Here is a 54,917-nt window from a genome sequence, read left to right on the forward strand (position 1 = left end):
GACCTTCCGCACGCAGCCGAACGTGCGCGACAGCTCAGCCGCCTGCGCATCGGTCGGATAGAAGCGGTACTTGAACGCCCGCTTCACGTGAGTGGCCATAACTCACAAACTACCACACCCGCTTGTGACTCACTGCGGGCATCGCCCGGAAACACGCCGATCCGCCCTGACGGCGAATCGGCTCCCCTGCCCCGCTCCGCAGGAGTCCGATTCCTCCCCCGCCCAAAGGCGGGGGTATCCACGGAGGACCCAGATGATCCCTCGCAAGTGTGCAGCCCTCGGCACAGCGTTGCTGGCCGCCGGGGTCCTGGCGACGACGCCGCACGATGCCGCCGCCGCCGAGAAGACATGCCCCTACACGTCCTCCACCGATCGTCCCACGCTCACGTACGTGGACACCGGTCGGTCTGTGAAGCAGGCGCAGTGTCTGAGCAATGTGTGGGGCGGCGTTCCGAAACTCGCGGTCGACGGTGTCTTCGGCCCTGCCACGTCGAAGAAGATCATCTGGATTCAGGGATGCCACGGTCTGACCAGAACCGGGATCGTCGACGAGGACACCTGGCAGGTGCTGTACCACCCTGCGCTGGACTGCTACGACCCGTACCCGAAGTGACCTGCCCAGGTTGGAGCGGCCGTGCCTCGGACGGCAGGGACGTCACGAACCGCCGGACGCCTTCTTTACCCGGACACTCACCGGCCGTCCACTGGCCGCGCAACCAACCGTCTGGTTCCACAAGCCGGCCGCGGCGTGGCACGCCTCATGCGCCCGGGCGTGATCCGTCCGCCGACCAGGCCCGCATCCTTCCGGGCCTGCATCGACGCCAGGCGCGCAGCAAAGGCCGGCAGAACAACCCTCGGCAACAACGACGCCCTCGACGCTCTCCGACACTGTCACGCACCCCCTCACCCATCCCGCCCCGGGGATCCAGGAAAAGCTACAACCCGCAACCGACAACGCCGCCCCAGACCAAAGTGACCGCAGGCCAGCGTGCCACCGGAAGACTACGACCCCCCGACGGACAAACCGACACGCAACAGGAACCGACCAGACGACGAACCGACCTCCGCCGCTACGCGGCCCCGCGCCGAGGATGAGCTAACCCGGACATGAACGCCCGGACTTGCCCTCAAGAATTCCGGTCAAAGTGTTCAGCGGACGGGACGATAGGCCCAACGGATTTTCGTCATGCACGAGGGAGATCGTGCTGCGCTCGTCCCACTCGTGCGGAAACGAGAAATCCGAGAAGCTGGGGAACTATCACCCCTTGGACCTGCGGTGTTCCTGAGAGCGCTGAGCCGGTGAGCACGTCCGCCGAGCAATATAAAATCACTTTCCTCTTTGGTGCTGTGCAGCGCGCCGTCGACCTGGGTTTTATCCTCAGTGGTGCACGCGTTCCATGAGCACGCCGAGAAAAAAATGCAATCTCCACTCAAAGGCTGTGGATAATTCTATCGGCCTGATTTTCTGCAATGCATTGCGCTTCTTGTGAGCGAGGTCTAGCGTGGGACGAGTGGCATCGGGCGCCATCTGTCGCGAGGAACCACGCCGCTGAGGGAAAGATATTCCAGAGCCTCCGCCGGCGACCGCCCTACCCTACGATGTAATTGGTTGGGTCCTGGTACGGGCGGATTGACGCTCATTCTGCACCCCAGGCGCGCCCCCGGAGGTCAATGTGCTGCCCACCCATCACAAGACGGCGACCATCAACGGCCAAGAGGTCTTCTATCGTGAAGCGGGTCCCGAAGGTGCACCGGTCGTCGTGCTCTTGCACGGCTTCCCGAGCAGCTCGCACATGTTCCGCCAGCTCATCCCGGCGCTGGCCGATCGCTATCACGTGATCGCCACTGACCACATCGGCTACGGCGAGTCCTCCATGCCCAAGGTCGACGAGTTCGACTACACCTTCGACAACCTCGCCGGCATGACAGCCGGACTGCTCGACCACCTGGGCATCAAGCGCTTTTCGATCTACGTCCACGACTACGGCGCGCCTATCGGCTGGCGGCTGGCCATGAATCCGTCCTTCGAGGTCAGCGCGATCATCTCTCAGAGCGGCAACGCGTACATGGAAGGGTTCGCCGAGCCCTTCTGGAACGACCTGTTCGCCTACGCCTCCGCTCCCGGACCCGACTCCGAGCCGGGCGCACGGGCCAAGTTCAGCGCAGAGACGACCCGGTGGCAGTATGAGAACGGCGCCACCGACAAGAGTCTGGTCAGCCCGGACAACTGGCACCACGACCAGGTTCTGCTGGACCGGCCAGGCAACGACGAGGTGCAGCTGGCGCTGTTCCGTGACTACCCCACCAACATCGAGGGCTATCCGCAGCTTCAGGACTACTTCCGTAAGAGCCAGGTGCCATTGCTGGCAGTCTGGGGCGAACGGGACGAGATCTTCGGACCGGACGGCGCACGGACGTTCACCCGTGACCTGCCGGACGCGGAAGTCCATTTGCTTCCCGCCGGTCACTTCGCCCTGGAAACGCACCTGGACTCAATCAGCGGCTACATCCATGGATTCCTCGGCCGCGTCCTTGTCTGACTCTCAGGCTGGGGTGGACGAAACACCGACCACTCGACCGTGACCGTGACCGTGATCGCATGAATCATCCCGAGCCAAGGCGACAACTGCAAGTGCCGACGGACGCGGCCGAACAGGGGGGGCCGCCGCAGAAGGGTGGCGTAGTGGCCACGTTGATGGCAGTGAACGTCGGGATGCCGAAGGACGTCCCCTGGCACGGCAAGACCGTGCACACCGGGGTCTACAAGCAGACCGTCACCGGCCCCAGGATGGTCCGAAGGCTCAACATCGACGGCGACGGTCAGGGAGACCTGGGCGGGCACGGAGGCGAGCAGCGGGCGGTGCTGGTGTACCAGGTCGACTCCTACCGTTTCTGGCAGAAGGAGCTGGGCCGCGACGACCTCGAACCCGGCCACTTCGGAGAGAACTTCACCGTGGACGGCCTGCCGGACGACGAAGTCTGCATCGGAGACCGCTATCGCATCGGCAGCGCGCTCTTCGAGGTCACCCAGCCGCGGGTGACATGTTACCGAGTGGGGCTGCGCCTGGGCGAGCCGCAGATGGCAGCCCTGCTGGTCTCGCATCGGCGCCCGGGCTTCTACCTGCGGGTGATCGAGGAAGGCGAGGTCGAGGCGGGGCAGGAGATCGTCAAGGTCTCCGCCGGCCCGGAAAAGATGACGGTCCAGGAGATCGACGGGGTGCTCTACCTGCCCGGGCACACGCGCGAACAGGTCGAACGGGCTTTGCGCGTCTCGGCGCTCAGTCCCGGGTGGCAGGGCTCCATGCGCACGCTCCTGGAGCAGGCCGACGCTGATACGGGCAGTGCCGGGCTCACCGAGGCAGCGAGCGCCCCGCCTGCCGGCTGGCCGGGCTTCCGTCCGCTGACCGTCGTGGACATCCGTCCGGAGAGCCGGAGCGTGTTCTCACTGTCCCTGGCCGCCGCCGACGGCTCACCGCTGCCCGACGCGTTGCCAGGTCAGTTTCTCACGGTCAAGGTCCAGCCCGAAGGTGATGCCCCACCGCTGATCCGCAGCTACTCCCTGTCCGGAGAGCCCGGCACGGGCACGTATCGGATCAGCGTGAAAGTCGAGCCGCACGGTGCGGCCAGCAACCGGCTGCGGGCATACGTCCGTGTCGGCGACAGCCTCGACACAGCCGCGGCCCGCGGCACCTTCTGTCTGAAGGAGGGCGACAACCCGGTCGTCCTGTTGTCCGCGGGAGTGGGTGTGACGCCCGTGCTGGCCATGCTGCATGCCCTCGTGCGGGATCGGTCCCCACGTGAGGTGTGGTGGCTGCACGGTGCACGCGACGGCACGGAGCATCCCTTCGCCCGGGAAAGCCGCGACCTGCTCGGCGCGCTGCCGCACGCCCGGTCGATCATCTACTACAGCAGCCCGGCTTCCGACGACCGCCGGGGCGTCGACTACACCGAGGCCAGTCGACTTTCGGCCGACCGCGTCCGAGGCCTCGGGCTGCCGCCGGAGGCCGACGCCTATCTCTGCGGGCCGACGGGCTTTATGGACAGCGTCGGCACCGCCCTGGTCGATGCCGGACTGGACGCCTCACGTGTCCACACGGAGATCTTCGGCGCCCGGGCATCCATCACCCCAGGGCTGAAGGGCTCCACGGTCGCACCCCCGCCGCACCAGCCCCCCGGACCGGCCGGAACCGGACCGACCGTCTCCTTCGCCCGCAGCGGCCTCACCGTGCCCTGGAACGATCGACAGGACTCCCTACTGGAACTCGCCGAGGCCTGCGACGTCCCCGTCCAGTGGTCGTGCCGCACAGGCGTCTGCCACACCTGCGAACTCGCCCTGCTGTCCGGCGCCGTCGACTACGCGCCCGATCCGATCGAACCCCCGGCCGACGGGAACATCCTCATCTGCTGCTCAAAGCCCGCTGAGGGCATCGTCCTAGACCTGTAGCGGGACTCCCTCGCATGCGTCACGCCGTGCCACGGGCTGCGGACGTCACCATCAAGGCAACGGTCGCCTGAGGCCACAGACGGTGGACACAAGCCCCGGTGGTCAGCCTTGACCGCTTGCGCGCCATCTCAAAATCCGTGGGATGGATGCTCGCAGGCACGGTGTTGTAACCCGGCGAAGGAGGCGGTAAATGTCGCACACGAAGAAGGTTCCGGACTCCGCTGAAACGGCGCGTCGCGCTCGGTTCGGCAAACTGCCGGAGAGAGTCCGCCTGGAGGACACCGTGGAAGAGCTCCCCGCCACGCGTCCGGACCCGGCACTGGACAACTACAACCCTGACGAGTGGCTCGTTCGCTACTGTCTGTGAGCATGAATTCCCGGCACCGGCGCGCCGCCGGTGCGGTAAAGCCTGAATGACTTCCCCTTCATCCGCGGCGGGCGGGAAGCACAGCCTCGAGCAGGAGCGTGAAAAGGTTGCACCTGGCTACCTGCCGTAGGCGCGGAGCACGCTGGCGAGCAGGCCTGAACCAGTTCCTGGGCCTGCCGCCATCAGGGCCCAGGCGACAGACCAGTCGCCTGGGCCCTGCGCACTACAGCGATCACGTGCCGTGGTCGCGTCCTTGGGGGTGGTGTACGGGTTCCACCTGATAAGGGGGTCAGAGCGAGGGAGGCCTATCACGTAGGCGGCGACAAGTGGCGTGGGAGCGGACTCAAGGTGGCCACCGTCCGCGACTCCCACCGTGCGCCTACCAGCTCATCGCCGGCCTGGCCGACGAGCTGCAGGGCAGCGAGCGTGAGTTCGCCGACAACCTCACCCCTCCACCCTCCGAGGCCGAGCGCGGCCAGCTGCTGCGCGCCCTGGCCAGCGACTCCATCCGGGGCAGCCTGGAGCGGCACTTCGGCGTCGCGCTGGCCTTCCAGAACTGCCACCGGGTCGCAGCCTTCCGGCCGAACGCGAAGGGCGGGGAGACCTACGCGAAGTTCACCTCCACCCGCTCCCAGATCCTCAATCAGTCGCCCGAATTCCGCGACTGCTGAAGCCGTCCCGGCCGCAGGAGCCGGACCAGGGACATGACAGGCCGCAGCCCCTTCGCCGATGGGGCTGCGGCCGTTTTCCATGAGCTGCGCCCGACGCAGCGGGGTCGCCAGGCCGACCAGGAGCGAGACGACGGCACCGCAGCAGGCGCGCCCTCACCCCCGGCCAGGACACTCGCTGGGAGGGTGTGAACCTCCCCGGCCTGAAGGCCGGGGCTTCTGTCTTGCGCTGACTGGTCAGGTGGCGTGGACGGGTGTCCGGCCAGCACCGGGGCGGTGCGGTTCAACGCGCCGGGCCCGAGTCCGCGTTGCGGCGGTCCCGGGCCCGGAGGAAGGCGCTGGATGTCAGCGGGCGCGCGTGATGTTCTCCGCCTGCGGGCCCTTCTGGCCCTGGGTGACGTCGAAGGTGACGGGTTCACCTTCGGTCAGTTCGCGGTAGCCGTTGCCCGCGATATTGGAGTAGTGCGCGAAGACGTCGGGGCCACCGCCGTCCTGGGCGATGAACCCGAAGCCCTTTTCGGAGTTGAACCACTTCACCGTGCCACTGGCCATGCGTGTTTACCCCTTGGTCCGCAACAAACGAGCCGCCACGTCGCCACGGCTCAGGGCACCCACAAGCGGACACCCGCAGCCGTACTTACCCCGGCACGCCGCCACATATCCCCGCCCTCCCCGCCCCCGGTGCGCCTGCGCGGCCGGGCCGCATCAACGCCGTAGGGCGCAGCAGCCGCCGTCGCGGCGTCGACTACGCCCCTACTCCCCAGCCGCCAGGGGGCGTTCCGAAGGCGATCTCTGTGTGCCGCATGATGATCAGAAGAATTACCTAGCTGGCGGATGCGAGCACCATCAGTGACATGATGGTTACGCAATGGGTCGATGGAAGCCTTGCTGCTAGCCGGATTGTCCGGGATGTGGCGGTGACTCGATCCGGGTTCGGTCTGGGGGGAATTGCGTGAGGCCGGGAGACGGTTGGATGCGGCAGGCAGGTGTGCTCGATGTGGGGTGTCACAGTGCTCTGCTCACTGTGGTGCGGTGGCGGTCTGGTGCAGTGCTGGAGCCCGTCTTTTCCCACAAGGTGCGGCTGAGACTGCACGAGACGCTCGACGGGAATGGGCGCCTGGGCAAGGCCGGGGTGGAGAGCGTGCAGCGAGCGGTGGCCGAGGCTGTCGCTGCGGATCCGCATCTGCGCCGGTCGGAGGTTTTCCCGTTCGCCACCTCCGTCATCCGGGACGCTCCCAATCGCGATGAGGTCATCGCGCGGGTGGCCCGGACCACGGGCACCCGCCTGCGGGTGCTGACGGGCGAGGAGGAGGCGCGGCTGGCCTATGTGGCTGCCCGTCAGTGGACGGGCTCGGCGGCCGGTCCCATGCTGGTCCTGGACATCGGCGGCGGCACTGTGGAGGTTGCCTCGGGTACAGGCGATCAGCCCCGCATCGTGCACTCCCTGCCGCTCGGCGCCCGCAGAATCACCCGCGATTGGCTGCCCGGCGGCACCAGTCCGTCCAAACGGCGCCTGACCGAAGTCCGGACGCATCTGCGCCAGTCCCTGAGCGCGGGGCCTGGCGTTCCCCAGGCCGAGCCGGGTGGACGCGTACTGGCCTGCTCCAAGACCTTCGAGCAGCTCGCGCGGCTCGCCGGCGCCCCGCGGCACAAGGCACCGCGAGTGCCGGGGCAACTGACTCTGCCCCAGCTACGCGCGTCGATCACCCTGCTCGCCGACGCGGACCCGGATCGCCGTGCCGGGCTGCCGGGTATCTCCCGGCACCGCGCCGAGCAGTCCCTAGCGGGGGCCCTGATCGCCGAGAGCCTCATGACAGCGTGCGGAGTGGACAGCGTCGAGATCTGCCCTTGGTCCACCCGGGAAGGGCTGCTACTCGAACGCCTCGGCGTGAGCCGCCCCCCGTCGCACCGTCGCCCAAGCACCAGCTGATCCCGCGGGTGGAGGCCGGTGGATCAAGAGGCGCGGCCGGTAACAGCGATCTCGCCGGCCGGCTTCCTCGTGCCCCAGGGCAGCACCTACCCGGCCGCCGACACCTTGCAGGCCGTCCACGCCGGCCCGTCCCGTGCCTGGGCCGTCGAGGAGCCGGGCGGGCGGGGCGGGCTGTCGCGCTCGGCCTTCTCCCACCGATTCACTGACTTGGTTGCGCATGACCACGGCCGGACGGCTGCTGCGCGAACAGCACCTGCCGCCCGCCGCCACCGCCCAACAGGTCGGCTGCACCCGGGAATGGCCTTCGCCACCACCGTAAAGCGCGTGTACGGCACCGCATCGCTCATAACTAAAACCCGGCGAAACGAGCCGTTTCCCACACCCGCCCATCGCGCCTTGACCTGCGGTCACCCACGCAAGTTGAATCCCTTCGACGGTTGCCACCGCCTGTTCGAAGGGCCTGGCGCACGGTGCGCGGCCACGAACTCGACGCGCCTGGCCGTCCGTGATCCCCCACCCGAGTCCGCTACCGGACGGCGCTGCCTACGCCGGGCGTCAGACCTCCCCCACACGGAGAACCACACCATGTCAGTGTCCCACCGCAAACAGATCTGGTCGCGCCGCAAGGTCCTCGCCACGGCGCTCGGCGGTACCGCGGCGGCCGCAGCCGGCGCCTTCGGAATCGCCAGGGCCGCCACCGCCAGCACGTCGGCCAGCGCCGCTGGAGACGTTGTCGGGAAGATCAGCGTCGGTTACCAGGGCTGGTTCGCCTGTAACGGCGACGGCGCGCCGATCAACTGCTGGTGGCACTGGAGCCCCAACGCCCAGCAGTCGCCGTCCCCGTCGAACACCGGCATCAAGTCCTGGCCGGACGTGCGGGAATACACCACGACGTACAAGACGGCATACGCCAACCTCGGCAACGGCCAGTCGCCGTCGCTGTTCTCCTCCTACGACCAGCAGACAGTCGACACCCACGTCTCGTGGATGCAGGAGAACAACATTGACACGGCTGCCCTGCAGCGCTTCAACCCCGTCGGCGGCGAGGGCCCGACCCGCGACGCAATGGCCACCAAGGTGCGCAACGCGGCCGAGTCGCACGGCCGCAAGTTCTACATCATGTACGACGTGTCCGGCTGGACGAACATGCAGTCCGAGATCAAGACGGACTGGACCAACAAGATGAAGGCGCACACCGCCTCGTCCGCGTACGCCGTCCAGAACGGCAAGCCCGTCGTGTGCATATGGGGCTTCGGCTTCAACGACAGCAACCACAACTTCTCGGCCGAGGCCTGCCTGGACGTGGTCAACTGGTTCAAGTCCCAGGGCTGTTACGTCATCGGCGGCGTGCCAACCTGGTGGCGTACGGGCACCAGCGACTCCCGCGCCGGGTTCAGCGACGTCTACCACGCCTTCAACATGCTGTCCCCGTGGCTGGTCGGCCGGATCGGCACCATCAGCGACGCGGACAACTTCTACACCAACGCCACCATGCCCGATGTCGCGGACTGCGCGGCGCACGGCATCGACTACCAGCCCTGCGTCCTGCCCGGCGATCTGCAGGTCCGGCAGCGCGTCCACGGCGACTTCATGTGGCGGCAGTTCTACAACATGGTCCGCGCCGGGGTACAGGGCATCTACATCTCGATGTTCGACGAGTACAACGAGGGCAACCAGATCGCCAAGACCGCCGAGTCGCAGTCCTGGGTCCCCACCAACTCCAACATGCTCGCCCTCGACGAGGACGGCACGGCCTGCTCCTCCGACTACTACCTGCGCCTGACCGGCGACGGCGGGAAGATACTCAAGGGCCAGATCGCGCTCACCGCCACCCGCCCCACCAAGCCGGTCGTCAGCTCCGCAGCCGCGCTCAGGACGATCACGCTGCGCGCCCGCGCCAACAACGACTACGTGACCGCCGAGAACGCCGGCGCCGACCCGCTGATCGCCAACCGCACCTCCGTCGGCCCATGGGAGCAGTTCGACGTGGTCGACGCGGGCAGCGGCAACATCGCACTGCGCGCCAAGATCAACGGCAAGTACGTCACCGCCGGGAACGCAGGCGCCGACCCGCTGATCGCCAACCGCGCGTCGATCGGCCCGTGGGAGACCTTCAAACTGGTCACCAACTCCGGCGGCACGGTCAGCCTGCTCGCCCAGATCAACGGCAAGTACGTCACCGCGGAGAGTGGCGGCGACAAGGCCCTCATCGCCAACCGTACGAGCATCGGAACGTGGGAGCAGTTCGACCAAGCCACCGTGTGAGTACGGGCTGGGGTCGGTCCGGGCTGCCCCGGACCGACCCCAGCCGGTTGTTCAGCCGGCGCACCGACCTGCGCCGCGGCCGGAGGCGGGACTGTTCACCAGCGACGTTCACGTAGTCCACGGCCGCCGCAGTCGGCGAGGACCCCCGCGAGCGTGTCCGGGTGAGGGCGTCACCGGCACCAAGCACCGCCCTGCCGCTGGAACACCACCACCGGTGACCCCTCCCCCACCCACGACCCGAGCGCGACCGCTCCCCCCGCCGCGCCGGCACCTCCGCCCGGCGCCCGGCCTTGCCTCACCAACTGGCCAGGGGCATCATGCCTGTCGAGCATCCACAGTAGACAACCCGCGGTCCACCGAACCCGTAGAACCCGGCGCACGCACCTGCCCGACCGGCACCCGGACAGGACAGAAGGCACACCACAGGTGCGCAGTAAGCCGGTCAGCGTGAAACAACGAGGCCGACGCCGATCACGAAACACCATCACCTGGTGATGCGTCAGCCCGCTACCCCCAGATCCGCACGCTTCCAACCAAAGCGGTCGCGAAGAATTACCACTGCGGACTGAATTCCACTTCCGCCTTATGGTCTAGTCCATCCGGTCGCCCGTACTTCGCGCACCGTTAACCCTGCTGACCCAGTGTCAGAGCGCCACTTTCGATCTCCGAAGGGGAAACGATGAGATTCTTCTCGAAAGCGTTCGTGATCACCGCACTGCTGGCGGGTTCACTGGCGGGTTCACTGACAGGCGCGACGACGGCCGGCGCGGACCCGGTGAAGATTTCCGGCACCACGACGGTCGGCGTGCACAACACGTATGACCCCGCCGCTTATCCCTACCTCGCACAGGCGCTCGACGCGGGCTCCTCGCTGATCGAACTGGACGTCTGGCCGGACGTCTTCACCCATGAATGGAAGGTCAGCCACGACAGTCTGACGAGCAACTCGAACAACTGCGTCGCGGCGACCTCTGCGGCCGGTCTGTACACCGGCGGGCAGAACAAGAACCTCGAGTACTGCCTGGACGACATCCGAATCTGGCTGGCCGCGCACCCGGGCCACGGCCCGGAGACGATCAAGATCGAAATGAAGACCGGTTTCTCGGACAACCTGGGCCTCGGCCCGGACGAGCTCGACGCAACCATCCGGGCACACCTCGGCAGCCTGGTGTTCAAGCCCGCCGACCTGCTCGGCAACTACACGACGCTGGACGAAGCGGCCCGGGCGAACAACTGGCCGTCCCGCGACTCCCTGAACGGCAAGGTGATGATCGAGATCATCCCGGGCACCGTGGAGGAGAGCAACCCGACGGACACCCTCAGGACCGACGTCGAGTACGCACAGTACGTGCGCTCCCTCAAGAACGCCGGACGACTGGGAGACGCACAGATCTTCCCGACCGTGCACGGCGCCGCGGGCGGCGACCCGCGCAGCAAGTACTCCGACGTCGACCTGCGGTCGTGGTTCGTCGTCTTCGACGGGGACGCCAACACCTGGGTCACCCAGACCGGTCCGTGGTGGTACGACGCCAACCACTACTTCGTGGTGATGACCGACGCACAGAACGTCGCACCGGCCATCGATTCCCGTAACCCCACGGTGGACCAGGCGAACCAGCGCGTAGCGGACCTCGCCAAGGCACACGCCTCGGTCGTCACCTCCGACTGGGTCGGACTCACCACCGTGCTGCCGCAGGTCCTCACCCGCGGCTGAGCTGAGAGATCCTGCAATGAGTCGGGCCCCCTGGCCGGTGTGGACTGCCACATCCGCACCGGCGAGCGGCAGGGGGCGAGCGGCGGGGCGGATTCGGTTTGTGAGTACATGAGCCGAACCCCGCCCCGCCGACGCGGCCGACGACCGGGGGCGGGCCGAGCCAACCGAGTCGAACCCGGTCGTCCCGGCCACATGCACCCAGTCGCCGTCGACCACGGCGCGGGCGTAGCCGATCTGCTCCTCAAACGTCGAGCCGCTGAGGATCGCACGGTCGCTCTGTCATGCGTCGAACGCTAAGTGAGCAGGGCAGATACGTCTAATACAGCCACGGGCATGGTCCGATATCCCTTGGCGTTGGACCGCCCCTAACTCCCCCTCCCGCAGCTGCACGCCTTCGTTGTGCTCGCCGACGAACTCCACTTCGGCCACGCGCTGTTCAGCTGCGGACCGGGACGCGTCACGCTCATCCCGGAAGGCCGGGAACTGCTGCGCGCCGCTCGACGAGCCCTCACCGACCTCACGGACGGCCTGGCCGCGGCCCGGGCCGTCGGCAGCAACCTGCTGCGCGAGCCGGCCGCCGATGAAACAGAGCTCGGCTTCAAGCCGCTGACCGAGCCCTTCGTCGCCGTCCTGCCGTCCGCACACCCCCTCGCAGCCAAACGGACGTCTGAGTCGCGGCGAGCTACCGTCCAGGCCGGGGCGCCAGCTGGCTGGGGAGCGTCATTCAAGAAGAAGGGGCGGCACTGTGTGAGGGGGTGCCGCCCCTTCGCTCTACGTCAGGTTTTGCGTACGTCACAGGGAGACGGCGACGGCGTTGAACGTCGTGTCGGGCGTCTGGGGGCTGGTGAAGCGGGCGTTGACGAGGTAGAGGCGGTCGCCGAAGCGGGCGGCAGTGGTGGGGACGTCGAAGCGCGGGTCGGTGATCGTGCCGCTCAGGGTGGCGGTGGTGACCTTGGTGTCGAGGTCGAACACGCTGACGATGTTTCGCCGGTTCTGTACGACGTACAGCGTGTGGCCGATGCGGACGAGGCCGTCGCCGTTGCCGACGTCGGCCGCGCCGCTCAGCGCGATCTCGGTGGCGTACCCGGTCTCCAGGGCCACGCGGTAGAGCTTGCCGGAGCTACCGTTGACGACAATCAGATCCCGGCCGTCGGGGGTGGCGACGAGGCCGTTGGCGTTGATCGCGCCGGGCGTCTGCATCCAGTCGCCGCTGATCGACAGGGCGCGCACCTCTCCCGTGGCGCCGCGCGGTATGCCGTAGAGCACGCTGTCTCGGGAGTTGGTGAACCAGGCGCGGTTGCCGAGCAGAACCACGTCGTTGATGAACTGGGTGGTGGCTGTCAGTTGGTAAGTGGTGACGAGCTTGCCGGTGCGGGAGTCGACAATCCGCGCGGTCCCATTGGCGGCTCCGGCGATGTAGAGGAGGCCGTCGTGGTCCAGCTTCAGTCCGTTGGCCACCGTGCCGGTCTCGCCCTCGTAGATCACCTCACCCTCGCCGGTGCGCAGGTCGGTACGGTAGACGGCGCCGTTAGCGCGGGAGCCCATGTAGGCGTACGGCTTGCTGCCGATGGCGATCCCCTCGGGGAGGAAACCGTTCGGGAGCCGGAACTCGGTCGGCCACGCGGAGGTCGCAGTGGCAGACGCGGCGTGCGCCGAGCCGGCGCCGGTCGCCAAGGCGAGCGTGGCTAAGGCGGCACCGCCGAGGACGGCGCGCCGGGACGGTGCGGAGTGGTTCCCATGCATGGGTTGGGGCCTCCGGGAGGAAGGGGGACGGACTTGGCGTGCACAGGAAATCATCGGACTGTGAGAAGCGCATGAATCTCGCTTCACCTTCGCAACGTGCCGCCCGCAGCGCGGAAGGTGTGGGCGACGGAATGGCTGGTTCACGCTCTGGTAAACGGCTGGTCAAAGGTCAGCCACAGGGATCTTGGCTACGTTCCCGGCACATGACTCAGGACACCCCTCCCTCTTCATCCTCTGGATCCTCTGGATCCTCTGACAGCGAGCCCTTCGGCGACCGGCTCGACCTGTCGCGGCGGCAGGTGCTGCTCACAGGCGGCGTGGGGCTCGCGGTGGCCGGGCTGGGGGCCACGGCGGCCACCTCGCCGTCGGCGGCGACGGGCGGGACCACGCCCGACGCGGGCGCGGATACGACGACGCCCGGAACCTGCTACACGTTGGCGTCGGAGGCCATCGACGGCCCGCACTACCTGGCCTACGACCTGTTCCGGCGCAACCTGGTGGAGGACCGGACAGGCATTCCGCCACCCTTCAGCTCACGTTCATCGACGTGGTGACGTGCAAGCCGCTGCGAGGTGCCGCCGTCGACATCTGGAGCTGCGACGGGACGGGTGTCTACTCCGGCTACATCGCCGCGGCAACAACGCCCCGTCCAGCGGCGGCGTCCACACGCCCCCACCGACGACAGGACGTTCCTGCGGGGCTCGCTGATCTCCGACGCGCACGGAGAGGTCGAGTTCAACACCCTCTTCCCCGGCTGGTACCGGGGCCGCGCCGTACACATTCACGTCAAGGTTCACGTCGGCGGCGAGTTGACACCGGACAGCTACGACAGCGGTCACGTCTGCAGGAGAGGTCGCTGCACATGCAGATGCCCACCGAGTTGGCGTGCTGCCCGGCCTTCCCCGCCTTCGCGATGGCCCTTGGGTGGCCGTCCAGTTCGGTTTCGAGGTAGGCGCGGTCGGGGGGACCGACCGGCGCTTCGCCTCGCTCTTGGTGCAGTTCACGAACGCAGTACGGATCTCTTGCTCAGTCAGCGGCTTCATAATAGCTAGGCCAAGTTGCCTAAAGGTATTAGGCAACTGCATAATAAGTACTGTCGAATGACAGGAGGAGTATGGTACGCGTAGGCCTGACCACGGGACGCCTCACCCAGGCGGGAGCGGAACTGGCCGACGAGGTCGGCTTCGACCAGGTGACCGTCTCGGCGCTCGCCAGGCGGTTCGATGTCAAGGTCGCGAGTCTGTACTCGCACCTCAAGAACTCCCAGGACCTCAAGACCAAGATCGCCCTGCTCGCCCTGGAGGAACTCGCCGACAGGGGTGCCGCCGCCCTCGCCGGGCGAGCCGGCAAGGATGCCCTGACCGCCTTGGCGAACGTCTACCGCGACTACGCACGGGAGCACCCCGGCCGCTACGCCGCAGCCCAGCTGAGGCTGGACCCGGAGACGGCAGCCGCCAGCGCCGGCGGCAGGCACGCACAGATGACGCGGGCGATCCTGCGCGGCTACGACCTGACGGAGCCGGACCAGACGCACGCGGTCCGACTGCTGGGCAGTGTCTTCCACGGCTACGTCAGCCTGGAGATGGCGGGAGGGTTCAGCCACAGCACCCCCGACACGCAGGAAACCTGGCCACGAATCCTGGACGCCCTCGACGCCCTGCTGCGGAATTGGCCCGCACCCTGAGGGCCCTGTACCAGCCGGAGGCCGCTGCCTGCGCGGCGCATCGGCGAAGCCGAATAATCAAGACATTTTGATCAACGGGTTGGAACAATGCACACCAAGCACAGCTGGATCACCACACCCATCACCGCGGACCTCCTGCGCGGCGCCCTCGACCTGGAGCGCACCGAGCACGGCGTGCTGCCGCACCGGCTGCCCGCCTTGGCCCGCGCCCAGTGCACCGACGGGCAACTGGCCATGGCCGAGGCCCAGCCCTCGGGCGTACGGCTGGTCTTCCGCACCCGAGCCACCGCCGTCGAACTGGACACACTCCGCACCAAGATGGCCTACCAGGGCGCCCCGGCCCGCCCGGACGGCGTGTACGACCTGCTCGTCGACGGCCGCCTGGCCGGCCAGGCCAGCGTAACCGGCGGCAACGTCCTGATGGTGGACATGACCACCGGGACCGCGGAAAACCAGCCCGGCCCGGTCGGCACCGTCCAGTTCCCCGGCCTCCCCGACCGCGTCAAGGACATCGAGATCTGGCTGCCGTACAACGAGATCACCCAACTGGTCGCCCTGCGCACCGACGCCCCCGTCAAGCCCACACCGGACCGGGGCCGCAGGGTGTGGCTGCACCACGGCAGTTCGATCAGCCACGGCTCCGACGCCGCAAGCCCCACCACCACCTGGCCCGCGCTGGCCGCCTCCCTCAGCGGCGTGGAACTGATCAACCTGGGCCTGGGCGGCAGCGCCCTGCTCGACCCGTTCACCGCCCGCACCCTGCGCGACACCCCCGCGGACCTGATCAGCATCAAGATCGGCATCAACCTCGTCAACACCGACCTGATGCGCCTGCGCGCCTTCGGCCCCGCGGTGCACGGCTTCCTCGACACCATCCGCGAGGGACACCCCACCACTTCGCTCCTGGTCGTCTCACCCATCCTGTGCCCCATCCACGAGGAGACCCCCGGCCCCAGCACCCCGGACTTCAGCAACCTCAGCGCGGGAAAGCTCCAGTTCCGGGCCGCAGGCGACCCCGCGGAACGGGCCAGCGGGAAGCTGACCCTCAACGTCATCCGGGACGAACTGGCCCGCCTCGTGAAGCAGCGAGCGGCCAACGACCCGAACCTGCATTACCTCGACGGCCGCGACCTATACGGCGAGTCGGACTTCGCCGAACTGCCGTTGCCCGACCAGCTCCACCCGGACGCCGCCACACACCGCCGCATCGGCGGACGCTTCGCCGCCCTGGCCTTCGCCCCCGGCGGCCCGTTCACCGCCGACCGCGCCTCAAACACCCACTCCTGATCTGGCCCCCGTCAGCGACGGCATTAGGCCGTGTCCGGGCGACCTCGGCGGCCCGCCCGCCGAGGATCTGGCACCGGGCACCGTCTTGCACCTGCGTACCAACCGCGGCAAACCTACCGAGCCAGAGTTCGACGTGACCGTCACCGAGATGGCCAAGCACACCGCACTGGCATGGGAAGGCGGCGACCCCCAAGTCTTCTTCGGACGCCACCGCTTCACCCTCACTCCAGAAGCCGAAGGCACCCGACTGCTCGACGAGGAGGTCTTCACCGGCGCGATGGCCGAAGCCGTGCTCGCCGAGCACCGCACGACGCTCGAAGCCGACTACCAGGCCAGCGCGGCGGCCCTGAAGGAGACCGCGGAACAGCAGCAGTAACGGTCGGCGGCGGCCCAGACGCGGGCGTTGACTACTCCGGGCTGGGCCACACCACGGTCAGCACCGCGATCAACGCGAACGGAAGCAGCGCCAGCACGGTCGCGACGGCGCACAGCGCGATCCGGGGCCCACGCCATGGCCGGCGCGGCGGCAGCAACCAGACGCCCAGCAGGGCCACGGCACCGCCAAGTGCCATGGCCATGGCGATCGAGCCAATGGCCCCCACCTGCCACAACACCCATGTCAGGGTCGGCACGACGAGGACGGAGACATACAGGGGCGCCGGCCACCAGCGCGGGTCGGGAGCACCAACGGACCGGCGCGGCAAGGACGTTACATCTGGTGGGGTCATGCCGCCCATACTGACCGCCGTCCGTGCCAGGCGCATGGGTAAGCGTACTCAACTCGCGCGGGGCGGCTACTCATGGCTCCAGCAGCAACGACGGATAACCCACGGCCGCATGGCAGCGGTGTAGCGTCGCACGTGTCCACGCCAACTGAGGTGTCCTGTTAGCACTTCATCCAAGGGAACCGAATCCGCCGACCCGACGTGATCATGAAATATGGGTCGGAAGAATGAGGTCGGGCGCATAGTCGCCCACCTGACAGTGGTCTCCTGACTCAAACCCGCGGCCTCACGCAGCCGCCTACGCTCATCCGGATGAGGCAGCTGGGACGCCGCTTCCTCCAAAAGCGCGTCAACCGCAGCGAAAAGCTCGTGTTGCTCATTTGGCACAGGAGCCACCTCCACCAGGGCACCCTAGCCAGAACACACCATGGAACGCACCCCAAGCACACAATTGCGAGTCATGGCGCGGCGGGCTCACGAAGGGGACACCTGCGGGGCCGACGTCGACCTGCTCGTGTCCGCCTCCTTGCCTGCGAGACCCACCGGTCACGCCCACACCCCCAGTGGCCGGCGTCGGCGCACGACGTCCAGACCTATCCTCGGCTCTCGCCGTCCACCAGCATGTGCAGGGCTCTGTCGAGCCGAACCTTTCTGCTCTCCGGCGTGAGCGCCTGAAGCAACGGCAGGATCATCAGGTAGCGCCCGGTCTTGTCGAGCGCTTCGAACGCCATCTTGGCCTCAGGGTTCGCATCCAGCGCCGCCGCCAAGTCGGGCGGCACCGCCGCCGACTTCTGTGACTCGTAGGCCCGCGCCCATCGCCCGTCCTCCTGTGCCCTGCGCACCTCGGCCAGCCCGGGTTCGCGCATCCGGCCGGTGGACGTCAGCATCGCGACCTTGTCCACATTCACCTGCGACCACAGGCTCTTAGACCGACGTGGCACATACTTCTGCAGGTAGTACCGCTCGTCGAAAGACCGCCGCTGCCCGGAGATCCAGCCGTAGCACAGCCCGATGTCGACCAGCTCGTCGTCGGTGACCGTCGGGATACCGGACTTCTTCTTGGCTACCTTGATCCACACACCCTCCTGGCGCGTGCAATGCGCGGCCAGCCAGCTCTCGAACGCTCCGCCGTCCACGAAGGCGATGATCTCTACTCCGTCGAGCTCGTCCATTCGGCTCAGGCTAGCGCCGACCGAGTGGCAGTCTCTGCTCAGCTTCCGGTGGCGGTGTCGATGATCTCGTACGAAGGAGCGGATGAGCGGACTGGGCTTGGCGCGGTTCCAGGCGATGACGAGGTGGCTGGGTGGGCAGTCCGCGGTTTCCTGGACGCGCTGGGAGTGCCACCCGAGCGCGTCCCGCACGGCGTGGACGCGCAAGCCCGCGCTCTATCGCAGTCTGCTGGCCGCACGGCGGTTCCTCGTGCTGCCGGACAATGCCCGGGCGGCAGCTCGGCACGAGCGGCACCGCCCTGCGCCCGTACGATCCGCCGCCCTCCGCACACGCGGCGAAGATCGTCGTCGCTGGTCCGGGCGGCGAGAGCGTGGATGCCGTGCGCGAGCGCCACGAGGCCAGCGGGACCCGGTACGTAGAGGTCCGCGTCGCCGAGCAGGGGGCTGCCGAGGAGTCGGCCGCCACCGCGCACGCCCGGCTTGTCGCGCGGAGCCGATGACGCGTGACGCGACGCCCGGGTGCCCCTCGCCTCCGCAGTTCCAGGACCTCCAACGGGCCGTCAGCCGAACTCTGCTCGTTCATGGCATGCCGGCCGAAGCCCGCAAACTGTTCGCCGAGTCCGGCTACGACCGGACCACCATCCGGGCGGTGGCCGCGGCGGCACAGGTGGACCCCGGCCTGGTCATGCACTACTACGGCAACAAGGAGCGCCTCTTCGCCCGGGCCACCCAGACCGAGGCGCCGCCCCTGCCTGGCGGAACCGCCGAACAAGTCGCCGAGCAACTACTCGACCGCCTTCGCCACTCGCTCACCGAAGAGCCGAACGGATCACTGGCCCTCCTGCGGTCGATGCTGACCCACCCCGAAGCCGCACACGAGATCCGCAGCACCACCCGCGCCTACAAAGACCGGATCAGCGCGGCCATCCCCGACGACGAAGCCAACCTGCGCGCCGACGTAGTCAACGCCGCACTGATCGGCGTCGTCCTCGGCAGACACCTGATCAAGCTGGACTACCTCGCCGACGCCGATCCGCAGCAGATCGTCGACATCCTGCGCCCCTGCGTCCGCTCACTCACCAAAGCCGACCCGCCAGCAGCCGACCACAACTAGCTGTTTTTCGAGTCCGCCTCAGGCGCCACTGGGGTGGGGCGGCCCTACAGGGGCAGCGCGGCATCATGCCACAGCGTGCGGAAGGTGCTGCCTATCGGTGCGGTGCTGCTGGGCCCGGGAGCGCCACGGGCCGAACGAGACGGGGGCAGGTGGCGGTGGACTGTCATCAGTGAGGGCGTCCGGCACGGTGCGGTAGACCGGGAAGGTGCGGTGGAGTTCCGTGAGGCGCAGGATCCGCCATACGGGGCCAGCCGGGCACACGAGACGTAGCAGGGCGCCTTCCTCCCGGGCGCGCAGGCGGGCGCCGACGAGAACTCCCAGACCACTGGCGTCACAGAAGGTGACGCCGGACAGGTCAACGATCACCTGCGTCGGCTCGCCGGGGCTGGTGAACAGCTGGTTCAGGCAGTCACGCAGCTGGGGAGCAGCAGCCATGTCGAGCTCACCCGCGACATCCGCGACCGACCAGCCATCCTGCTGGCGTACGGACAAGAACAGGGCGGCGGTCTGTTCGCTGGGCATGTTCCCACCCTCCTCACGGATCCCCGGTCGGCCCCTGCAGGTGGCCGACCTCCGTAATCAGTCACTGCAGCGCCCGTCCCCACCCGGCGGGGTCACCGTCGCCACGACGGGCGAACGATCTCGCTATGAGCCGGTGTTGGCCGGCGCGCACGGCAGTTCTTTTTTGATATGCATATAACCCAAATAGAGTATTTTCCGCAAGACTCAGCAGGCAAGGCAGGCGAAGATATCTCCTTGCCGCCGAGGCATCACGCACTGCGACGTGACTTCGCGGCTGACTCGCCCGGTTACTCGTCGTCGAGGGTGCGGTCTTCGGTCAGCGCCATCTCGGCGAGGATGGCCTCCTCGGGCAGGCCGGGCGTGTCCCGGACCGCCTGTTCGGCGTCCGTCCGCTGGTGCGATGTCCCCACGTGGGCTTCCTCCCGGTCTGCTTGGGTCAACGCGCTCGCGAGGTTGTAGGCGCCTTTCCACGACCCGATTTCTGCGGTCCGTGGCCACTGCACGTCAGGTGATCCGAAGGAAACGGCCTAGCCACTCGGGTGACGCTGCTGATCCATTCGTGTCTGGTTCGTGTCGGATGCGGGCGCCAGTGGGACGTAGGGGTATGCACGGCGCCCTGCAGGGGCGCCCGCGAGAAGGGAACATGCCATGACTCGTGTCCGCCATTGGTGCTCGGCTGCCGCGACGGCCGGCCTGGTGATAGCGCTGGGAACCGTCGGTTCGATGGCTCACGCCGCCCCAGTGCCGAGTGTCAGCAGCCGCGACACCGCTTTCCTGCGCAGCATCCACCAGGCCAACATGGCCGAGATCGCCTCGTCGCAGCACGCCGTGGCGCACGGGCGGACTGCTTGCGTCAAGCAGGTGGCGACCATCCTGGTGCGGGATCACCGCCGGCTCGACGCCGGCGGCGTCGCACTGGCCAAGCGGCTGCGGGTGAGCCTGCCGGCATCGCCGACAGCCATGGAGAAGGCGCAGTTCGCCGCGGTCAAGGCCAAGACCCGCACGGCGTACGACGCGGCGTGGCTGAACCTGCAGGCCCGCGCCCACAACGAGGCGCTGCGACTGATCGACAGTGAAGTGGCCTCCGGCCGGAACGCGCAGGTCAAGGCGGCGGCACGGGCGGCACGGCCGGTCGTCGTGCGCCACCTGGCCATGGTCCGCGGGGGCGTGTGCCACGCGCCCAGTGCGCCCAAGACCCACGCCGGCGGGCACCGGGCCCAGGTCCACTCGGACCGGCCGGCCGCCCGGCACTGATCTTCTGAGGTGACGTGGCCGTCGGACGGGCGTGTGGATCAGCCCGTCCGACGGCGTATGACTTCTCGGAGCTTTTCTGGACGGGTTCGGTACCGGACCGGGCAGGGTGTCCGGAGGACGGACGACGCTGCGGCGGGTCGATGCGTACTCCACCGGAGCCCTCGGTTGCCGAGACGGGGCGCACGGCTATGAGGACAGGGGGCAGGCACAACCGTCAACTGGGCGCCGGTCCTTGATGCGGGGCGGCGCCTGGTCCGTTACGACGCCCGGGCACACGGCCGGTCCACGGGCGAGCCTGTGGACACCGACTACACCTATGCCTCCCTCGTGGACGATCTGCTGGCCCCGCTCGATCATCTGGGCGCCACAGAACCTGTCGACGCCATGGGTGCGTCGATGGGGTGCGCCACCGTCCTGCACGCAGCCGTCCAGGCCCCCGAACGGTTCTCCCGACTGGTCCTGGTCGTCCCACCCACCGCATGGATGACGCGGCAGACGCACGCGCGGCACAACCTGGAATCCGCTGCCGCGATCGAGCAGGAGGGGCTGGACGCCTGGCTCGCCGCCAAGAGCGATCAGCCTCCCCCTGCTGTCGTCGCCGATGTTCCGGAAGTCCCGCCGACCCCCGACCAGCGGGTCCTGCCGTCCGTCCTGCGTGGCCTCGCCCTGTCCGACCTGCCCTCCCCCACGGCAATCACCGGGCTGCGTCGCCGCCCGGAGCGGCGGCTCGGGCAGCGGGGACGCGATCCTCGACGGCGTCAGCACAGCGGTCCTGGTCAACGCGGTGATCGTCCTCGCCGGGGCTCTCCTGGCGGGCTTGTTCCTCCGTGGCGAGCAGCGGGGGTGACGCCCTGGCACCTGCTCCAGTGCCTCAGCTCCGCAGGTGCCCCAGTACGGACCGCACCGCGCGCTCCACAGCGTCGCGCGCCTGCTCGGTGTGGTCGATCGTCTCGAAGCCGTGGTGGCCGAGCGGCACGTCGACGATCTCGACATTGGCTTTGCGGTCGTTGGCGGCGGTCAGGAATTCCTCGACCGTCACCGCGATCTCCGGGAGCTCCAGCCCCACCCGGGTCAACACGATCGGCAGCTGCCCCGCCATACGCACCGCAGTCGCAGGGCGGAATCGGGAATCGACTACCACCCAGTTCGGCAGCGGCGCGAGGACGGGATAGGTCGCCGCGACGCACCGCAGCCACGACGGGGGCGCCGCGAGCCAGTCCGCCGACAACAACCCGCCGCCGGAGAAGAACCACAGCGCGACGCGTTCCCCGTCGACGCGCGGATCAGCTCGTATGAACTCGACGGCTTCGGCGACATCCTCGGCGGCACGCCCGTAGTCGGCGAGTTCGTGGAGCCGGTGATCCAGCGTCACGCCGACCGCTCCCAGACTCGCCACGTACTGGCCGTAGCCGACGAAGGTCCGCCAGTCTCGCGGCGTCGGCCGCGCGTCGCGGGGAAACGGGCCGCCATGGACGAACACCACCGCCGGCCGGGGGCGGTCGGCATCAGACACATCATCGGGCAGGTCATCAGGCAGGTATAGGTCGACCTGCCCCACCCGCTCGCGACGCCGCTCCGGTACGTCCAAGACGAACGGCCGACTATGTTCGGGCTGTTCGCACACCGCCCTGGCCACTCGGTGCCCTTCCCCGGCGGCGGCTTGGAGCAGCACCCCGGCCAACTCGTCGGGGGTGGAGAGCATCGGCCAGTGCCCGGTGTCGAGTTCGAAGAAGCTCGCCCCTGCGTCGGCGAGGGCCCGGAGAAGGGGGTCCCCCATTCTCACCAGGGCCTCGACCAGGGCGATTGACGACCCGTTGGCGGTGCACAGGACGCCGGTCGTCGGCAGCTCGGAGACCGCCCCCGACAGCCGTAGCGGCTGGGTGAGCGTGCCCGTCGGCTGCGGTACGGCAAGATGGGCCAGCCGTGCCAGCGCGTCTGCGGGGATGCCGGCGACGCTGCCCCAGCGCTGCCACTCGTCCAGCGGCGGCGGGGGGATCTGCCAGCCGTCCTCGGCCGGCTCGTCGCCCGGCTCCGCGCCGTGCAGCAGCCGGTCGCGGATCGCCTGGTCGGGCACCAGTGTGAGGGCCGTGTCGCCGTCCTGGGGCAGGCCCGCATCCAGGGAGACGATCCTGGCGATCCGCTCCGGGCGCCGGTCGGCGGCGCCGAGCACCGGGTAGATGCCGTAGCAGTGACCGACGATCACCACATCGGGCGCGTCCACCTGGTCGATCAGCTGCACCAGCTCCTGGACATGCGTCTCCAGGTCCGTGTCGGGTCCCGCCGGATGGCTTCGGTCACCCATGCCGGTGAGCGTCACCGGATACGCCTCGGCCCCCGACTCCCGCAGCCGACCGGCCACTTCCTGCCAAACCCACCCGCCGGTGTGGGTGCCCGACACCAGTACGAATGCCGTCATGAACCTCTCCTCGCACGCAATGCTCCGCGCGGCCGGCCGCACAGGCCATCCGCTCTCACCGGTACCGTAGGAACTCCCCCTGAGGGAGGTTCAAGCCGTGCCCCCTGACAGCATGTGGACCATCGGAGAGCTCGCCGGGCAGGCGGGCGTCACCGTTAAGACCGTCCGCTTCTACTCGGACCGAGGCCTGCTGCCCGAAGCCGCCCGCAGCACCGGCGGCCACCGCCGGTACGGCCCGGAGGCGCTCGACCGGCTCCGTACGATCCGCTCCCTGCGCGCCCTCGACCTGCCGGTCCCGCAAGTAGCCCGGATCCTCGACCAGGAGGACGCGCTGGAGGATGTCGTCGCAGGGCAACTGCAGGAGCTCGGCTCGCGGTTGGCCGCCCTGCGCTGGCGGGAAGCCGCCCTCCAACTGCTCCAGGACTGCACCCCCGAGGAACGCGCCGACCGGCTGCGCCTGATCGGCGCCGTATCCGCCCCGCCCAGCACGGCCGCTCTGGCGCGTTTCTGGCGGCGCTGGCTGCCCCCGCGGCTCCCGGCCAGGCTGGTCTCCGCGATCCTCGATCAGGCGGTCCCGCAGCCCCCGGCGGAGCCGGTCCCGGCCCAGGTCCTGACCTTCGCACGGCTGCACGCCTTCGTCTCCGCCCCCTGCCTCGGCGACGATCGCGGCCAGCCCACAGCGCACCGGCCCGACAAGGGCTACCGCCCGGCCGTGCTCTACGACGGTCTCCGCGAGGCGTACGCGCTGGCATCTCCGGAACTGCGGGCACAGCGGCCACCGCAAGATGGCGAGGCACTCGACTGCTTCGTCTCCGCCTACGCCCGCTCACGCGGCACGCGCGACACCCCCGCCTTCCGCCACCACCTCAGCCGCATGCTCGCCGCGGATCCCCGCATCGACCACTACTGGAAACTCACCGCCGAACTGACCGGCCCGTCACAACCCACCCCCGGCGCCGCCCACGACTGGCTCCTCGCCGCCCTGGACACCCAGCTCGCCCATCCAGCCGGGCGGCAAGGTCCTCACCATTGAGCTTGCCTTCGGGGACTACTCGACCGTGATGATCGCCGACGAGTTCCCGGAGCAGGGCATCGTCTCACCGCTGACCCTCGGTGGCACCTACGGGGCGCTGCAGGTCTCGACCGACGACGTGGACACGCTGTGGAAGCGGGCCCTGGGCGCGGGCGCCGAGGTGTTCCACCCCCTGCAGGACACCTTCTGGGGCGAGCGGCACGGGCAGGTCATCGACCCGTTCGGACACCGCTGGGGCATGTCGCAACACCTGCGCGACGTCTCCCCGCAGGAGATCGCCCGTGAAGCCGCGAAGCTGTTCGGCTCCTGATCCTCTTACGCAACGATGAGGAAAGGGAACCACCCTTGCGATACCGGCTGCTGGGCCGGACAGGGTTACGCGTCTCGGAGCTGTTCCTGAGTGCGATGACCTTCGGCGAACAAGGCCGTGTAGGGGCATCCCCGGAGGAGTGCGCGACCGCTTCGTCCTGACCACCAAGTACACCGTCTCCCGGGACAGCAGCGACCGCAACGCCGCCGGCAACCACTGCTGATCAGTGGGCCCCGACCAGCGACTCGCCGATAAGGTCACCTTGACGATAAGCGTCGACTCTCGCTATCGTCTTACTGACGACAAGGGGGCCGCCATGGCCGACATCAGCAAGCGCTTCGGACTGCGACACCTGCGCGCAGCACCCACCTCGCACATCCGCCACCTTCGCCGCGGCCAACTCGCCCACGACGGCGCCGGAATCGCCTTCTGGTTCCGGCCCCTGATTGCCGCCCTCTCCGAAGTGCCCGTGGACGACCGCGAGTTGGCCATGCTCTTCCACGCCCGCACCGCCGACTTCCAGGACGTCACCGTGCAGGCAACGGTCACGTTCCGGATCACCGAGCCGGCGGCCGCGGCTACCCGGCTCGACTTCAGCATCGACCCCGGTACGGGGATCTGGCGCGCCGCGCCGCTGGATCAGATCGGCACGCTGCTCACCGAGACCGCCCAGCAGCACGCCCTGCACCTGCTTGCCCGCACCAGCCTCGCCGATACGCTGGTCAACGGCGTCGCCGAGGTGCGGGCGAGGATGGCTGAGGGGCTGGCGGCCGAGCCGCGGCTGGCCGAGACGGGACTCGAGGTCATCGCCGTACGCGTGGTCGCGCTGCGGCCCGAGCCCGAAGTGGAGCGGGCACTGCGTACTCCGGCCCGTGAGCAGATCCAGCAGGAGGCGGACCGGGCGACGTACGAGCGCCGTGCCGTCGCCGTCGAGCGGGAGCGGGCGATCTCCGAGAACGAGCTGGAGAGCAAAATCGAGCTTGCCCGCCGCGAGGAGCAACTGGTCGCCCAACAGGGCACCAACGCCCGCCGCCTGGCCGAGGAGGAGGCCGCCGCCGCGACCGTCCGTACGGAGTCCGAGGCCGGCCGCCGTACGACCCTGGCCGCCGCCGAGGCCGAGGCCTTACGGACACTCGGCGCGGCCACAGCGGCTGCCGAGGCCGACCGGCTCGCCGCGCACCAGCAGGTCGACCCGGCCGTGCTGCACGCGCTCGCGCTCATGGAACTGGCGGGTAACCTGCCCAAGGTGGAGCATCTGACGCTCACCCCGGATCTGGTCACCGACCTGCTGGGCAGGCTGACGCGATGAGCCTGCCCCCGCGCGCCGTCCTGGTCCACCGGCGTACCGAGTACCAGGAGCTGATCGACCGTCACGGCACCCGGGGGCAGGCGGAGTTCTTCCTGCGTACCCGGGGACGGGAGATCCAGGAGGTGGAGCGCCGGCACCGGCTCACCGAGGCCGCCCTCGCGCAGGTCGCGGGGGCGGTCCCGGCCGACTGGCGGCATGCCCGGGTGGAGCGCGGCGACCTGGCCCGCTTCCTGTTCGCGCCCGACGACATCGTGGTCGTCGTCGGGCAGGACGGGCTGGTCGCCAACGCCGCCAAGTACCTGGACGGGCAGCCGGTGCTGGGCATCGACGCCGAACCAGGCCGTAACCCCGGCGTCCTGGTCCGCCACCGCGCCGCTGACGCCGCCAAACTGCTCCGCGCCGCCGCCTCACCGGAGCTGGAGGACCGCCTGGACCCCCGCACTATGGTTGAGGCCGTCGCCGACGACACCCAACGGCTCCTCGCCCTCAACGAGATCTACCTCGGCCAGCCGGGCCACCAGACCGCGCGCTACCGCCTGCAAGCGGGCAACGCCCCCGAACCGCAGGCCAGCTCAGGCGTACTGGTCGGCACCGGCACCGGCGCCACCGGCTGGTGCCGCTCCGCCTGGCTCGAGCGCGGCAGCCCACTGCCGCTCCCCGCCCCGGCCAGTCCCGAACTCGCCTGGTTCGTCCGTGAGGCCTGGCCCTCCCCCACCACCGGAACCACGCAGGTCCACGGCGTCCTCGCCCAGGACCAACGGCTCTCGCTCACCGTGGAATCCGACCGTCTGGTCGCCTTCGGCGACGGCATCGAAGCCGACGCACTGGAACTCACCTGGGGCCAGGTTGTCCACATCGGCATCGCCGGGACCCGGCTGCAACTGCTCAGCTGAAAGGGTCCCACGGACCTCAACACCATCACCGAAGTCATCCGACGACCGTCCGATATCCCCCGCACCGACCTGCTCCTGGTGGACTCGGCGGATTCCGTTGGGCCCATGGGGTCGAAGGGGATGGCGGAATGCTGTATCAACCCGGTGGCCCCCGCGTTGGCGAATGCGCTCCAGGGACGCCACGGGTGTCCGCTACCGCGCGCTGCCCCTGACTCCGGAACGAATTTACAGCCGGCTCAACGAAAACCAGTCGGTGCCGGCGGCCTGAGCAAACGAACACCGAAAAACTCGAAGACGCCGCGGCGGCGGTAATCGTCGGCCAGAAGGTTCTGCCAGGACTGGAGCGGGAGTACGAAACGTGGCAGGAGACACAACGCCGCTGCCGCCGAATATGCCGGGTACTCGGCGCCGAGATCTCTCCGCCGACGCCCCCTGCAACCCGAGTGGGATGTCGTATACCGATTCGACTCGATAGCTTTTGACGGTCCCGCGACCCAGCAGGTTGTCAGCGGCGGCACACAACCAACGGATCCGCTTGTGACCGTTGTGGTTACCCACCGCGTCCACCCGAACCACGTCGACGACTTTCTCGATTGGCAGCGCCACATGAGCCAGGAGGAGAGCAAATGCGGTCTTGTCGTATCGGGTGGCGAGACCGCCGCCACTGCTTGAGTTTGAAGGGCATCTTCATCTGGTCCGCAAGGTGATCCGAGGAAACGGCCCTAGCCCGCTTGCCGGTCCCGCACGGCGTCGGCCACGGACGCGGCGGCACGGACGAGCGCCGCCGTGGCCGTCGAACGGGACTGCTGCGGCCAGGCGATGACGAGGACCGCGGGCGGTGCCTCCGGGACCGGCCGGTAGACGACGCCCGGGCGCGGATAGCGGGCGGCGACGGAGGCGGGCAGCAGGGGGGTGAGGCCGCCCAGTCCGACGAGCGTGAGCAGTTGGGCGAGGTCGCGGCCCTCGCTGCGGATCTCGTCGCGGAACCGGTGCAGATCGCCGGGGCGCAGGCCGAGGTCGGCGAGGGCCAGACGGTCCCGGGCGGCGAGCGGGTGGGTGGCGGCGAGGGCCGCGACGCGCGGTTCGGCGGCCAGCGTCTCGGTGTCCAGGCCGGTGCGGTCGAAGGGCTCGTGGACCAGGGCCGCGTCGGCTTCCCCCCGGCGCAGGAGTCGCGGCTGTTCGTGCCAGCCGCACAGCCGTACGGCGGCCGGTACGGCCGTCGGCTCGGACGCGTAGCGCGCCAGGATCGGCTCCAGCAGTCCCGCGTCCCCGTCGGCCTTGACGGCCAGGACCAGCTTCGGCTCCGGGGCGGCCGCGCGCTGAGCCCGCCGCTCGGCGGCTTGCAGGGCGTCCAGGGCGATCCTCGCCTCCTCGAGGAGCACCGTTCCGGCCGGGGTCAGCGCCACGCTGTGGGTGGTCCGCTCGAAGAGGGTGACGCCCATCTCCGACTCCAACTGGCGGATCGCGCGAGACAGGGGCGGCGGGGAGATGCCCAGCCGCTCAGCGGCGCGGGCGAAGTTGAGCTCCTCGGCGACGGCGACGAAGTAGCGCAGCGGGCGGGATTCCACGCTCTCCCCCTCTGTTCGGTATTGCCCTGAGGGTAACAAGCGGGAGCGGATCGGTCCTTCAGTTCGGGCACGCCACGCAGCAGGCTCGACGACATCCAGTGAAGCATCTCTCTTGGAGTTGTTCATGATCGTCGTTACCACCCCGACCGGCCAGATCGGCCGGCAGGTCCTCGACCACCTCCTCGACGCGCCGGACGGCACGGCGGGGATCCGGGTGATCGCCCGCGACCCCGCTCGCCTCTCCCCGCGGGTGCGCGAACACGTCGAGGTCGTACCGGGATCGCACGCCGACCCCGCCGTTCTGAAGGAGGCATGCGCGGGCGCCGACCGCCTGTTCTGGCTGGTGCCCCCGACACCCTCGGCTGACAGCGTCGAGGGCCACTTCCGCGACTTCACCGAGCCACTGCGCGAGGTGATCGGGCGCCAGGGCGTCGAGCGGGTCGTCGGCGTCTCCACCCTGGGCCGCGGAGTGGCGAAGAACGCCGGGCAGATATCGGCGTCGCTCGCCATGGACGAGGCGATCGCGGCCACGGGTGTGCACTACCGGGCGCTGTGCCCGCCGTTCCTGATGGAGAACCTGCTGGGCCAGGCCGAGTCGATCCGCAACGCTGGCGTGTTCTTCCTGGCGGCGGAGGAGGACCGCGTTCTGCGCACCTGCGCCACCCGCGATATCGCCGCAACGGCGGCCCGACTGCTGCTCGACGGCTCCTGGACCGGGCAGGACGACGTCCCGCTGGTCGGACCCGACGACCTGTCTCCCGAGGGCATGGCACGGATCGTCTCCGAGGTGCTGGACCGTCCGGTGCACGTCCAGCGGACCAGCAGCGCGGACTACAGGGCGACGGCGCTGCGCTTCGGGGCGAGCGAGGGCTGGGCGCAGGGACTGTCCGACATGGTGGAGGCCCTGAACGACCAGGGCTTCTACGGTGCCGTCGAGCCAAGCACCTTGGAGTCCGCGCCCACCCGCTTCCGCCAGTGGTGCGAGGACGTGCTCAGGCCGGCCGTCCTGGCCTAGGGCTTTCGGATCAGGCCGGCTCCGAGACGCCGGGCCCGCGGTCCCGGGATGATCCGAAAGATACGCCCTATTCGCCCGTATAGAAACCGGTGGTCGCTGCCGTCGTCGCCTCTACGACGCCCGCGTCCGCGCCCGAGGCGGCATACGCGGCGCCCCACGCCGCCAGGCTGCCCGCAGCGGCCAATTCGGGATACAGGTTCGAGTTCACCTCAGCAGTTTGCCCAGAGGCTTCTCCGGCGACCAGTCGTTGACCTTGGGCTGCCGCGTCCGCGTCTCACCCGTCGGTCAATCGACCGAGTGAAGTGCCTCTACTGGCCACCCGGCCTGGGCGCGGTCCGGATCGCGCGGCGGTAGGTGGCCCAGTCCTGCAGTTCGGCATTCGCTGTCGACTCCATCTCTTCCAGGAGGCGCTGACGGCTGTCGGAGTCCCGTTCCGCCTCGGGGATCAGCCGGTAGCGCTGTATCGCGAGACGCAGTCTTGACCAGGCTTCCGCCGCTACGACGTGGCGCTCGGAGTGGCCGAAGACCTGGCGGGATCCGCCGATGAAGACGGTTGCCCCCGCCACGGTGGCGGTGACGATCGCAGGCGCGCGGGTGCCGGCGGCGACGACGGTGGCAGCCCCGGTGATCAGGGCGCTGAGCTCGGTAGTCCAATGCCACCGGCGCGCACGGTCACGGCTGCGCGCGTACCAGGCCAGGTCCGTGAGTGCCTGCGCCAGGAGGGGATCGTCGTCGGCCGGGGGCGGGAGTGGCGTCCGTCTGCGTCTGAACACGCGAACATCTTGCCTGAGTTCAGAGGTCCGGGACCAACGCGAAAGTGCTTGGGGCCGCGTACCGCGTCAGCGGCGGCGCGGTACGCGGCCGTGGGGTTGCTCCGGGGCTGGGCGGGTGATTACGGCCGGCGTGGGGCGGGTTTGCGGGCTCTTGCCGGAGACGGTGAGTGGCTGGCCGAAGTGGCGGATGTCCAGGGGTTCCCCTTCGACCAGGGTGTAGGCGGTCTGCGAGTCGGTGATCTCGACGTGCAGGCGGCGGCCCAGCACCTGCAACGTGAAGGCGAGGCGCTTGAGTTTCTCGGGCAGCCTGGGTGCGAAGTCGAGGAGCCCGTCGCGCTGTCGCATTCCGCCGAAGCCGGCGACCAGGGCCGTCCAGGTGCCGGCGAGGGAGGCGATGTGGAGGCCGTCGCGGGTGTTGTTCTCCAGATCGTTGAGATCCATCAGGGCCGCCTCGCCCAAGTAGTCGTAGGCCAGGCGCAGGTGGCCGACCTCGGCGGCCATGACGGCCTGGACACACGCCGACAGGGAGGAATCCCGTACGGTCAGCTGCTCGTAGTAGGCGAAGTTGCGCGCTTTCTGCTCGTCGTCGAAGACGTCGCCGCGAAAGAACATCGCCAGCACCAGGTCAGCCTGCTTGATCACCTGCTTGCGGTACAGGTCGAAGTACGGATAATGCAGCATGAGGGGGTAGTGCTCGGGTGGCGTGCCGGCGAAATCCCATACCTGGTGGCGGGTGAAGCCGGCCGACTGTTCGTGGACTCCCAGAGCGCTGTCGTACGGCACGGTCATGGCCGCGGCGGCGTCCCGCCAGGCGGCGGTCTCCTCGTCGTCGACGCCCAGGGCCGCGCCCTGCTCCACGTGGCGCTCGACGGCGTCGACGGCGGCTCTCAGGTTCGCCTGGGCCATGAGGTTGGTGTAGGCGTTGTCGTCCGAGATCGCGCTGTACTCGTCGGGCCCGGTGACCCCGTCGATGTGGAAGTGGCCGTCGGGGTCGTGGTGGCCGGTGGAGCGCCACAGGCGAGCGGTCTCCACCAGCAGTTCCACGCCGGTCTCGCGCTCGAAGTCCTCGTCGCCGGTGAGCGAGACGTAGCGTACGACGGCGTCGGCGATGTCGGCGTTGATGTGGAAGGCGGCGGTGCCGGCCGGCCAGTAGCCGGAGCATTCGGATCCGTCGATGGTCCGCCAGGGGAAGGTGGCTCCCCGCAGGCCCAGCGTGCGGGCGCGGTCCCGGGCGGCGGGCAGGGTGGCCTGCCGCCAGCGCAGCACCTCGGCGACGGAGTCCGGGGATGTGTAGGTGAGCAGTGGCAGGACGAAGCTCTCGGTGTCCCAGAAGGAGTGCCCGTCGTATCCGGAACCGGTCAGGCCCTTGGACGGGATCGCACGCTGCTCGGCGCGGGCGCCGGCCTGCAGCACGTGGAAGAGGGCGAAGCGGACGGCCTGCTGGATCTGGGCGTCGCCGTCGATCTCGACGTCGGCGCGCGCCCAGAAGGCGTCCAGGTATTCGCGCTGCTCGTCGGCCAGACCCTGCCAGCCGCTGACGCGCGCGCCGGCGAGGGCGGCTTCCACCTGGTCGCGTACGGCAGGCAGCGAACGCACGCCTGACCAGCCGTAGGAGACCAGCTTCACCAGCCGCAGCGTCTCTCCCGGCGCCAGTTCGGAGGTGATGGTGAACCGGCTGGTGTCATCGTTGCTCTCGCTGGAGGCCTCGGTGGACGGCGGCCCGTGCACGAGGTGGTCGGCAGCCGCCGCGACCCGCAGGCCGCTGAGGGCGGTGCAGTGCACCAGGCGCAGTCGGGTGCCCTCGGCGAGGTGTTCCTCGGGCTGCAGCGGGGACTCCAGTACGGCGGAGACCCGGGGGTCGCCGTCGGCTTGCGGCAACTGCTCGTTGGCCACCAGTTCGGACTGGACGACGAGGCGGATGTCGGTGTCCAGTGCCTCGACCTCGTAGGAGATGGCGGCGATGGCTCGCTGCGTGAGGGAGACCAGCCGGGTGGAGCGCACCCGGACGGTGCTGCCCGCCGGGGACGTCCACTCGCAGGTACGTTGCAGGAGCCCGCTGCGCAGGTCGAGCACACGTTCGTGCGAGCGCAACCGCCCGTAGCGCACATCGAACGGCTCGTCGTCGACCAGCAGCCGGATGATCTTGCCGTCGGTCACGTTGATGACCGTCTGGCCGGATTCCGGGAAGCCGTAACCGGCCTCGGCGTACGGCATCGGATGCAGTTCGTGGACGCCGTTGAGGTAGGAGCCGGGCAGGCCGTGCGGCTCGCCCTCGTCGAGATTGCCGCGCCAGCCGACGTGGCCGTTGGACAGGGCGAAGACCGACTCGCTCTGCGCGATCACGTCGAGGTCGAGCCCGGTCTCGCGCAGGGACCAGGGCTCGACGGTGAAGGAGGAGTGGCTGATCACGCGTCCTCCTCCAGCAGCTCGGCGAGGTCCTGTACGACGATGTCGGCGCCGTGCGAGCGCAGGGCGTCGGCCTGGCCGACGCGGTCGACCCCCACGACATACCCGAAGTGGCCGGCCCGGCCGGCGTCCATGCCGGCCAACGCGTCCTCGAAGACGGCCGCCTCCCCCGCCTCGACGCCCAGCTCGCGCGCGGCCTCGAGGAAGGTGTCGGGGTGCGGTTTGCCGGGGAGCTTGCGCTCGGCGGCCACGACACCGTCGATGCGCACCTCGAAGAGCTTGTCCATGCCGACGGAGACCAGGACGTCGCGGCAGTTGGCGCTGGAGGAGACCACGGCCGTCCTCAGGCCGACCGCGCGCACGGCCTCGACGTAGCGGACGGAGCCCGGGTACGCCTCGACGCCCTCCGTGCGGATCTTCTCCAGCAGAAGCACGTTCTTGCGGTTGCCCAGGCCGTGCACCGTGTCCCGGTCGGGGGGATCGTCGGCGACGCCCTCGGGCAGTTCGATGCCGCGCGAGGCCAGGAAAGCCCGCACCCCGTCGGCGCGCGGGCGCCCGTCGACGTACTCGTCGTAGTCGGCCACCGCGTCGAAGGGGCGAAATCCCGCCCCGTCACGGCGGCGCAGGAAGTCGTCGAACGTCTGCTTCCACGCGGCGGCGTGGACGACCGCGGTCTTCGTCAGCACGCCGTCGAGGTCGAACAGGCAAGCCCGGATGCCGTCCGGGAGACCGGTCTTCGTCATGGAACCCGCCTCCCCCCACATCGCCCCCGGCATGCCTGCTGCCGTCCCGGACCAGCCGGACGCGTGAGGACCTGTCAGCCATCCCGTCGCACCGGCGGTCAGCCCCGGGTTCGCGCGGGCGGTGCGACCAGGGCCTGGGTAAGGGGGATCCGGGCGAGGTGTACGGCTCCGTAGAGGACCAGAGCGGCCCCTGCCATCTCGGGGATCAGCCACCAGCCGGTGCGTACTCCCTCTCCGAACAGGGTGACGCCCAGTGAAAGGCTGACCAGGGCATCGCCCAGGGTGAGAGCAGGTTGGGATGCCACCAGAGGGCCGGACTGTACGGCGTTCTGCAACAGGAACAGCGCGCAAACGCCGACGGCGGCGAAGGCGTAGGTCTGCCAGGCCAGGAAGAAACCGGCGGCACCGCCAGTCTGCCAGGCGTGTGTGGCGTCCTTGAGCAGGGCCGCGGTGAGTGCGTAGCCGATGGCGGCAGCGGCGGCGAAGCAGGCGGCGCGGACACGGCCCTCGGGGCGCCGCAGCGCGACATGGACGAGAACCGCCATGGTCCCGACGCAGCAGACCATGACCAGAACCCAGCCGGTCCCCGTGGGCCGGTCGATCCCGTTCGAAGGAGCCGCGGCAGCCAGCGCGATCCCCAGCCCGGCGGCGATGCACGTCACGGCGACCCAACCGTGCCGGGTCACCCGCCGCCGCAGCACCACTCCAGCGATCAGCAGCGCGAACGGCAGCTCCAGCACGAAGATCGGCTGTACGACGGCCAGCGCCCCGTTGAGCAGGGCCAGCGCCTGGAAACCCGCCGCCGCCACGACCGCGGCCATGCCGCCCAGCCACACCGGCCGGTGCAGCAAATCGATGACCAGCTTCAGCCGGAAGCCCTCGTCGAGCGGCACATCCAGCGCCGCCCGGCGCTGCAGAACGGTCGCCATCGCATTGCTCCCCGCGGCCAACAGCGCGAAGACAACCGAAACCAGGGACCCCACCGGCTTCTCCCTCCTGCGGCTGCTCCGGGCGCACATACGTCCACGCCCATGCTCCCGCAGCCTCGCAGTGCCTGCCCCCCAGGCAGGCGGCGGCATGCCGGGTCGAGGCACCACTTCCCGCGCCCGAACCAGGAGCGTCCGGTCGTGGTCCTGCGGGTGCACCACCGGATCTGCCAGCGCGTTCCGGTACCAGGCGGGATGCTCGGCGCGCCGCCGGCGGACGCGACCACGGCGTAGGTGGCGTCGCGTCCGACCCGAAACAGGGGGTCTTGCGGATCTTGCCGGTCTTCGCGCCCTTGGTGGTGAGGATGACGACCGGACGGCCCTCCAGCGGTCCGCCTTCGCGGCCGTCGGTCGCCTCGTACAGGGCGACCTGGTCGCGGACGCGTTCGCCCGGGCTCGGCGCGGCGGTGCCTCCGCCCGCCGTGGGCACAGCCAGTCCCATCCCGGCCTGGCTGTGCTCACGGCGGGCGGAGCGCCGTGGACCCCGAGGTCGTCGCATTGGTACCGAGGGCCCCGTCGGGTGGTCAGGCGGGGCCCTCGGGGTCTACGTCGCGACGGCAGGGGGCCTCCCGTCATCGCGATGGTGGGGCGGGAAAACGGTCAGCGGGCGGCGTGCCTGGCCAGGGCGTGGTCGGCCCTGGGCTACTGCTCGACCGCGGCGGGCTCGCCCTTGCGGACGAAGGTGTTGTAGAGCACGGCGGCGACGACGCCACCGGCTATCGGTCCCGCGAGGGAGATCCACCAGCCGCCGTAGGAGCCGGAGGCGATCATCGGGCCGAGGCCGCGGGCCGGGTTGACGGCGGCGCCGTCCGTCGGGCCGCCGATGAAGACGGCCGTGGCGAGGGCGAAGCCGACCACGAGGGGGGCGGTGGCGGGCCGAGAGCCGCTGGGCCAGCTTGTACAGCCATGGTTCGCGTCCTTAACTGAGACCGACGAGCTTGGGCTGTGCATCGGGTGGATCGACCGCCGGAACGGGCGTCCGTCGCCGCCGGTCTACCTGTGCTGGCCGCGCAGTTCCTTCACCGCGAGTTCCAGGCGCCTGCCGAAGTCGGCGTCGGCCTGGCTGAAGTTGCTGATCGCCCGGTCGACGATGTCGTCACGGTCGGCGGAGACGCCGGAGATGGCGTTCGCCAGGTTGGTGACCAGGCGGTCCTTCGCGTCCTGCGGCATCAGCCGGTAGAGCTCGCCGGCCTGGACGAAGTCGTTGTCCTCGGCGTGCGTCGGCGCGGCGTGGTTGCCGGTGTAGCCGTTGACCGCAGTGGCCGACCACAGCGGACGGTCGGTCTGGACCGGTCCGCCGAAGCTGTTCGGCTCGTAGTTCTTCGCCCTGCGGTGGCGGCCGTCGTACATGGCGCCGTCGCGTCCGTAGGTCTGCGACTCGGTGGCGTGCGGGGTGTTGACCGGCAGGTGGTCGGCGTTGACACCGACCCGGTAGCGGTGGGCGTCCGCGTACGCGAACAGGCGGCCCTGGAGCATCTTGTCCGGGGACGGCCCGATACCGGGCACGAAGTGGGCCGGCGAGAAGATCGACTGCTCGACCTCGGCGAAGACGTTGTCGGGGTTGCGGTTGAGCTCGAGCTTGCCGATCTCGATCGGCGGGTAGTCCGCGTGCGGCCACACCTTGGTGAGGTCGAACGGGTTGAAGCGGTAGTTCGCCGCGTCGGCCGCCGGCATGATCTGCACCTGCACGGTCCAGGACGGGAACTCGCCGCGCTCGATGGCCTCGCGCAGGTCACGCTGGTGGCTGTCGGGGTCGGCGCCCGCCAGGACCGCGGCCTCCTCCGCGGGGAGGTTCTTGATGCCCTGGTTGGTCTTGAAGTGGTACTTGACCCAGAAGACCTCGCCGGCCTCGTTGTTCCACTGGTACGTGTGCGACCCGTACCCGTTCATGTGGCGGAACGAGGCCGGGATGCCGCGGTCGCCGAACAGCCAGGTCACCTGGTGCGTCGCTTCCGGCGACAGACCCCAGAAGTCCCAGACGTTGTCCGCTTCCTGCGAGCCGGTGTACGGGTCGCGCTTCTGGGTGTGGATGAAGTCGGGGAACTTGCTGGCGTCCTTGATGAAGAACACCGGGGTGTTGTTGCCGACGAGGTCGTAGTTGCCCTCTTCGGTGTAGAACTTCAGCGCCCAGCCACGCGGGTCCCGCACGGCGTCCGCCGAGCCGAGGCTGCCCGCGACGGTGGACATCCGCAGGAAGGTCTCGGTCTGCTTGCCGACCTCGGACAGGAACTTCGCCCGGGTCCACTGGCTGACGTCCCGGGTCAGCGTGAAGGTGCCGTACGCACCGGCGCCACGGGCGTGCACGATCCGCTCCGGGATCCGCTCCCGGTTGAAGTGCGCCAGCTTCTCGAACAGCTGCTGGTCCTGGAAGAGCAGAGGCCCACCAGGGCCGGCCGTCTCGGTGTTCTGGTTGTCCGCGAGGGGTGCGCCCGCCTCGGTGGTGAGGGTGGGACGGGCGGGGTGCTGTGTGGTCATTTCGAAACCTCCGGTGATCCGATCACTGAGAGACTCGGTCCTAGTCTGGACTAGGTCCAATCTGGAACCAGCATAAAAACGGGCAACTCATTGCATGAACCAATGAAAGGTATGGATAAGGCAATATGTGCTTTCCGCCACAATCGGTGAGCGCAGGGTGACCGATCGCCGCGCGAGGGGGTGGGCGATGGCTGGCAGCGGCCAGTAGAAGGGGTCGGGCAATCGACCCGGCCGGGATCCATTTCGTGGCGGCTCAGCGGTCTGGGAATCGCCAGACCAACGGAAACGGCGAGGGAGGGCGACGGGAACCCCGTTCCCGCCCGCCACTCCCGCCAGACGCGCCGGGAGCGCGAGCGAGCAGAGCGGGAGCGGCTGATTGTCACGGCCGCGCGGGAGCTGGCCGAGGCCGAGGGATGGGACGCGGTGACCACGCGGCGGCTCGCCACGGAGATCGAGTACAGCCAGCCGGTGCTCTACAGCCACTTCAAGGGCAAGGACGCGATCATGGCCGCGGTCTCGATGCAGGGCTTCGCCGAGCTCGCCGACGAGTTGCGCGCGGCCCGTACGGCGGCGACGGACTCACGGCAGGCCCTCGCCGATGTCGCCGCGACGTACGCCGCGTTCGCCGAGCAACGACCCGCGCTGTACGACGCGATGTTCACGCACGCCGTCGACCTGACGTTCGCCAGTCCCGAAACGCCGGCCGCGCTGCAGGAGGCCTTCGCCGAGCTGCGCGGACAGCGGCGGCCCGCTTTTCGCCGGGAGCGTGGCGCTGGGTATCACGTCCGGCGGGAGCGGTGACTGCACCAACGGCGGCGTGACGTTCTTCCAGCCGGTGGCCAAGGCGCTGGCCGCGCTGGGGGTGAGGCTGACCGTTGACAGTGGCGGTACGGCCGCCTCCTCCGCTGCCGCCACCGCGGCCCCCACGGCGTCGCAGGGCAGCGCGGCCGCCGTCCCGCAGGCCACGCCGACCGCGATGGCGACCCAGAGCGGCGCGACGGTCGGGGTAACAGGCGGGGCCACGGGTGGCGCGACCGGTGGCGTCACCACGGCCGGCGGGCCCATTGACCTGCGCGCGGCGTGGCCCGGGCTGCCGACGGCAGCCGTGGGGCTGGGGGCTGTGCTGGCCACCCGGTGGAGCCGCCCGGGCCAGGGCCGCAGGCGCCAGCGGGTGCGTGAGCTGCCGCCGATCGAGCGCTGGGATCCTAACGGCCCCAGTCCCCTGCCGCCGTTCGACACTTCACGCGGCTACCCGGGGGGTTGACGCCTGCGGCCGTGTGCTAGCCTCCGCTCACCTTGTGGCGTACGCCTCGGGCGGCCTCGGTGAACCTGGTGCCGTGTGATGGTGGAGGCCGTCCTGACGCTCCGGCAGATCGCCGTGGCGGTCATACAGCGGGGTGCCAGTGCCCCCGGCTAATTGAACAAGCCCGATGACGTCCGTCGCGAGAGCACGGGCTCCGGCTGCTGCGTGTGACCACGGGGACGGTGGGAGCCGCGATCGGCGACGGCGTTTCGGGACGCATCCCCGAACACCCGCCGAGAGGATCCACGCCATGCACAGTGCCAGAGCCGCCCGACTGCGTACCACCGCAGCATTGATACCCGTGGTTGCGATAGTCGCCGGCGCCACGGCCTGTGGCGGGTCCGGCTCCGGGAGCAGCGGCCCGGCGACGGTGGGGATCGCGATGCCGACGAAGGTGTCGCAGCGCTGGATCGCCGACGGAAACAGTCTGGTGAAGCAGTTCCAGGCCAAGGGCTACAAGACGGACCTGAAGTACGCCGACAACAGCGCCGACACGCAGGCCGACCAGATCCGGACCATGATCAACAACGGCGACAAGCTGCTGATCATCGCCTCCATCGACGGGTCCGGGCTCGGCGACGTGCTGGTGAATGCCAGGCAGAAGGGGATCAAGGTCATCTCGTACGACCGGCTGCTGCTGGCGTCGAACGACGTGGACTACTACGCGACCTTCGACAACTTCAAGGTCGGTGAGCTGCAGGCCGATGCCATCGTGCAGAAGCTGGGGTTGAAGGACGGCAGCACGACGGGCCCGTACACCATCGAGCTGTTCGCGGGCTCGCCCGACGACAACAACACGCAGTATTTCTTCAACGGTGCGATGAAAGTGCTGCAGCCGTACATCGACAAGAAGCAGCTGGTCATCGGGAGCGGCCAGAAGCGCATCACGCAGGTGGCGACGCTGCGCTGGGACGTCACCTACGCGGCGCAGCGGCTGGCGCTCATTCTGAAGGAGAACTACGCCAACCAGCACCTGGACGCGGTGCTTGCGCCGTACGACGGCATTTCGCGGAGCCTCATCCAGACGCTGAAGAACGACGGGTACGGTACGGCGGCCAAGCCACTGCCGGTGGTGACGGGGCAGGACGCGGAGGTCGACTCGGTGAAGTCGATCATCAAGGGCGAGCAGACGGAGACGGTCTACAAGGACACCCGCAAGCTGGCCAAGGTGACGTTCGAGATGGGCAACGCGCTGCTGAGCGGCAAGAAGCCGCCGGTGAACGACACCAAGACGTATGACAACGGCAACAAGATCGTGCCGGCGTATCTGCTGCAGCCGGTGAGTGTCGAAAAGAGCAACTACAAGAAGGAGCTCATCGACAGCGGCTACATCAAGGCCTCCGACCTCAAGTAGCGGTCGCGTAGAGCTCGTCGATCTCCGCCGCGTACGCCCTGACGATGGCGCGGCGGCGGAGCTTGAGCGAGGGCGTCAGGAGACCGTCGGCGACCGTGAACTCCGAGGGCAGGATCCGGAAGACGCGGATGGACTCGGCGCGGGAGACCGCGGTGTTGGCGGTGGAGACCGCGCGCTGGATCTCGGCGCGTACGGCGGCGTCGATGGCGGTGGCGGCCCGGGGGCGGTTGAGGGTGCCGGTCGCGGAGTGGCTTCCGTTGAGGTGCCGCCAGTGCTCTATGGCCTCGGGGTCGAGGGTGATGAGCGCCGCGATGTAGGGGCGGTTGTCGCCGACCATGACGCATTGGGAGATCAGCGGGTGGGCCCGCAGTCGCTCTTCGAGCAGCTGCGGGCCCACGCTTTTACCGCCACTGGTGATGATGATGTCCTTCTTGCGGCCCGTGATGATCAGATAGCCGTCCTCGTCGAGGCGGCCGAGGTCACCGGTGGCGAGCCAGCCGTCGCGCAGGACGGCGTCGGTGGCCGCCGTGTCGTCGAGGTAGCCGGCGAAGACGGTTTCGCCGCTGACCCAGACTTCGCCGTCCCGGGCGATGCGTACGGAGGCGCCGGGCAGGGCGCGGCCGACGGTGCCGTAGCGGGCGCGGGCGACGGGCTGGGCGGTGATGCAGGCGGTGGTCTCGGTGAGGCCGTAGCCGTCGTAGACGTTGATGCCGGCGCCGGCGAAGGTCAGGGCGACCTCACGGCTGAGGGGGGAGCCGCCGGACACGGCGTGGCGTACCCGGCCGCCCAAGACCGCACGTAGTCGCGCGTAGACCAGATGGTCGAAGGTGGCGTGGGCGGCGCGGAGGAAGGGCCCGGGACCGTGGCCCTGGCCGAGGTTGCGGCGCTCGACGGCCTCGGCGTAGCGCTGGGCGATCTCGGTGGCGCGGTCGAAGAGGCGGGCGCGACCGGACCGTTCGGCGTTGCGGCGGGCGCCTTGGAAGATCTTCTCGAAGACGTACGGCACGGCCAGCAGGAAGGTGGGCCGGAAGGAGGCGAGAGCCGGCAGCAGGGCCGCGGGGGCGAGGTCGGGCTGGTGGCCGAGGATGACACCGCCGCGCAGGCAGCCGACCTGGACCATGAGGCCGTAGATGTGGGACAGCGGCAGGAAGGCGAGCACGGAGGGCTGTTGGCCGAGCGGGGCGAAGATCTCGCTGAAGCCGGCGACGAGGGTGTCGCACTCGGCGGCCAGGTTGGCGTGGGTGATGACGCAGCCCTTGGGCCGCCCGGTGGTCCCGGAGGTGTAGGAGATGACGGCGGTGGATCCGGGTTCGACGGCCCAGCGCAGGCGGTTGACGGCGTCGTCGGGGACGCGGCGGCCCTGCTCGGTGATCTGACGTACGCAGTCGTCGTCGAGCTGCCAGATGCGCTGCAGGTCGGTCATACCGCCGCAGGCGGCGCCGACGGTCATGGCATGGTCCTCGTGCTCGACCACGACAGCGGTCACCTGGGAGTGGGTGAGGATCCAGCGGACCTGCTCGGCGGAGGAGGTCGGGTAGACGGGGACGAGTTGGGCGCCGATGGACCACAGGGCGTAGCTGAACTGGGTCCATTCGTAGCGGGTTCTGGCCATGAGGGCGACGCGGTCGCCGAAGCCGATACCGTTGATGACCAGGCCCTTGGCGAGAGCCATCACCTCGTCGCGGAAGGTACGGGCGGTGACCTGGTGCCACGTGCCGGGGTCCTCGGGGTCGCGGCGGGCGAGCTGCGGCAGGCCCGGATAGCGCTGGGCCACGTCGTACACGGAGTCGGCCAGTCCGCCCGAGCGAAGCGGTTCGACCAGGGGCGGGAAGCTGAACTGGCGCACCGCACTTCCCTTCCGCTGGCTGTCCCCCGGTCAGTGCCGCACCACGGCCAAATGGGCGGCAGAGAGGGAAAAATACCGGTCTTCGGCACGCTTGCCCAGAGGCGGTGCCAAAGGTGTGCTCTCGCCCCTTGAGGCTACTCGCCGCGGACGTACCGCAGGACCGGGATCAGCTGTTCCTCGGTGGCGCCGGCCGGGTCTGGCTCGACGCAGTCGTTCAGCTGTTTGGTGAGGGCCTCGGCGTCAATGCCCGAGCTGATCATGACGAGTTGGGTTGCGCGGTCGTCGGTACGGTCCCAGGGGGCGGGCTGGAAGCGGAGGTAGCCGCCGACGGCGTGCAGGGTGTACTTGCGCTGACCGGCGTCGGGGGCGAACTGGACGACGCCCTTCATCCGGTAGAGGCCGGCGGGGCGGCTGTCGAGGAAGTCCGTGAAGGCGCGAGGGGCCAGCGGCTGTTCGCAGCTGAACTCGGCGCTGTCGTAGAGGGCTTGAAGGTGGCGGCTGTGCTCGCCCTCGTCCTCGTCGGTCTCGTCGTCCCCGTTGCCTGTGAGGTCGTAACTGACCCGGATCTGCGGGCCGTTGCCGACCGTGCTGCCGGCGTCGACGTACAGGTCGAACTGGGTGGAGCCGCCGGTGTAGGTGCCGGTGTAGGTGCCGGTCACACCGGTCCTGGTGAACGTCTGCTGCTGGTAGGGGGTGCCGTCGTGGAATGGGGGGAGGTCGCCGGTTTTAAGAGCGTTCTCAGGGTTTTGTAAGTGCATCCACGCACGGCTTCAATGACTCGCGCACGTCAACTTCTTGAAGACAGCACCCGTGCGGGTGAACACCACCCCCGAGCAGAACCGTGCGCTGCGCGCCGCTGTCTTCCCGGGCGTTCGCAGCGACCCCCAGGAGGCGTCCGTGACCGATCATCACCGGGTTCCCGCGCAGCGCGATGGCACGGCATACGTACGCATCACGGCGGCGGACGAGGACACGGCGTACCGCATCGCCGACCTGATCGCCGACCACCACCCCGCGACCGCGCCCACCCTGCGGCGCACCTCCGGCGGCCTGGTCGCCTGCACGCTCCGGGCGAGCACGCTGCCCGATCTCACCTCAGGGGGTGCCCCATTGGGCGAGTGAGCCGAAGTGGAGCGACCGCTGTCGAAATGGGGGCACTCCCCCAGCCTTCGGCCGGGGGGACCCATGCGGTGCCGCAGCGGCGGACCGAGCCCCGGAACAGGTTCTACAGAACCCGTTGCCCCTTTCCCAGCGCTATGATCCCGTTCGCCGAGGCGTGGTACAGCTCGCGGTCGCGATCCGGGTTTACCCCGACCGTGGCGCCAGGGGGCACGACGACGTTCTTGTCGAGGATCGCGCGCCGCACGATGGCCCCACGGCCTATCCGGACGTTGTCGTGGAGGACGGAGCCCTGGACGACGGCGCCCTCCTCCACCACGACGCCGGGCGAGAGGACGGACTGGGTGACCTGGCCGCTGATGATGCAGCCGGGGGCGACCATGGACTCGCTCGCGATGCCGCCCGCCACGAACTTGGCCGGGGGCAGCCGCAGGGAGTGGGTGTAGAGCGGCCATTCGCGGTTGTAGAGGTTGAAGACGGGGTGGACGGAGATCAGGTCCATGTGCGAGTCGTAGTACTGGTCCAGGGTGCCGACGTCACGCCAGTAGCCGTGGTCGCGGGCGGTTTCGCCGGGGACGTGGTTGTCGTCGAAGTCGTAGACCTGGACCTGGCCCTTCTCGGTGAGCATGGGCAGGATGCTGCCGCCCATGTCGTGCACCGAGTCGTCGTCCTCCGCGTCCTGGTACAGGGCGTCCAGCAGCACCTTTGTCGTGAAGATGTAGTTCCCCATGGAGGCGTACACGCGGTCCGGGTCACCGGCCAGACCCGGCGGGTCGGCGGGCTTCTCGAGAAAACGCTCGACGCGGATGCCGTCCGGACCCGGCGTGATGATGCCGAAGGACGAGGCCTGCTCGCGCGGTATCCGTATCCCCGCGACCGTGGCGCCGGCGCCGCTCTCGATGTGCTGCTTGAGCATTTGACGCGGATCCATGCGGTACACGTGGTCGGCGCCGAAGACGACGATGTAGTCAGGCTGTTCGTCATGCACGAGGTTCAGCGACTGGTAGATGGCGTCGGCGCTGCCGAGGAACCAGCGGGGGCCGAGCCGCTGCTGCGCCGGCACCGGGGTGACGTAGTTGCCGAGGAGGTTGGACATCCGCCAGGTGGTGGTGATGTGGCGGTCGAGGGAGTGCGACTTGTACTGCGTCAGGACGCAGATCCGCATGACGTCGCCGTTGACGAGGTTGGACAGGACGAAGTCAACCAGCCGGTACGCGCCACCGAAGAGCACGGCCGGTTTGGCACGGTCGGCGGTCAGCGGCATGAGCCGCTTGCCCTCTCCGCCCGCCAGTACGATTCCCAGCACCGAAGGTCCGCCACGCATCGCCGCCCCCTTGCAACTGTTCCGCTGTTGTCAGAATTTGAGGATCTCCTCGTACACGCGCACCGTACGTCGGGCCACAGCGTCCCACCCGAACTCGCGCGCCGCGCGCTCCCGCCCGGCCTCACCCATCCGCGCTGCCGTCGCCGGGTCGGCGACCACCGTGTTCACGGCTGCCGCCAGGGCCGTTTCGAATCCGGCCGGGTCCTTCTCCTCGTACGGGACGAGCAGTCCGGTGTCGCCGTCCTCGACCACTTCGGGGATGCCGCCGACCGCCGAGGCGACGACGGCGGTGCCGCAGGCCATGGCTTCGAGGTTGACGATGCCGAGCGGCTCGTACACCGAGGGGCAGACGAACACCGCCGCGTGGGTGAGGATCTGGACGACCTCGGGACGCGGCAGCATCTCGGGAATCCAGATCACGCCGTCGCGCAGCTCCCGCAGTTCGGTGACCAGGTCGCGGAACTCGCGGTCGATGGCCGGGGTGTCGGGGGCGCCGGCGCACAGCACGAGCTGGGTCGCGGGGTCGAGGTGGCGCGCGGCGCGCAGCAGGTGGGGGACGCCCTTCTGGCGCGTGATACGGCCGACGAAGAGGGCGTACGGGCGGGCGGGATCGATGCCGTGCGCGCGCAGGGCATCGGTGCCGGGGTCGGGGCGGTAGAGGCGGGTGTCGATGCCGTTGTGGACGACGTGGACGCGCGCGGGATCGAGGGTGGGGTAGCAGTCGAGGATGTCGGCGCGCATGCCGTGGGAGACGGCGATGACGGCGTCGGCGGCCTCGATCGCGGTGCGCTCGGCCCAGCTGGAGAGGGCGTATCCGCCGCCGAGTTGCTCGGCCTTCCAGGGGCGCAGGGGTTCGAGGGAGTGGGCGGTCATCACGTGCGGGATGCCGTGGAGGAGCTTGGCGAGGTGGCCGCCGAGGTTGGCGTACCAGGTGTGCGAGTGCACGAGGTCGCGGCCGGTGAGCGCGGCGGCCATGGAGAGGTCGACGGACAGGCTGCGCAGAGCCTCGTTGGCGCCGGCGAGCTCGGCAGCGGCCTCATGGCGGAACACGGAGTCGTCGCCGCTCTCGCCCGAGCCGGCCCAGCAGTGCACCTGCAGGTCGGTGAGGGCGCGTAGTTCGCGGGCGAGGAACTCCACGTGGACGCCCGCTCCGCCGTAGACGTCCGGCGGGTATTCGCGCGTGAGCAGTCCGACCTTCACGGGCGCCTCCTGGTTCTGTCGCCGCGTACTGACATTGATGCCCCGGGAATGGGATTTGATCCGTACGAACGTTTGCCTATCGCTTCCGCATCCGCAAGGAGGTCCAGCTCGCGTCGGCGGTCCAACCTCCGTCGACGGGAAGGGCGACGCCATTGACGAAGCCGCTGCGGGCGGGATCGGCCAGGAAGCAGACGGCGGAGGCGATGTCGCCCGGGGCGGCGAAACGGCCCATCGGCACCTGGCCGATGATGTCGTCGTCGGTGTAGCCGCCGGAGGCCTGGTCGGCCTCGTCCATCTCGGTCTTGACCCAGCCGGGGCACACCGCGTTGACCCGCACGCCCCGCCCGCCCCACTCGGCGGCCAGCGTCCGGGTCAGGCCGACCAGGCCGTGCTTACTGGCGTTGTACGCGGCCCGGTCGGACACCCCGCGCAGCCCGGCGATGGACGCGATGTTGACGATCGAGCCGCCGCCGGCCTCGAGCATGAGGCGCCCCAGGGCGCGGGACAGCAGAAACGGGCCTGTGAGGTTGACCTCCAGGACCCGGCGCCACTGGTCGGCGGTGGTCTCCTCGGCGGGGCTCAACAGGGAGACCCCGGCGTTGTTGACCAGTACATCTGCGCCGCGGCCGAACTGCTCACTGACCCGGGCGGCGAGCGCATCGGCATACGCGTCCGCCGCGACGTCTCCGGTGACGGCGATGGCGTCGGCGCCCGCCTCGCGTACGGCAGTCAGGGTGTCGGAGGGCTCGCGGAGGTCGGCCAGCACCAGCGCGTAGCCCTCGGCGGCGAGCGCCTCGGCGACCTGGCGGCCGATGCCCTGGGCGGCGCCGGTGACGACGGCTACGGGGGACTTCGTCCGGGGGCTCATGAGTTCAGCTCCGCGACGCCTGCGAGCAGATAGGCGGCGCCGTCGCGCAGGGCGGGGTAGCAGGCGCGGACGGCTTCGGCGTTCAGCGGCATGTCCTCGGGGGTCCTTTCATGATCGTGCCCGATGCACGCCCAAGCCTGGACCCCGGCAGCTCACAGGGGAAGAGGGCGGCGTTGTCGGCGCGCCCCTGCGACCGCTGCGCGCCCTGCCGGGCGGCGTTGTCGGCGCGGCACTATCGAACACATGGCGGTGGAGCCGGTCAGCAGTTGCGACGTGTGCGGACGGGACGACGGGACCGTCCGCGACTGCGGCATCCGCCACATCCCGCTGGCGGTGTGCGACGGCTGCTTCGCCGACATGGCGACCGCCCGCCGCGGCGCGCTGCCGCGCCCGCTCAGCGCCGGGGAACTGCTGGCCGCTGCGCGGGGCGGGCGTACGAAGGGCTAGCTGGTCGGACGGCCGGGGCCGACTCCTGTCGGAGAACACCTACTGGCGCTACCGCCAGGCATCCGACATGAAGGTCCTCAACAAGGCCAAGTCGGTGAAGGTCTCCGCCGACATCGTGCGGGTCACGCGCTCGGGAGCGCGCCGGGCGGCGACCGCCAGGATCCACAACCACGGCTCGGCCGTCGCGGCAATGGTGAGACTTTCCCTTCTGGACAGCAGGAGCAACGACCGCGTGCTGCCGACGCTGTACAGCGACAACTACCTGTGGGGCCGGCCCGCGCTGCGGGTCGAGGGCTACAACGTGCCGCAGACCGTTGCCCGTTCCTAGATGAGCCGCGGCAGGAATCCCCGGACCTTTGGGCCGGGGAGCACGTCAATCAAGCGAGGACTACACCGACAGCACCGGCCGCCCCACGGTCTCGGTCTTCACGGCGACCATCTTCGGCCTGGCCGAGCCGAAGGTCGGCGCCGCCGACCAGGCCCTGGTGAATGCCGCGGTCTGCGACATGCTCGACAAGCCCGTCCCCTCGACACCGTCCCCGTCCGGGGATGGACGGAGCCTGGCCGCGACTTGACCTGGAGCACGCTCCAATCCGTAGCGTCGAGGTATGACAACAACACCTCAGCACAAGATCGGTTCAGGATTCGGGGCCCGAAGCACTGCGCAGGAGGTGGTGCGCGGGATCGACCTCACCGGGAAGCTCGCGGTCGTCACCGGTGGCTACTCGGGCCTCGGACTGGAGACGACGCGCACGCTCGCCGGCGCCGGTGCCCAGGTGGTGGTGCCTGCCCGGCGCCCAGCGGCAGCGCGAGAGGCGCTCACCGGCATCGACGGTGTCGAGGTCGACGAACTGGATCTCTCCGACCTCGACATCGTCCGAGGATTCGCCGAACGTTTCCTCGCCTCCGGCCGTGGCATCGACTTGATGATCAACAACGCCGGGATCATGGCCTGCCCGGAGACACGGCTCGGACCGGGCTGGGAGGCTCAGTTCGCGACCAATCACCTCGGTCACTACGCCCTCGTCAACCGGCTCTGGCCGGCGATCGCCCGCGGCGGGGCCCGCGTCGTCTCGGTGTCCTCCAACGGCCACCAGCTCTCGGACATCCACTGGGACGACGTGCACCTCGAGCACGGCTACGACAAGTGGCAGGCGTACGGCCAGGCCAAGACCGCCAACGCGCTGTTCGCCGTACAGCTCGACGCGCTCGGCCGGGACGTCGGGGTGCGGGCCTTCTCGCTCCATCCCGGTGTCATCCTCACCGAGCTGGGCCGTCACGTGCCCAAGGAGGAGATGATCGCCGCCGGCTGGATCGACGCGGACGGCCACCCGCTGGACCCCGGCATCAAGACCCCCGCGCAGGGTGCCGCGACCCACGTATGGGCGGCGACATCCCCGCAGCTGGCGGGCATGGGCGGGGTCTACTGCGAGGACTGTGACATCGCGGAGCCCCTTGGGGAGGGCGAGGGCGAGCTCACCAGCGGCGTACGCGCCTACGCGACGGACCCCGGGCAGGCGGCGAGGCTGTGGAAGCTGTCGGCCGAACTCACAGGCGTCGACGCGTTCGCGGCGAACGCCTGAGCCGTCTGCGAAAAGCTCAGCGGCGCGTGCGGTCCGTGAGGGTGGCCGGCATGACGCTGCGGGCCCGAGGGGACGCGGGTGGGTGGTGGTCGGGCCGGGTCGAGGCGGGGGCGAGGTTCTCGGCGCGCAGCGCCACCGCGCGGACTCGGGTGTCCCGCAGGGTGAGCCCTTCGTACAGGTCGAGCGCGGCGTCGGCCAGGGCGGCGGTGTGCCCGGTCGGGGCGGGCAGGGTGCGGGCGCGGCCGAGGGAGGAGCCGCCGGTGAGCCCGATGGTCAGGGCGAGGGCGGACGCCGTCTGGCCGGAGCCGCGCAGTTGCCGTCCGAGAGCGTCGGCGAGTTCGAGGACGCTGCGGCGTACGGCGTCGGTGCCGACGGTGTCGGCGTTGAACAGCCGGTCGGCGGTCAGGCTTTTCGTCGGGGCTTCGGCGGTGACGGGATGCGGGTCGATGCCGTTGGCGCGCTCCCAGACGGTACGCCCGGTGTCGGTGCCCAGAATGCCCTGGAGGACCGGCAGCGGCGTGACGGCGACCTGGCCGACGGTGAAGAGGCCGCGCCGGGTCAGCGTGCGGGCGGCGGCCTCACCGATGCCGTAGAGGACGTCGACCGGCTGGGGGCGCAGGAAGTCGGCCACCGCCTCGGGGTCGGTGTCGACGGCGCGGACGCGGCCGGGCCGGCTGTTGCCTCCAGCGGCCATGGCGGCGACGGTGCGGTTGCCGGCGGCGCCAATCGTGAGGCGTACGTCGTACAGGGCGGTGGCGCGGGTGCCGATCATCAGGGCGAGCTGCTCGGGAAGCCGGTCGAAGTACCGCACGGCGGCGCGTACGTCGGCCAGGATCGCGTCCGGTGGCACGGTCTCCACGAGAGGGGTGAACTGGGCCACGAGTTCGGCCAGCCCGGCGTACGTCGCCCGGTCGACCGGGCCGCAGCGGATGTAGAGCACGCACGGGCCGGGGTCCGGGTGCGGATGCTGGTGTTGTGCGGGTACGACCATGCCGCGGCCACCTCACCTGTTCGAACGTCTGCTCGAATTCGAGTGTAGGGCACCGAAGGGGTGTCGCACCTCCCACATAGGGTGCTGGGCATGGCCGACCTCCTTTCCGCCGCCCAGCGGCGAGCAATCCTGGAGTCCGACGCCGAGACGGGACGGCTGGGCGCCCGCGTCCCGACCTGTGAGGCCCTGGCCCGGCTCGGCCTGGCCGTCCGCTACGGCCGGGTCGGCGGCTTCTACCTCACCCCGGAGGGGCTGCGTGTACGGGGCGTACTGGACCGGATCGGCCCCGAGCCGGCGGAGGCCCGGCCCGCCGCTCCGGCCTCAACCCCGACCCCCGCCCTGGCCCCGGCGGCCGCCGGATTCACCGCCGATGACGGCACCGGACCGGCCTCCCCCGCCCCGCCCGGCCGCGCCGCCGAGGTCGCCGCCGCCTGGTCCGGGCTCCTGGAGATCCGCCGGGTGCTCCAGGACGGCGACACCTCACGTCCCGCCCCCTGGGAGCGCGAACGCCTCGTCCACTCCGTCGCCCTCGCCCTCGAGGCCGCCGGCCATCCCCCGTCCACCGGCTACTCCGTATCCCCCGCCGCCGCCCAGTCCGGCGTCGCCGAGGTCGCCTGGCGCGGCACCGGCGCACCGGAGGCCCTGGCGACCTGCCAGCAGGTCCTCGAGCGCTACGGCTGGCAGTGCACGCTGCACCGCGACCGGCACGGCAGCAGTTTCCTTCTGGTGTCGCCGCGCCGCACCTGATCCCGCGGCGAGTGGGAGGCTGGAAGCGGAAAGGCAGGAGGATCCCGATGCGCATTCCGGACGATCAGCTCTACAACCAGCTCTATGAGAGGACCCCCTCCCAGGCGGAGGGCGAGCGGGACGACCTCGACGGCGTCCCCAATGGGGAGGTCCACGCAGAGGTCCCCAGGACCACCCCGTCCCAGGCCGAAGGCGAGTACGAGGAAGAAGGCGAGCCCCCCAGGACTCAGCGATAGATGATGCATCAACCAATCGCGGTAAACTGACACAATGAACGAGACACCGCGCCGGCTCGCCGCGACGGAGGCGCATGCCTGGCGCAGCTTCATCCGTATGCAGGACAAGCTCAGCGGCCGACTGGCTCGTGAACTCCAGGCCCACTCCCAGCTGTCCGCCTCCGACTACGGGGTACTCGTCAGCCTCACCGACGTCCTCGACGGCCGACTGCGCTTCCTGGAGTTGGCCAAGGCGGTGGAGTGGGAGAAGAGCCGGATGTCCCACCACATCGTCCGCATGGCCAAGCGCGGCCTCGTCGTCCGCGAGGAGTGCCCCGACGACGGACGCGGAGCCTTCGTATCCATCACCCCGGCCGGCCGCGAGGCCATCGCGGCCGCCGCTCCCCGGCACGTCGAAGCCGTTCGCCGCCTGGCCATCGACCACCTCACCCCGGAGGAGATCGGCGTCCTCGGCCGCATCTCGGACCGCATCCTCGAACAGTTGGCCAAGGAACCCTGCTGATCAGGCGTTCACAGTGGGTTGATGCCACTCGGCAAAGCGGTCACCCGAGCCCTTCTGGCCCCACCTGAGAGAGCGAATTCCGGCGCGCCGGCGCCGGCCGGGCCCGGTACGGGGGCGCGCTGGACGGCGACCATGGCGACGTCGTCGTCGAGCCTGCCGCCGACGTGGGAATGGAGATCGTCGAGGATCCGCTCGAGGAGCTGCTGAGGGGTCCCCCACTCCCAGCCGGCGACCCGGTCGGAGGCGGGGTAGAAGGCGCCTGCCGCATCGCGGGCCTCGACGACGCCGTCGGTGTAGAGCACGAGGGTGTCTCCGGCGTCGAGGGGGAAGGTGTCGACGTGGTACGCGTCGGGAGACAGAGCTGCCAGGCCCAGGGGCGGAGCAGGCCGGTGGGTGTGCAGGACGGCGATGCGGCCGCGGTGCGAGAGCAGGGGCGGGGGGTGACCGCAGCTGATCATCCGGACCGTGCTGGTGTCGTCGGGGACCTCGACGATGAGGGCGGTGATGAAACGTTCACTGGTGTCGTCGTCGGTATGGGCGATCTCTGCCAGGTGCCTGCCGACGCTGTCCTCCAGGGAGGCGGCGAGCTCGGGCAGCGTGGCGTTCCGGTAGGCGGCCTCCCGGAAGGCGCCGGACAGGGCCGCCGCCTCGCCGATGGCCGACAGGCCCTTACCCCGGACATCGCCGATCAGGAGGCGGGTCGCGCCGCTCGTCCGGGTCGCGGCGTACACATCGCCGCCGATCTGGGCCTGCGCTTGGGCGGCCCGGTACGCGGAGGCGACCAGCAGCGGGCCCATCCGGTGCGGAAGCCGGCGCAGCAGGACGCGTTGGGCCGCTTCGGAGACCGCCCGCACCTGGGTCAGTTCCTTAAGGTCGCGGTCGTGCAGAGCGCGGAAGGCGATGACGAAGGCGGAGACCAGGACGAGGGCGACGACGTGGATCGGGATGATCACCCACGAGGAGTCCGGCGCGCCGAGGGGTGCGTGCAGCAAGCCGTCGTGAATGTCGATGGCCACGACGGCTACGCCTGCGAGGAGGGCGACGCCGGTAGTGAGTCTGGGGCCGGCCCACGCGGCGGTCGAGGCCGGGGCAGCGACCAGCAGGGAGGCGAGATGGATATCGGTCGGTGCCGTGAAGCTGCCCACGGTCGTTCCGCAGATGAACAGTATTGCTATAACCGCCCGTGCCCAGCGTCGGCTCAGCGGGCACATGCGGAGCATGCGCTCCCGGCTTAGCCGTGCACCCGTCCGCCCGCCGGCCGTGAGGCTCCCGTGGAGCTGCCGGATGGTGGACGTGGAGGTGTGGACGGGCGGAAAGGGAAGCATCTCGTCCTCTGCGGGGTGTGGGGGACCTCAGCGGGGCGGGGCGGCAGGGCGTGCGATGGGTGATCTCGGCTCCGGCATCCCCCAAGGATCCATTCCACCTTTTCAGGGGCATAGACGGCGATACCTCTAGTAGTGGCACTACTAGTAGGTGGAGTGTGAATGCCGAGGAGCAGCGGCGCCGCGACCTGGGCGACTTCCTCAAAACCCGGCGTGAGCAGCTTGTGCGCGCCGACCTCGGCCTGCCTCCGGTCGGTGGAAGAAGGACCTCCGGGCTCCGTCGCGAAGAGGTCTCCTATCTCTCCGATGTGAGCGTCACCTGGTACACATGGCTCGAGCAGGGACGCGACATCCATCCGTCCCGGCAGGTGCTGGATGCGGTCGCACGCACCCTGCGCCTGTCGACGGCGGAACACACCTACCTGTTGTCGCTGGCCGGGTACTCCGCCCCGCAAATCGCCCCCGAGCAGATGGCCGACAAGGCCCCGGCCAGCGTGCAGCGGCTGCTCGATTCGCTCCCGGGGTTTCCCGCGTACGTGACCGGTGCGGACTGGGGCGTACAGGAGTGGAACGCCGCGTTCGCGGCTCTGTACCCGAACATCACGACGGTCGATCTGACGGACCGGAACATGCTCTGGCTGGTGTTCACCGACCCGTACCTGCGCGAGCTGATGCCAGAGTGGGAGGTCACCAGCCGTCGTTTCCTCCGCGAGTTCAGGGCTGAGGTGGGTCCCCGACTCGGCGAGGTCCCCTGGTGCGACCTGGTCGCTCGGCTTGTCGAGGCCAGCGAATCCTTCCGCGCAAGCTGGGAGAGCCATGACGTCGAAGGATTCACCTCACGTGAGCACCTGTTCCGCCACCCGTCCGCCGGTGATCTGCTGCTGGAGCTGCACCGCCTGGAGCCCTGCGATCATCCCGACCTGCGCCTGATGATCTATACCCCCGTGTTGACCACGGACGCCCCGGAACGGCTGCGTCTGCTGAGCGACACCGCAGCTCCACCCACCACCTCGTCGGGTTGAGCGGCAGGGTCACGCGTCGGCCCATTCGCGGCCGTCCCCCACGGTGATGCGCTTGAAGTCCAGCAGTGGAGCGATCGGTGCGCGGGGCATGGATGACCTCCCGGGACGTAGGTGGACGGCCGCACGAGCCGCTTGCAACTAAACTTCGGCTCGCCGCCTGGAACCGCCTGGAACGCACCGGCCGCGGGCCCGGACCCGCACAGCTGGCCGCATCCATGCAGCAGACGGAGGCGATCACCAAGGCCTAGGCCGACGGGCACGTCCCCAGGACCTTCACCCCCGAGGACCTGCTCACCTTCGTCCTGGCCCTGGCCAGCGCCTGGACCCCCGACAGCGCCATGACCCCCGGCGGCATGGACGAGACCCGTCTGCGCTCCCACCGCGGCGCGGTCGTCGAAGCCGTACGCCGACTGGTCTCCCCCGCAGCCGACTGACGCCTCGGGGTGGGCCGCCGGAGTACCGACCCCGGTCCTACGCCTCACGTAAGTGCCAGGACGCGACCTTTGCCCGATGTCCGGCTGATCGGCGCGGCCCTACCGTGACGCGCATGAAGATCCCCGAGCAGTACAAGTACGCCGTCATCCCTCACGTCATGGTCGACGGAGCCGCCGAGGCGATCGCGTTCTACGCAGCCGCGTTCGGAGCATCGGAGTACTTCCGGCTCGAAGGTGATGACGGGCGCATCATCCACGCCGAGATCAGAATTCATGACTCCGCCCTCATGCTCGGTGACGCCGAACCCCCGTTCTCGCCCCCCGGCTCGGTCGGCCCGTCCGTTGTCCTGCATGTCTACGTGCCGGACGTGGACAGCCTGAGCGCCCGGGCCGCGGCCGCCGGGGCCGAACTTCTCTCGCCTCCGGCCGACATGCCCTACGGTGCCCGGCAGTCGATGCTCCGCGACCCGTTCGGCCACGTCTGGATCTTCTTGACCCCTATCACCACCTGAGACCCGAAGGCTCGCTAAGCCGTCTTGGCAGCCGTACGAGCGGCGATGTCGATCGTGCCGAGCAGCCCGCTGAGGGCCTTCAACTGCTCGTCGGTGAGGGCGCCGAAGATGTTCTGGAGCGCGGGTGAGGACGACCAGTTTGGCGCGGCGGTCGGTGGGGTCCGGGTTGCGCTCGACGAGGCCCGTCACGTTCGAGGCCGTCGACCGTCTCGGTGACCGTTCGTGCGGCGAAACCGAGCTGATCGGCCAGGGACGACAGACGGGTCGGGCCCTGCTCGTCGAGCACGCGCAGGAGTTTCGTCCGGGCCAGGGACAGCCCGGCGGCGGCCATCTGCTCGTCGACCACGCGCCGTACCCGGTGCGCCAGCACAGGACCGCCTCGCTGCTCGAGCGCATCCACGCGACAACCGCATGAACACCGCACAGGCAGGCGTCAGGAGGCCACGCGCAGCACGAGCTTGCCGCGGGTGTGGCCGGTCTCGCCGTGGGAGTGGGCCCGGGCGACCTGGTCCAGGGGGAAGGCCTCCTCGACCTCCACTTTCACGTCGCCGGAGTCGATGAGTCCAGCGATACGGGCCAGGGCCGGGCCGTCGGGCTCGACCAGGAAGGCGCTGGCGCGCAGGCCCTGGGCCCGGGCGGTGTCGAGCAGTTCGGGCGAGGCGCCGGAGGGGACGGCGACGAGCAGGCCGCCGGGGCGCAACACGCTCAGGGAGCGGGTGCTGGTGTTGGCGTGGCCGTCACCGACGAGGTCGACCACGACGTCGACGTCCTTGACGGCGTCCTCGAAGCGGACGGCGGTGTAGTCGATGAGTTCGTCGGCGCCGAGCCCGGCGAGCCATTCGTGGCGGGCGCTGCTGGCGGTGCCGATGACGTAGGCACCCAGGTGCTTGGCGAACTGGACGGCGAAGTGTCCGACGCCGCCCGCGGCCGCGTGGATCAGCACGCGCCGGCCGGGGCGGACGTCGGCGGTGTCCACCAGGACCTGCCAGGCGGTGAGGGCCGCCAGCGGCACGGCGGCGGCCTGCTCGTGGCTGATGCCGGCCGGCTTGCGGGCGAACTGCCGGGAGGGGGCCGTGACGTACTCGGCGTAGGCGCCGGCGGCGCGGGGGAACCACGGCATTCCGTAGACCTCGTCGCCAGGCTTGAGCGTGGTCACCCCGAAGCCGGTCTCCTCCACCACGCCGGCGACGTCCCAGCCCAGGATGAACGGCGGGTCGCCCAGCACGTGGGCCATGCCCGTGCCGGACCGGGTCTTCCAGTCGACCGGGTTGATCCCGGCGGCGTGCACCCGCAC

56 protein-coding genes and 8 pseudogenes (1 of these 64 running past the window's edge) are annotated in these 54,917 nt (G+C 69.5%); 36 read left to right on the plus strand and 28 right to left on the minus strand.

Features of this window, described 5'->3' with window-relative positions; translation table 11 throughout:
• A partial coding sequence (locus EFK10_RS21675) for a helix-turn-helix domain-containing protein (protein ID WP_164836104.1) occupies positions 1-99 on the minus strand: 99 nt, incomplete at its 3' end.
• Positions 100-253: 154 nt separating this feature from the next.
• Here EFK10_RS21675 and EFK10_RS21680 point away from each other — a divergent pair.
• The 5 genes and pseudogenes from EFK10_RS21680 to EFK10_RS21695 form a co-directional block, all read left to right on the plus strand.
• A complete protein-coding gene (locus tag EFK10_RS21680) occupies positions 254-613 on the plus strand; it encodes a peptidoglycan-binding domain-containing protein (protein ID WP_127357320.1) in 360 nt (119 codons plus the stop codon).
• 1,060 nt (positions 614-1,673) lie between these two features.
• Positions 1,674-2,540 (plus strand): alpha/beta fold hydrolase, encoded by an 867-nt coding sequence (locus EFK10_RS21685; RefSeq protein ID WP_127357321.1) that lies wholly within the window; start codon positions 1,674-1,676, stop codon positions 2,538-2,540.
• A 143-nt stretch (positions 2,541-2,683) separates the two neighbouring features.
• Positions 2,684-4,444 (plus strand): MOSC and FAD-binding oxidoreductase domain-containing protein, encoded by a 1,761-nt coding sequence (locus tag EFK10_RS21690; RefSeq protein WP_127357322.1) that lies wholly within the window; start codon positions 2,684-2,686, stop codon positions 4,442-4,444.
• Positions 4,445-4,634: 190 nt separating this feature from the next.
• Positions 4,635-4,811: a hypothetical protein gene (locus EFK10_RS47645; RefSeq protein ID WP_164836105.1), complete on the plus strand. Its 177-nt coding sequence runs from the start codon at positions 4,635-4,637 to the stop codon at positions 4,809-4,811.
• Positions 4,812-5,182: 371 nt separating this feature from the next.
• A pseudogene (locus EFK10_RS21695) lies at positions 5,183-5,482 on the plus strand (SCO5389 family protein); the annotation flags it as partial.
• Between the two features lie 342 nt (positions 5,483-5,824).
• Here the strand turns inward: EFK10_RS21695 and EFK10_RS21700 are convergent.
• Positions 5,825-6,031 (minus strand): cold-shock protein, encoded by a 207-nt coding sequence (locus EFK10_RS21700; RefSeq protein WP_127357323.1) that lies wholly within the window; start codon positions 6,029-6,031, stop codon positions 5,825-5,827.
• A 421-nt stretch (positions 6,032-6,452) separates the two neighbouring features.
• Between EFK10_RS21700 and EFK10_RS21705 the strand changes: the two genes are divergently transcribed.
• From EFK10_RS21705 to EFK10_RS21715, 3 genes are all read left to right on the plus strand, one after another.
• Positions 6,453-7,409, plus strand: coding sequence for a Ppx/GppA phosphatase family protein (locus tag EFK10_RS21705; protein ID WP_127357324.1), 957 nt, complete (start codon positions 6,453-6,455; stop codon positions 7,407-7,409).
• Between the two features lie 585 nt (positions 7,410-7,994).
• Positions 7,995-9,674 carry a lectin gene (locus EFK10_RS21710; protein ID WP_127357325.1) on the plus strand — a complete coding sequence of 560 codons (1,680 nt, stop codon included), beginning with the start codon at positions 7,995-7,997 and terminating at the stop codon, positions 9,672-9,674.
• Positions 9,675-10,353: 679 nt separating this feature from the next.
• Positions 10,354-11,388 (plus strand): phosphatidylinositol-specific phospholipase C domain-containing protein, encoded by a 1,035-nt coding sequence (locus EFK10_RS21715; protein ID WP_127357326.1) that lies wholly within the window; start codon positions 10,354-10,356, stop codon positions 11,386-11,388.
• Positions 11,389-11,556: 168 nt separating this feature from the next.
• Here EFK10_RS21715 and EFK10_RS50670 read toward each other — a convergent pair.
• Positions 11,557-11,671, minus strand: a pseudogene (locus EFK10_RS50670) (RidA family protein); the annotation flags it as partial.
• Positions 11,672-11,772: 101 nt separating this feature from the next.
• On the opposite strand from EFK10_RS50670, the pseudogene EFK10_RS53365 reads away from it, so the two are divergent.
• A pseudogene (locus EFK10_RS53365) lies at positions 11,773-12,054 on the plus strand (LysR family transcriptional regulator); the annotation flags it as partial.
• Between the two features lie 126 nt (positions 12,055-12,180).
• Here the strand turns inward: EFK10_RS53365 and EFK10_RS21730 are convergent.
• Entirely contained in the window at positions 12,181-13,131 is a 951-nt protein-coding gene (locus EFK10_RS21730) for an SMP-30/gluconolactonase/LRE family protein (protein WP_127357327.1), read from the minus strand.
• Between the two features lie 203 nt (positions 13,132-13,334).
• On the opposite strand from EFK10_RS21730, the gene EFK10_RS21735 reads away from it, so the two are divergent.
• Positions 13,335-13,685 (plus strand): hypothetical protein, encoded by a 351-nt coding sequence (locus tag EFK10_RS21735; protein WP_127357328.1) that lies wholly within the window; start codon positions 13,335-13,337, stop codon positions 13,683-13,685.
• Between the two features lie 289 nt (positions 13,686-13,974).
• Here EFK10_RS21735 and EFK10_RS50675 read toward each other — a convergent pair.
• Positions 13,975-14,174 (minus strand): annotated as a pseudogene (locus EFK10_RS50675) (FBP domain-containing protein); the annotation flags it as partial.
• Between the two features lie 71 nt (positions 14,175-14,245).
• On the opposite strand from EFK10_RS50675, the gene EFK10_RS21745 reads away from it, so the two are divergent.
• The 3 genes from EFK10_RS21745 to EFK10_RS21755 all read left to right on the plus strand — a co-directional run bounded on the left by EFK10_RS21745 (position 14,246) and on the right by EFK10_RS21755 (position 16,478).
• Positions 14,246-14,815 (plus strand): TetR/AcrR family transcriptional regulator, encoded by a 570-nt coding sequence (locus tag EFK10_RS21745; RefSeq protein ID WP_127357329.1) that lies wholly within the window; start codon positions 14,246-14,248, stop codon positions 14,813-14,815.
• 87 nt (positions 14,816-14,902) lie between these two features.
• Positions 14,903-16,102 (plus strand): GDSL-type esterase/lipase family protein, encoded by a 1,200-nt coding sequence (locus EFK10_RS21750; protein WP_127357330.1) that lies wholly within the window; start codon positions 14,903-14,905, stop codon positions 16,100-16,102.
• Positions 16,103-16,235: 133 nt separating this feature from the next.
• On the plus strand, positions 16,236-16,478 hold the full coding sequence (locus EFK10_RS21755; protein WP_127357331.1) for an SRPBCC family protein: 243 nt from the start codon (positions 16,236-16,238) through the stop codon (positions 16,476-16,478).
• A gap of 31 nt (positions 16,479-16,509) precedes the next feature.
• Here the strand turns inward: EFK10_RS21755 and EFK10_RS21760 are convergent, their stop codons facing one another.
• Both EFK10_RS21760 and EFK10_RS21770 read right to left on the minus strand, forming a co-directional pair.
• Complete coding sequence (locus EFK10_RS21760; RefSeq protein ID WP_127357332.1) at positions 16,510-16,734, minus strand: hypothetical protein; 225 nt, start codon at positions 16,732-16,734, stop codon at positions 16,510-16,512.
• Between the two features lie 686 nt (positions 16,735-17,420).
• Positions 17,421-17,999 (minus strand): YdeI/OmpD-associated family protein, encoded by a 579-nt coding sequence (locus EFK10_RS21770; RefSeq protein WP_127357334.1) that lies wholly within the window; start codon positions 17,997-17,999, stop codon positions 17,421-17,423.
• Positions 18,000-18,259: 260 nt separating this feature from the next.
• Here EFK10_RS21770 and EFK10_RS47650 point away from each other — a divergent pair, with 260 nt between their 5' ends.
• Together EFK10_RS47650 and EFK10_RS21775 are read left to right on the plus strand one after the other, a co-directional pair.
• A complete protein-coding gene (locus EFK10_RS47650; protein WP_164836106.1) occupies positions 18,260-18,496 on the plus strand; it encodes a hypothetical protein in 237 nt (78 codons plus the stop codon).
• Positions 18,497-18,582: 86 nt separating this feature from the next.
• Positions 18,583-19,110, plus strand: coding sequence for a TetR/AcrR family transcriptional regulator (locus EFK10_RS21775; protein WP_127357389.1), 528 nt, complete (start codon positions 18,583-18,585; stop codon positions 19,108-19,110).
• A 63-nt stretch (positions 19,111-19,173) separates the two neighbouring features.
• On the opposite strand, the gene EFK10_RS21780 is transcribed toward EFK10_RS21775, so the two are convergent.
• Together EFK10_RS21780 and EFK10_RS52220 are read right to left on the minus strand one after the other, a co-directional pair.
• A complete protein-coding gene (locus tag EFK10_RS21780) occupies positions 19,174-19,632 on the minus strand; it encodes an STAS domain-containing protein (RefSeq protein ID WP_127357335.1) in 459 nt (152 codons plus the stop codon).
• Positions 19,633-19,919: 287 nt separating this feature from the next.
• Complete coding sequence (locus tag EFK10_RS52220; RefSeq protein ID WP_265737544.1) at positions 19,920-20,042, minus strand: hypothetical protein; 123 nt, start codon at positions 20,040-20,042, stop codon at positions 19,920-19,922.
• A gap of 238 nt (positions 20,043-20,280) precedes the next feature.
• Here EFK10_RS52220 and EFK10_RS21785 point away from each other — a divergent pair, with 238 nt between their 5' ends.
• Entirely contained in the window at positions 20,281-20,886 is a 606-nt protein-coding gene (locus tag EFK10_RS21785) for a DUF4142 domain-containing protein (RefSeq protein WP_127357336.1), read from the plus strand.
• A 231-nt stretch (positions 20,887-21,117) separates the two neighbouring features.
• Positions 21,118-21,426, plus strand: a pseudogene (locus EFK10_RS53370) (alpha/beta fold hydrolase); the annotation flags it as partial.
• 331 nt (positions 21,427-21,757) lie between these two features.
• Here EFK10_RS53370 and EFK10_RS21800 read toward each other — a convergent pair.
• Positions 21,758-23,302, minus strand: coding sequence for an alpha/beta hydrolase (locus tag EFK10_RS21800; protein ID WP_127357338.1), 1,545 nt, complete (start codon positions 23,300-23,302; stop codon positions 21,758-21,760).
• 97 nt (positions 23,303-23,399) lie between these two features.
• Between EFK10_RS21800 and EFK10_RS21805 the strand changes: the two genes are divergently transcribed.
• The 4 genes from EFK10_RS21805 to EFK10_RS21825 all read left to right on the plus strand — a co-directional run bounded on the left by EFK10_RS21805 (position 23,400) and on the right by EFK10_RS21825 (position 26,847).
• Complete coding sequence (locus tag EFK10_RS21805) at positions 23,400-24,335, plus strand: MerR family transcriptional regulator (RefSeq protein ID WP_407647117.1); 936 nt, start codon at positions 23,400-23,402, stop codon at positions 24,333-24,335.
• 28 nt (positions 24,336-24,363) lie between these two features.
• A complete protein-coding gene (locus tag EFK10_RS21810) occupies positions 24,364-24,645 on the plus strand; it encodes a VOC family protein (RefSeq protein ID WP_127357339.1) in 282 nt (93 codons plus the stop codon).
• A gap of 316 nt (positions 24,646-24,961) precedes the next feature.
• Positions 24,962-25,954, plus strand: coding sequence for an SPFH domain-containing protein (locus EFK10_RS21820; RefSeq protein WP_127357340.1), 993 nt, complete (start codon positions 24,962-24,964; stop codon positions 25,952-25,954).
• On the plus strand, positions 25,951-26,847 hold the full coding sequence (locus EFK10_RS21825; RefSeq protein ID WP_127357341.1) for a diacylglycerol kinase catalytic domain-containing protein: 897 nt from the start codon (positions 25,951-25,953) through the stop codon (positions 26,845-26,847). Before EFK10_RS21820 ends, EFK10_RS21825 begins: the two co-directional genes overlap by 4 nt.
• A gap of 722 nt (positions 26,848-27,569) precedes the next feature.
• Here EFK10_RS21825 and EFK10_RS21840 read toward each other — a convergent pair.
• Positions 27,570-28,415 carry a LysR family transcriptional regulator gene (locus tag EFK10_RS21840; RefSeq protein ID WP_127357342.1) on the minus strand — a complete coding sequence of 282 codons (846 nt, stop codon included), beginning with the start codon at positions 28,413-28,415 and terminating at the stop codon, positions 27,570-27,572.
• A gap of 124 nt (positions 28,416-28,539) precedes the next feature.
• On the opposite strand from EFK10_RS21840, the gene EFK10_RS21845 reads away from it, so the two are divergent.
• A complete protein-coding gene (locus EFK10_RS21845; RefSeq protein ID WP_127357343.1) occupies positions 28,540-29,430 on the plus strand; it encodes an NAD(P)H-binding protein in 891 nt (296 codons plus the stop codon).
• Positions 29,431-29,497: 67 nt separating this feature from the next.
• Here EFK10_RS21845 and EFK10_RS48805 read toward each other — a convergent pair whose 3' ends face one another.
• The 8 genes and pseudogenes from EFK10_RS48805 to EFK10_RS21885 form a co-directional block, all read right to left on the minus strand.
• Positions 29,498-29,638 carry a hypothetical protein gene (locus tag EFK10_RS48805; RefSeq protein WP_206305537.1) on the minus strand — a complete coding sequence of 47 codons (141 nt, stop codon included), beginning with the start codon at positions 29,636-29,638 and terminating at the stop codon, positions 29,498-29,500.
• Positions 29,639-29,738: 100 nt separating this feature from the next.
• Positions 29,739-30,203: an SLATT domain-containing protein gene (locus EFK10_RS21855; RefSeq protein WP_127357344.1), complete on the minus strand. Its 465-nt coding sequence runs from the start codon at positions 30,201-30,203 to the stop codon at positions 29,739-29,741.
• 66 nt (positions 30,204-30,269) lie between these two features.
• Positions 30,270-32,612, minus strand: a complete 2,343-nt coding sequence (locus tag EFK10_RS21860; RefSeq protein ID WP_127357345.1) for a glycoside hydrolase family 65 protein — start codon at positions 32,610-32,612, stop codon at positions 30,270-30,272.
• Positions 32,609-33,352 (minus strand): HAD family hydrolase, encoded by a 744-nt coding sequence (locus EFK10_RS21865; protein WP_127357391.1) that lies wholly within the window; start codon positions 33,350-33,352, stop codon positions 32,609-32,611. The genes EFK10_RS21860 and EFK10_RS21865 overlap by 4 nt, the downstream gene beginning before the upstream one ends.
• A 98-nt stretch (positions 33,353-33,450) precedes the next feature.
• On the minus strand, positions 33,451-34,281 hold the full coding sequence (locus EFK10_RS21870; protein ID WP_240677382.1) for a DMT family transporter: 831 nt from the start codon (positions 34,279-34,281) through the stop codon (positions 33,451-33,453).
• A gap of 322 nt (positions 34,282-34,603) precedes the next feature.
• Positions 34,604-34,837: pseudogene (locus EFK10_RS53375) on the minus strand (nitroreductase/quinone reductase family protein); the annotation flags it as partial.
• Positions 34,838-34,980: 143 nt separating this feature from the next.
• Entirely contained in the window at positions 34,981-35,289 is a 309-nt protein-coding gene (locus EFK10_RS21880; RefSeq protein ID WP_127357347.1) for an aquaporin, read from the minus strand.
• A 42-nt stretch (positions 35,290-35,331) separates the two neighbouring features.
• Positions 35,332-36,813: a catalase gene (locus EFK10_RS21885; RefSeq protein WP_127357348.1), complete on the minus strand. Its 1,482-nt coding sequence runs from the start codon at positions 36,811-36,813 to the stop codon at positions 35,332-35,334.
• A gap of 372 nt (positions 36,814-37,185) precedes the next feature.
• On the opposite strand from EFK10_RS21885, the pseudogene EFK10_RS21890 reads away from it, so the two are divergent.
• The 3 genes and pseudogenes from EFK10_RS21890 to chvE all read left to right on the plus strand — a co-directional run.
• A pseudogene (locus EFK10_RS21890) lies at positions 37,186-37,545 on the plus strand (TetR/AcrR family transcriptional regulator); the annotation flags it as partial.
• 34 nt (positions 37,546-37,579) lie between these two features.
• Entirely contained in the window at positions 37,580-38,077 is a 498-nt protein-coding gene (locus EFK10_RS21895; RefSeq protein ID WP_127357349.1) for a hypothetical protein, read from the plus strand.
• A 289-nt stretch (positions 38,078-38,366) separates the two neighbouring features.
• Positions 38,367-39,470 carry a multiple monosaccharide ABC transporter substrate-binding protein gene (chvE, locus tag EFK10_RS21900; protein ID WP_127357350.1) on the plus strand — a complete coding sequence of 368 codons (1,104 nt, stop codon included), beginning with the start codon at positions 38,367-38,369 and terminating at the stop codon, positions 39,468-39,470.
• Here the strand turns inward: chvE and EFK10_RS21905 are convergent.
• The gene (locus EFK10_RS21905; protein ID WP_127357351.1) at positions 39,463-41,316 is read right to left on the minus strand and encodes an AMP-dependent synthetase/ligase; all 1,854 of its coding nucleotides are present in this window, start codon (positions 41,314-41,316) and stop codon (positions 39,463-39,465) included. The genes chvE and EFK10_RS21905 overlap by 8 nt on opposite strands.
• A gap of 134 nt (positions 41,317-41,450) precedes the next feature.
• Positions 41,451-42,074 (minus strand): GTP-binding protein, encoded by a 624-nt coding sequence (locus EFK10_RS21910; RefSeq protein WP_127357352.1) that lies wholly within the window; start codon positions 42,072-42,074, stop codon positions 41,451-41,453.
• Between the two features lie 37 nt (positions 42,075-42,111).
• On the opposite strand from EFK10_RS21910, the gene EFK10_RS21915 reads away from it, so the two are divergent.
• Entirely contained in the window at positions 42,112-42,438 is a 327-nt protein-coding gene (locus EFK10_RS21915; protein ID WP_127357353.1) for a hypothetical protein, read from the plus strand.
• Positions 42,439-42,541: 103 nt separating this feature from the next.
• On the opposite strand, the gene glgC is transcribed toward EFK10_RS21915, so the two are convergent.
• From glgC to EFK10_RS21930, 3 genes are all read right to left on the minus strand, one after another.
• Positions 42,542-43,759, minus strand: coding sequence for a glucose-1-phosphate adenylyltransferase (glgC, locus tag EFK10_RS21920; protein ID WP_127357354.1), 1,218 nt, complete (start codon positions 43,757-43,759; stop codon positions 42,542-42,544).
• A 30-nt stretch (positions 43,760-43,789) separates the two neighbouring features.
• The gene (glgA, locus tag EFK10_RS21925; RefSeq protein ID WP_127357355.1) at positions 43,790-44,959 is read right to left on the minus strand and encodes a glycogen synthase; all 1,170 of its coding nucleotides are present in this window, start codon (positions 44,957-44,959) and stop codon (positions 43,790-43,792) included.
• A 76-nt stretch (positions 44,960-45,035) separates the two neighbouring features.
• A complete protein-coding gene (locus tag EFK10_RS21930; protein ID WP_127357356.1) occupies positions 45,036-45,827 on the minus strand; it encodes an SDR family NAD(P)-dependent oxidoreductase in 792 nt (263 codons plus the stop codon).
• 243 nt (positions 45,828-46,070) lie between these two features.
• Between EFK10_RS21930 and EFK10_RS47655 the strand changes: the two genes are divergently transcribed.
• From EFK10_RS47655 to EFK10_RS21945, 4 genes are read left to right on the plus strand one after another with little or no spacing between them, the layout of a single operon-like run.
• Positions 46,071-46,274 carry a hypothetical protein gene (locus EFK10_RS47655; protein WP_164836103.1) on the plus strand — a complete coding sequence of 68 codons (204 nt, stop codon included), beginning with the start codon at positions 46,071-46,073 and terminating at the stop codon, positions 46,272-46,274.
• 25 nt (positions 46,275-46,299) lie between these two features.
• Complete coding sequence (locus EFK10_RS21935; RefSeq protein ID WP_265737545.1) at positions 46,300-46,602, plus strand: hypothetical protein; 303 nt, start codon at positions 46,300-46,302, stop codon at positions 46,600-46,602.
• A gap of 28 nt (positions 46,603-46,630) precedes the next feature.
• Positions 46,631-46,849, plus strand: a complete 219-nt coding sequence (locus EFK10_RS21940) for a hypothetical protein (protein ID WP_127357357.1) — start codon at positions 46,631-46,633, stop codon at positions 46,847-46,849.
• A gap of 33 nt (positions 46,850-46,882) precedes the next feature.
• On the plus strand, positions 46,883-47,857 hold the full coding sequence (locus tag EFK10_RS21945) for an SDR family NAD(P)-dependent oxidoreductase (RefSeq protein ID WP_127357358.1): 975 nt from the start codon (positions 46,883-46,885) through the stop codon (positions 47,855-47,857).
• 16 nt (positions 47,858-47,873) lie between these two features.
• Here the strand turns inward: EFK10_RS21945 and EFK10_RS21950 are convergent, their stop codons facing one another.
• The gene (locus EFK10_RS21950; RefSeq protein ID WP_127357359.1) at positions 47,874-48,848 is read right to left on the minus strand and encodes a DNA polymerase Y family protein; all 975 of its coding nucleotides are present in this window, start codon (positions 48,846-48,848) and stop codon (positions 47,874-47,876) included.
• 90 nt (positions 48,849-48,938) lie between these two features.
• Here EFK10_RS21950 and EFK10_RS21955 point away from each other — a divergent pair, with 90 nt between their 5' ends.
• The 3 genes from EFK10_RS21955 to EFK10_RS21965 are packed head-to-tail and all read left to right on the plus strand — an operon-like array spanning position 48,939 to position 50,333.
• On the plus strand, positions 48,939-49,595 hold the full coding sequence (locus EFK10_RS21955; RefSeq protein ID WP_127357360.1) for a hypothetical protein: 657 nt from the start codon (positions 48,939-48,941) through the stop codon (positions 49,593-49,595).
• Between the two features lie 47 nt (positions 49,596-49,642).
• A complete protein-coding gene (locus EFK10_RS21960; RefSeq protein WP_127357361.1) occupies positions 49,643-49,831 on the plus strand; it encodes a hypothetical protein in 189 nt (62 codons plus the stop codon).
• Between the two features lie 34 nt (positions 49,832-49,865).
• Positions 49,866-50,333, plus strand: a complete 468-nt coding sequence (locus EFK10_RS21965) for a MarR family winged helix-turn-helix transcriptional regulator (RefSeq protein WP_127357362.1) — start codon at positions 49,866-49,868, stop codon at positions 50,331-50,333.
• An 8-nt stretch (positions 50,334-50,341) separates the two neighbouring features.
• On the opposite strand, the gene EFK10_RS21970 is transcribed toward EFK10_RS21965, so the two are convergent.
• Positions 50,342-51,478 (minus strand): PP2C family protein-serine/threonine phosphatase, encoded by a 1,137-nt coding sequence (locus tag EFK10_RS21970; RefSeq protein WP_240677384.1) that lies wholly within the window; start codon positions 51,476-51,478, stop codon positions 50,342-50,344.
• A 239-nt stretch (positions 51,479-51,717) separates the two neighbouring features.
• On the opposite strand from EFK10_RS21970, the gene EFK10_RS21975 reads away from it, so the two are divergent.
• The 3 genes and pseudogenes from EFK10_RS21975 to EFK10_RS21980 all read left to right on the plus strand — a co-directional run bounded on the left by EFK10_RS21975 (position 51,718) and on the right by EFK10_RS21980 (position 53,623).
• Positions 51,718-52,677 carry a helix-turn-helix transcriptional regulator gene (locus tag EFK10_RS21975; RefSeq protein ID WP_240677385.1) on the plus strand — a complete coding sequence of 320 codons (960 nt, stop codon included), beginning with the start codon at positions 51,718-51,720 and terminating at the stop codon, positions 52,675-52,677.
• Positions 52,678-52,940: 263 nt separating this feature from the next.
• Positions 52,941-53,111 (plus strand): annotated as a pseudogene (locus tag EFK10_RS47660) (hypothetical protein); the annotation flags it as partial.
• A gap of 113 nt (positions 53,112-53,224) precedes the next feature.
• On the plus strand, positions 53,225-53,623 hold the full coding sequence (locus EFK10_RS21980; protein ID WP_127357363.1) for a VOC family protein: 399 nt from the start codon (positions 53,225-53,227) through the stop codon (positions 53,621-53,623).
• 79 nt (positions 53,624-53,702) lie between these two features.
• Here EFK10_RS21980 and EFK10_RS53380 read toward each other — a convergent pair whose 3' ends face one another.
• Together EFK10_RS53380 and EFK10_RS21990 are read right to left on the minus strand one after the other, a co-directional pair.
• Positions 53,703-53,954, minus strand: coding sequence for a MarR family transcriptional regulator (locus EFK10_RS53380; protein WP_407647118.1), 252 nt, complete (start codon positions 53,952-53,954; stop codon positions 53,703-53,705).
• Positions 53,955-54,056: 102 nt separating this feature from the next.
• Positions 54,057-54,917, minus strand: the 3' portion of a protein-coding gene (locus EFK10_RS21990) for an NADP-dependent oxidoreductase (RefSeq protein ID WP_127357365.1). The gene runs 108 nt beyond the window's last position; the window shows 861 of its 969 coding nt (coding positions 109-969); its start codon lies off the right edge, out of view; the stop codon is at positions 54,057-54,059.

The sequence above is a fragment of the Streptomyces soli genome (assembly GCF_003999195.1).
Taxonomy (GTDB): domain Bacteria; phylum Actinomycetota; class Actinomycetes; order Streptomycetales; family Streptomycetaceae; genus Actinacidiphila; species Actinacidiphila soli.

Bases quoted from the DNA above. Each gene is read 5' to 3' on its own strand.
- EFK10_RS21785 (WP_127357336.1), top strand. From the start codon at position 20,281: ATGACTCGTGTCCGCCATTGGTGCTCGGCTGCCGCGACGGCCGGCCTG.
- EFK10_RS21705 (WP_127357324.1), top strand. From the start codon at position 6,453: ATGCGGCAGGCAGGTGTGCTCGATGTGGGGTGTCACAGTGCTCTGCTC.
- EFK10_RS47650 (WP_164836106.1), top strand. From the start codon at position 18,260: ATGCCCGGGCGGCAGCTCGGCACGAGCGGCACCGCCCTGCGCCCGTAC.
- EFK10_RS21980 (WP_127357363.1), top strand. From the start codon at position 53,225: ATGAAGATCCCCGAGCAGTACAAGTACGCCGTCATCCCTCACGTCATG.
- EFK10_RS21965 (WP_127357362.1), top strand. From the start codon at position 49,866: ATGAACGAGACACCGCGCCGGCTCGCCGCGACGGAGGCGCATGCCTGG.
- EFK10_RS21955 (WP_127357360.1), top strand. From the start codon at position 48,939: ATGGCCGACCTCCTTTCCGCCGCCCAGCGGCGAGCAATCCTGGAGTCC.
- EFK10_RS21950 (WP_127357359.1), bottom strand. From the start codon at position 48,848: ATGGTCGTACCCGCACAACACCAGCATCCGCACCCGGACCCCGGCCCG.
- EFK10_RS21810 (WP_127357339.1), top strand. From the start codon at position 24,364: ATGATCGCCGACGAGTTCCCGGAGCAGGGCATCGTCTCACCGCTGACC.
- EFK10_RS21735 (WP_127357328.1), top strand. From the start codon at position 13,335: ATGACTCAGGACACCCCTCCCTCTTCATCCTCTGGATCCTCTGGATCC.
- EFK10_RS21715 (WP_127357326.1), top strand. From the start codon at position 10,354: ATGAGATTCTTCTCGAAAGCGTTCGTGATCACCGCACTGCTGGCGGGT.
- EFK10_RS21770 (WP_127357334.1), bottom strand. From the start codon at position 17,999: ATGGACGAGCTCGACGGAGTAGAGATCATCGCCTTCGTGGACGGCGGA.
- EFK10_RS21745 (WP_127357329.1), top strand. From the start codon at position 14,246: ATGGTACGCGTAGGCCTGACCACGGGACGCCTCACCCAGGCGGGAGCG.
- EFK10_RS21710 (WP_127357325.1), top strand. From the start codon at position 7,995: ATGTCAGTGTCCCACCGCAAACAGATCTGGTCGCGCCGCAAGGTCCTC.
- EFK10_RS21825 (WP_127357341.1), top strand. From the start codon at position 25,951: ATGAGCCTGCCCCCGCGCGCCGTCCTGGTCCACCGGCGTACCGAGTAC.
- EFK10_RS21845 (WP_127357343.1), top strand. From the start codon at position 28,540: ATGATCGTCGTTACCACCCCGACCGGCCAGATCGGCCGGCAGGTCCTC.
- EFK10_RS21930 (WP_127357356.1), bottom strand. From the start codon at position 45,827: ATGAGCCCCCGGACGAAGTCCCCCGTAGCCGTCGTCACCGGCGCCGCC.
- EFK10_RS21880 (WP_127357347.1), bottom strand. From the start codon at position 35,289: ATGCACAGCCCAAGCTCGTCGGTCTCAGTTAAGGACGCGAACCATGGC.
- EFK10_RS21730 (WP_127357327.1), bottom strand. From the start codon at position 13,131: ATGCATGGGAACCACTCCGCACCGTCCCGGCGCGCCGTCCTCGGCGGT.
- EFK10_RS47645 (WP_164836105.1), top strand. From the start codon at position 4,635: ATGTCGCACACGAAGAAGGTTCCGGACTCCGCTGAAACGGCGCGTCGC.
- glgC (WP_127357354.1), bottom strand. From the start codon at position 43,759: ATGCGTGGCGGACCTTCGGTGCTGGGAATCGTACTGGCGGGCGGAGAG.
- EFK10_RS21885 (WP_127357348.1), bottom strand. From the start codon at position 36,813: ATGACCACACAGCACCCCGCCCGTCCCACCCTCACCACCGAGGCGGGC.
- EFK10_RS21870 (WP_240677382.1), bottom strand. From the start codon at position 34,281: ATGGCGACCGTTCTGCAGCGCCGGGCGGCGCTGGATGTGCCGCTCGAC.
- EFK10_RS21750 (WP_127357330.1), top strand. From the start codon at position 14,903: ATGCACACCAAGCACAGCTGGATCACCACACCCATCACCGCGGACCTC.
- chvE (WP_127357350.1), top strand. From the start codon at position 38,367: ATGCACAGTGCCAGAGCCGCCCGACTGCGTACCACCGCAGCATTGATA.
- EFK10_RS47655 (WP_164836103.1), top strand. From the start codon at position 46,071: ATGGCGGTGGAGCCGGTCAGCAGTTGCGACGTGTGCGGACGGGACGAC.
- EFK10_RS21960 (WP_127357361.1), top strand. From the start codon at position 49,643: ATGCGCATTCCGGACGATCAGCTCTACAACCAGCTCTATGAGAGGACC.
- EFK10_RS21780 (WP_127357335.1), bottom strand. From the start codon at position 19,632: ATGCCCAGCGAACAGACCGCCGCCCTGTTCTTGTCCGTACGCCAGCAG.
- EFK10_RS21910 (WP_127357352.1), bottom strand. From the start codon at position 42,074: ATGCACTTACAAAACCCTGAGAACGCTCTTAAAACCGGCGACCTCCCC.
- EFK10_RS21865 (WP_127357391.1), bottom strand. From the start codon at position 33,352: ATGACGAAGACCGGTCTCCCGGACGGCATCCGGGCTTGCCTGTTCGAC.
- EFK10_RS53380 (WP_407647118.1), bottom strand. From the start codon at position 53,954: ATGGCCGCCGCCGGGCTGTCCCTGGCCCGGACGAAACTCCTGCGCGTG.
- EFK10_RS21945 (WP_127357358.1), top strand. From the start codon at position 46,883: ATGACAACAACACCTCAGCACAAGATCGGTTCAGGATTCGGGGCCCGA.
- EFK10_RS21800 (WP_127357338.1), bottom strand. From the start codon at position 23,302: ATGACGGCATTCGTACTGGTGTCGGGCACCCACACCGGCGGGTGGGTT.
- EFK10_RS21700 (WP_127357323.1), bottom strand. From the start codon at position 6,031: ATGGCCAGTGGCACGGTGAAGTGGTTCAACTCCGAAAAGGGCTTCGGG.
- EFK10_RS21680 (WP_127357320.1), top strand. From the start codon at position 254: ATGATCCCTCGCAAGTGTGCAGCCCTCGGCACAGCGTTGCTGGCCGCC.
- EFK10_RS21775 (WP_127357389.1), top strand. From the start codon at position 18,583: ATGCCGGCCGAAGCCCGCAAACTGTTCGCCGAGTCCGGCTACGACCGG.
- EFK10_RS21820 (WP_127357340.1), top strand. From the start codon at position 24,962: ATGGCCGACATCAGCAAGCGCTTCGGACTGCGACACCTGCGCGCAGCA.